The 57,671-nt window shown below is 43.2% G+C and carries 48 protein-coding genes (1 of these 48 running past the window's edge); 36 read left to right on the forward strand and 12 right to left on the reverse strand.

What is annotated here, in order from left to right:
* Positions 1–597 precede the first annotated feature (597 nt).
* Entirely contained in the window at positions 598–1,815 is a 1,218-nt protein-coding gene (locus PG840_RS01830) for a hypothetical protein (protein ID WP_270613320.1), read from the forward strand.
* A gap of 47 nt (positions 1,816–1,862) precedes the next feature.
* Positions 1,863–2,498, forward strand: coding sequence for a DUF5052 family protein (locus PG840_RS01835; RefSeq protein ID WP_195502353.1), 636 nt, complete (start codon positions 1,863–1,865; stop codon positions 2,496–2,498).
* 559 nt (positions 2,499–3,057) lie between these two features.
* On the opposite strand, the gene PG840_RS01840 is transcribed toward PG840_RS01835, so the two are convergent.
* Positions 3,058–3,705 (reverse strand): CPBP family intramembrane glutamic endopeptidase, encoded by a 648-nt coding sequence (locus PG840_RS01840; protein WP_195502352.1) that lies wholly within the window; start codon positions 3,703–3,705, stop codon positions 3,058–3,060.
* A gap of 101 nt (positions 3,706–3,806) precedes the next feature.
* Complete coding sequence (locus tag PG840_RS01845) at positions 3,807–4,085, reverse strand: hypothetical protein (protein ID WP_173687154.1); 279 nt, start codon at positions 4,083–4,085, stop codon at positions 3,807–3,809.
* A gap of 141 nt (positions 4,086–4,226) precedes the next feature.
* On the opposite strand from PG840_RS01845, the gene PG840_RS01850 reads away from it, so the two are divergent.
* The 3 genes from PG840_RS01850 (at position 4,227) to PG840_RS01860 (ending at position 6,774) form a co-directional block, all read left to right on the forward strand.
* Positions 4,227–4,892 carry a DUF1847 domain-containing protein gene (locus tag PG840_RS01850; protein ID WP_055156474.1) on the forward strand — a complete coding sequence of 222 codons (666 nt, stop codon included), beginning with the start codon at positions 4,227–4,229 and terminating at the stop codon, positions 4,890–4,892.
* Positions 4,892–5,614, forward strand: coding sequence for an HAD family hydrolase (locus PG840_RS01855; protein ID WP_008374436.1), 723 nt, complete (start codon positions 4,892–4,894; stop codon positions 5,612–5,614). The genes PG840_RS01850 and PG840_RS01855 overlap by 1 nt, the downstream gene beginning before the upstream one ends.
* A 119-nt stretch (positions 5,615–5,733) precedes the next feature.
* Positions 5,734–6,774, forward strand: a complete 1,041-nt coding sequence (locus PG840_RS01860; RefSeq protein WP_270613321.1) for a D-alanine--D-alanine ligase family protein — start codon at positions 5,734–5,736, stop codon at positions 6,772–6,774.
* Positions 6,775–7,454: 680 nt separating this feature from the next.
* Here the strand turns inward: PG840_RS01860 and PG840_RS01865 are convergent.
* Entirely contained in the window at positions 7,455–9,065 is a 1,611-nt protein-coding gene (locus tag PG840_RS01865; protein WP_022220297.1) for a CTP synthase, read from the reverse strand.
* 291 nt (positions 9,066–9,356) lie between these two features.
* On the reverse strand, positions 9,357–10,835 hold the full coding sequence (locus tag PG840_RS01870; RefSeq protein ID WP_008374444.1) for a DUF1846 domain-containing protein: 1,479 nt from the start codon (positions 10,833–10,835) through the stop codon (positions 9,357–9,359).
* A 159-nt stretch (positions 10,836–10,994) separates the two neighbouring features.
* Here PG840_RS01870 and ftsH point away from each other — a divergent pair, with 159 nt between their 5' ends.
* The 7 genes from ftsH (at position 10,995) to PG840_RS01905 (ending at position 20,155) form a co-directional block, all read left to right on the forward strand.
* A complete protein-coding gene (gene ftsH / locus PG840_RS01875; RefSeq protein WP_181974509.1) occupies positions 10,995–13,142 on the forward strand; it encodes an ATP-dependent zinc metalloprotease FtsH in 2,148 nt (715 codons plus the stop codon).
* 120 nt (positions 13,143–13,262) lie between these two features.
* Positions 13,263–15,158 (forward strand): excinuclease ABC subunit UvrC, encoded by a 1,896-nt coding sequence (gene uvrC / locus PG840_RS01880; RefSeq protein WP_118198561.1) that lies wholly within the window; start codon positions 13,263–13,265, stop codon positions 15,156–15,158.
* A gap of 14 nt (positions 15,159–15,172) precedes the next feature.
* Positions 15,173–16,096, forward strand: a complete 924-nt coding sequence (gene hprK / locus PG840_RS01885) for an HPr(Ser) kinase/phosphatase (RefSeq protein ID WP_008374454.1) — start codon at positions 15,173–15,175, stop codon at positions 16,094–16,096.
* A 14-nt stretch (positions 16,097–16,110) separates the two neighbouring features.
* Entirely contained in the window at positions 16,111–17,049 is a 939-nt protein-coding gene (locus PG840_RS01890) for an ROK family glucokinase (protein ID WP_008374456.1), read from the forward strand.
* 196 nt (positions 17,050–17,245) lie between these two features.
* Positions 17,246–17,908 carry a GntR family transcriptional regulator gene (locus PG840_RS01895; protein ID WP_195250794.1) on the forward strand — a complete coding sequence of 221 codons (663 nt, stop codon included), beginning with the start codon at positions 17,246–17,248 and terminating at the stop codon, positions 17,906–17,908.
* Positions 17,909–17,927: 19 nt separating this feature from the next.
* On the forward strand, positions 17,928–18,998 hold the full coding sequence (locus tag PG840_RS01900) for an amidohydrolase family protein (RefSeq protein ID WP_270613322.1): 1,071 nt from the start codon (positions 17,928–17,930) through the stop codon (positions 18,996–18,998).
* Positions 18,998–20,155: an amidohydrolase family protein gene (locus PG840_RS01905; protein ID WP_195488242.1), complete on the forward strand. Its 1,158-nt coding sequence runs from the start codon at positions 18,998–19,000 to the stop codon at positions 20,153–20,155. The genes PG840_RS01900 and PG840_RS01905 overlap by 1 nt, the downstream gene beginning before the upstream one ends.
* Positions 20,156–20,240: 85 nt before the next feature.
* Here the strand turns inward: PG840_RS01905 and PG840_RS01910 are convergent, their stop codons facing one another.
* Positions 20,241–22,856: a transglycosylase domain-containing protein gene (locus PG840_RS01910; protein WP_270613323.1), complete on the reverse strand. Its 2,616-nt coding sequence runs from the start codon at positions 22,854–22,856 to the stop codon at positions 20,241–20,243.
* A 216-nt stretch (positions 22,857–23,072) separates the two neighbouring features.
* Here PG840_RS01910 and PG840_RS01915 point away from each other — a divergent pair, with 216 nt between their 5' ends.
* Positions 23,073–23,729 (forward strand): YigZ family protein, encoded by a 657-nt coding sequence (locus PG840_RS01915; RefSeq protein WP_008374480.1) that lies wholly within the window; start codon positions 23,073–23,075, stop codon positions 23,727–23,729.
* A gap of 114 nt (positions 23,730–23,843) precedes the next feature.
* Here the strand turns inward: PG840_RS01915 and hpf are convergent, their stop codons facing one another.
* The 3 genes from hpf to typA form a co-directional block, all read right to left on the reverse strand.
* Positions 23,844–24,380, reverse strand: a complete 537-nt coding sequence (gene hpf / locus PG840_RS01920; protein WP_022220288.1) for a ribosome hibernation-promoting factor, HPF/YfiA family — start codon at positions 24,378–24,380, stop codon at positions 23,844–23,846.
* Between the two features lie 208 nt (positions 24,381–24,588).
* The gene (locus PG840_RS01925) at positions 24,589–25,200 is read right to left on the reverse strand and encodes a transporter (protein ID WP_008374483.1); all 612 of its coding nucleotides are present in this window, start codon (positions 25,198–25,200) and stop codon (positions 24,589–24,591) included.
* Positions 25,201–25,279: 79 nt separating this feature from the next.
* The gene (typA, locus tag PG840_RS01930; RefSeq protein WP_118218133.1) at positions 25,280–27,106 is read right to left on the reverse strand and encodes a translational GTPase TypA; all 1,827 of its coding nucleotides are present in this window, start codon (positions 27,104–27,106) and stop codon (positions 25,280–25,282) included.
* 218 nt (positions 27,107–27,324) lie between these two features.
* On the opposite strand from typA, the gene PG840_RS01935 reads away from it, so the two are divergent.
* The 11 genes from PG840_RS01935 to PG840_RS01985 all read left to right on the forward strand — a co-directional run bounded on the left by PG840_RS01935 (position 27,325) and on the right by PG840_RS01985 (position 39,853).
* Positions 27,325–27,969 carry a single-stranded DNA-binding protein gene (locus tag PG840_RS01935; RefSeq protein WP_008374486.1) on the forward strand — a complete coding sequence of 215 codons (645 nt, stop codon included), beginning with the start codon at positions 27,325–27,327 and terminating at the stop codon, positions 27,967–27,969.
* A 56-nt stretch (positions 27,970–28,025) separates the two neighbouring features.
* Complete coding sequence (gene dapA, locus PG840_RS01940; protein ID WP_173687657.1) at positions 28,026–28,916, forward strand: 4-hydroxy-tetrahydrodipicolinate synthase; 891 nt, start codon at positions 28,026–28,028, stop codon at positions 28,914–28,916.
* A 119-nt stretch (positions 28,917–29,035) separates the two neighbouring features.
* Positions 29,036–29,794 carry a 4-hydroxy-tetrahydrodipicolinate reductase gene (gene dapB, locus PG840_RS01945; protein WP_270613324.1) on the forward strand — a complete coding sequence of 253 codons (759 nt, stop codon included), beginning with the start codon at positions 29,036–29,038 and terminating at the stop codon, positions 29,792–29,794.
* A gap of 34 nt (positions 29,795–29,828) precedes the next feature.
* Positions 29,829–31,781 carry a fructose-1,6-bisphosphatase gene (locus tag PG840_RS01950; protein WP_117824291.1) on the forward strand — a complete coding sequence of 651 codons (1,953 nt, stop codon included), beginning with the start codon at positions 29,829–29,831 and terminating at the stop codon, positions 31,779–31,781.
* 162 nt (positions 31,782–31,943) lie between these two features.
* Positions 31,944–32,216 (forward strand): hypothetical protein, encoded by a 273-nt coding sequence (locus tag PG840_RS01955; protein WP_117556957.1) that lies wholly within the window; start codon positions 31,944–31,946, stop codon positions 32,214–32,216.
* A gap of 125 nt (positions 32,217–32,341) precedes the next feature.
* Positions 32,342–33,115: a phosphoribosylformimino-5-aminoimidazole carboxamide ribotide isomerase gene (gene hisA, locus PG840_RS01960; RefSeq protein WP_270613325.1), complete on the forward strand. Its 774-nt coding sequence runs from the start codon at positions 32,342–32,344 to the stop codon at positions 33,113–33,115.
* A 115-nt stretch (positions 33,116–33,230) separates the two neighbouring features.
* Positions 33,231–35,798: a preprotein translocase subunit SecA gene (gene secA, locus PG840_RS01965; protein ID WP_022220283.1), complete on the forward strand. Its 2,568-nt coding sequence runs from the start codon at positions 33,231–33,233 to the stop codon at positions 35,796–35,798.
* A gap of 50 nt (positions 35,799–35,848) precedes the next feature.
* Positions 35,849–36,959 (forward strand): peptide chain release factor 2 gene (gene prfB, locus PG840_RS01970; RefSeq protein WP_117556961.1). Its coding sequence is split into 2 segments (ribosomal slippage): positions 35,849–35,923 and positions 35,925–36,959, totalling 1,110 coding nucleotides; the frame shifts between segments, so codons are not numbered across the junction.
* The gene (locus PG840_RS01975; protein ID WP_008374505.1) at positions 36,952–37,392 is read left to right on the forward strand and encodes an ACT domain-containing protein; all 441 of its coding nucleotides are present in this window, start codon (positions 36,952–36,954) and stop codon (positions 37,390–37,392) included. Before prfB ends, PG840_RS01975 begins: the two co-directional genes overlap by 8 nt.
* Positions 37,393–37,400: 8 nt before the next feature.
* Positions 37,401–38,618 (forward strand): homoserine dehydrogenase, encoded by a 1,218-nt coding sequence (locus PG840_RS01980; RefSeq protein WP_117835643.1) that lies wholly within the window; start codon positions 37,401–37,403, stop codon positions 38,616–38,618.
* A gap of 26 nt (positions 38,619–38,644) precedes the next feature.
* The gene (locus PG840_RS01985; RefSeq protein WP_270613326.1) at positions 38,645–39,853 is read left to right on the forward strand and encodes an aspartate kinase; all 1,209 of its coding nucleotides are present in this window, start codon (positions 38,645–38,647) and stop codon (positions 39,851–39,853) included.
* Between the two features lie 68 nt (positions 39,854–39,921).
* Here the strand turns inward: PG840_RS01985 and PG840_RS01990 are convergent, their stop codons facing one another.
* Positions 39,922–40,371, reverse strand: coding sequence for a CYTH domain-containing protein (locus PG840_RS01990; protein WP_117556965.1), 450 nt, complete (start codon positions 40,369–40,371; stop codon positions 39,922–39,924).
* Positions 40,372–40,503: 132 nt separating this feature from the next.
* On the opposite strand from PG840_RS01990, the gene PG840_RS01995 reads away from it, so the two are divergent.
* From PG840_RS01995 to yihA, 7 genes are all read left to right on the forward strand, one after another.
* Positions 40,504–41,055 carry a DJ-1 family glyoxalase III gene (locus PG840_RS01995; protein ID WP_117557029.1) on the forward strand — a complete coding sequence of 184 codons (552 nt, stop codon included), beginning with the start codon at positions 40,504–40,506 and terminating at the stop codon, positions 41,053–41,055.
* Positions 41,045–41,725, forward strand: a complete 681-nt coding sequence (locus PG840_RS02000; protein ID WP_270613327.1) for a hypothetical protein — start codon at positions 41,045–41,047, stop codon at positions 41,723–41,725. The genes PG840_RS01995 and PG840_RS02000 overlap by 11 nt, the downstream gene beginning before the upstream one ends.
* Before the next feature lie 83 nt (positions 41,726–41,808).
* On the forward strand, positions 41,809–43,095 hold the full coding sequence (tig, locus tag PG840_RS02005; RefSeq protein ID WP_055246719.1) for a trigger factor: 1,287 nt from the start codon (positions 41,809–41,811) through the stop codon (positions 43,093–43,095).
* 40 nt (positions 43,096–43,135) lie between these two features.
* Positions 43,136–43,720 carry an ATP-dependent Clp endopeptidase proteolytic subunit ClpP gene (clpP, locus tag PG840_RS02010; protein WP_008374523.1) on the forward strand — a complete coding sequence of 195 codons (585 nt, stop codon included), beginning with the start codon at positions 43,136–43,138 and terminating at the stop codon, positions 43,718–43,720.
* 64 nt (positions 43,721–43,784) lie between these two features.
* Positions 43,785–45,035, forward strand: coding sequence for an ATP-dependent Clp protease ATP-binding subunit ClpX (gene clpX, locus PG840_RS02015; protein ID WP_008374524.1), 1,251 nt, complete (start codon positions 43,785–43,787; stop codon positions 45,033–45,035).
* 79 nt (positions 45,036–45,114) lie between these two features.
* Positions 45,115–47,454: an endopeptidase La gene (gene lon, locus PG840_RS02020; protein WP_270613328.1), complete on the forward strand. Its 2,340-nt coding sequence runs from the start codon at positions 45,115–45,117 to the stop codon at positions 47,452–47,454.
* A complete protein-coding gene (yihA, locus tag PG840_RS02025) occupies positions 47,444–48,046 on the forward strand; it encodes a ribosome biogenesis GTP-binding protein YihA/YsxC (RefSeq protein ID WP_270613329.1) in 603 nt (200 codons plus the stop codon). The genes lon and yihA overlap by 11 nt, the downstream gene beginning before the upstream one ends.
* Positions 48,047–48,349: 303 nt before the next feature.
* On the opposite strand, the gene fucO is transcribed toward yihA, so the two are convergent.
* From fucO to PG840_RS02040, 3 genes are all read right to left on the reverse strand, one after another.
* A complete protein-coding gene (gene fucO, locus PG840_RS02030) occupies positions 48,350–49,495 on the reverse strand; it encodes a lactaldehyde reductase (protein WP_270613330.1) in 1,146 nt (381 codons plus the stop codon).
* 116 nt (positions 49,496–49,611) lie between these two features.
* Complete coding sequence (locus tag PG840_RS02035) at positions 49,612–50,172, reverse strand: TetR/AcrR family transcriptional regulator C-terminal domain-containing protein (RefSeq protein WP_008374533.1); 561 nt, start codon at positions 50,170–50,172, stop codon at positions 49,612–49,614.
* Positions 50,173–50,174: 2 nt separating this feature from the next.
* Complete coding sequence (locus PG840_RS02040) at positions 50,175–51,533, reverse strand: MATE family efflux transporter (protein ID WP_270205514.1); 1,359 nt, start codon at positions 51,531–51,533, stop codon at positions 50,175–50,177.
* 176 nt (positions 51,534–51,709) lie between these two features.
* Between PG840_RS02040 and PG840_RS02045 the strand changes: the two genes are divergently transcribed.
* From PG840_RS02045 to PG840_RS02065, 5 genes are all read left to right on the forward strand, one after another.
* A complete protein-coding gene (locus PG840_RS02045; protein ID WP_270205515.1) occupies positions 51,710–52,447 on the forward strand; it encodes a peptidylprolyl isomerase in 738 nt (245 codons plus the stop codon).
* Positions 52,448–52,673: 226 nt separating this feature from the next.
* The gene (locus PG840_RS02050) at positions 52,674–53,513 is read left to right on the forward strand and encodes a C39 family peptidase (RefSeq protein ID WP_118198570.1); all 840 of its coding nucleotides are present in this window, start codon (positions 52,674–52,676) and stop codon (positions 53,511–53,513) included.
* 232 nt (positions 53,514–53,745) lie between these two features.
* Positions 53,746–54,654 (forward strand): trans-4-hydroxy-L-proline dehydratase activase, encoded by a 909-nt coding sequence (locus PG840_RS02055; RefSeq protein ID WP_195250478.1) that lies wholly within the window; start codon positions 53,746–53,748, stop codon positions 54,652–54,654.
* A gap of 4 nt (positions 54,655–54,658) precedes the next feature.
* Positions 54,659–57,031: a trans-4-hydroxy-L-proline dehydratase gene (gene hypD, locus PG840_RS02060; RefSeq protein WP_117835654.1), complete on the forward strand. Its 2,373-nt coding sequence runs from the start codon at positions 54,659–54,661 to the stop codon at positions 57,029–57,031.
* Between the two features lie 217 nt (positions 57,032–57,248).
* Positions 57,249–57,671, forward strand: the start of a protein-coding gene (locus PG840_RS02065; RefSeq protein ID WP_270205516.1) for a M20 family metallo-hydrolase. 819 nt of this gene lie beyond the right edge of the window; the window shows 423 of its 1,242 coding nt (coding positions 1–423); the start codon lies at positions 57,249–57,251; its stop codon lies beyond the right edge, outside the window.

A 57,671-nucleotide genomic window follows, 5' to 3' on the forward strand; every position in this document is an offset into this window, starting at 1 on the left:
ACAGAAGGAAAAGAAATTTAACAAAAGACATCCTGCTTGTTCCAATCTGTTTTACATCAGAATTGAGCAGGATATTTTCAATCAAACCAATTATTTCAACGCATTCCCATCACTAAATGCATTTCCAACCTTCTCACCCATCACATAATACTCATTACGCACAGGCTCATAAGCAATCGGTTTAAGCTTTGCAACATCAATATATCCATTCTAATCATAGGTCCCGATGATCAGTACCGGAAGCGGATAAAACCACGGTTTCACACCAAAATTTTTCTCATATTGATCATTCCTCCATTTTTTGTAATAGATCATCTCTGCTTTCTACTATATAAAACAGGCAGTTGAAAGACAAGGTTGAAATAAGCTATAATGTGATGTAAGTGTCAAAAGTATAAATTGCGTTTGTGCTTGCACAAATAAGCAATTTATACCTATTGACACGCCGAACAACGAGAACGGAGTAAAATGGAGCAATGGCGACATTTTATGGTAGTTCGAGTTGTTCGAGGATTGCGGGAATTGCATAGCAATGAAGCAATCCGGTTACATCTAATATACTAAATAATCATTTTACAAAAGCAGAGAGGGAATAAAATGCAGCTTGCAACAGCAATGAATCTAAGAAAAGCAATGGATGAGGAAACCAAAAGAGAGCGGTTCGCTTTCTGGTACAGCACACTGCCCGGAATCCCGGCACATGAAAAAGAGATCATAGAAAGGTCTTTAAAATATAACGTGTGGAAAGAACTCATAAAGCTCTTTGTCGTTTATATGATCCTTTCACTGGTATGGTTTTTCGGAGCCGGTCAGTATGATCCGTTTGAAAGTGTAACAGGATATTCTCTCATAGGAAAAAAGAGCGTAATTGGAGTTGTGCAGGAGGATGGCGAGTCATTGCGCTTGAAAAATCCGAATAAAGGCGAGCATGTAAGTTACACACTTGCAGAACTTGGAATGGATCCGATCAAATATTCTTATGGCAGTCGGTTTCAGACATACTGGGAAAAAGAAAAGAATGGGGAATATCAGTTACTTGCGGTATTGCCGGAAAAGCAGGTATCGAAAATAGAAGGTCTTTATTATGGCGTAATGGGAGTCGGATATTTTGCAATTCTTATTGGCGGGCTTTGTGCGTTTTTTATCCGGAGAAAACGATATACAGGATGGTTTTTATCGTTCTATTACAGGCTGGAAAAGTTTTACTCAGAATATGGTGTATGGCAGAAATACAGTGTTGAAAGAGGTTATGACACGGTCGATGCGATTATTGCTTACGGAAACGAAAATCCGATATATTTTGTAAACGAATTTTCGAATATCCATCTCACAAAAGAGGAAGTAAAGAAAAAGAAATCAAAGCTTGCCATGGTCTGGCTAACATCAATAGCGGTTATGGCTGGGATTATACTTGTTATTTCACTGTATGTGAATATTACGTCAGCGATCGAGTGCAGGCAAAATGAGGCAAGGACAGCAGCAGTTTTAGAAAAGCTGCAGAATGCGATCGATGAAAAAACGACAGGTCTTGGTGAAAAATCGGAATATTACAATTATGCGGACATGATCGACCGGGCAAGGGATACATTCCCGGAAGAAGATGTCTACTACAAGCTTCAGACAACGGAGGATTATGTCACGATAATTGTCACAACAAAAAAGAAACAAAATGTCTGCTTTGACCGGTATGTGCCGGTTCAGGGATCAATTGGTGATGAGGATACAGAGTATAAGCTTGAGATTGCCATGGTATCGGATGCGATGCAGCCGGACGACATTTTACATAATTATACAGGGATACTTAAGATGAAGTAAGGTAATGGCAAAAAGATGATTTTGCGAAAGGACAAAGGAGAAAAATTATGAAAAAGAAAAGATTTGCAATGGCAGCAGTATGCGCAGTCATGACTATAGCGCTTGCGGGATGCAGTATGCTCAGCTCCAAATTGAACGATATTAAAGGAAAATTAGTGGGGAATTCGTACACGATCACGACCTATGATAATTACGGGAATCGTGTAATGACAACTACAGGAGACAAGATCAATGTGCAGGGAAATGCAGTGGAAACTTCAAGTTATGATTCAGACGGTAATGTTATCACGGGATATGAGCTTTCCTCTGTCATTACGATTACAATCGATGGAAAGGAAATCGAGAGTTGTGGTGATACCTGTATTTTTGCGCAGGACGCGTTGAAAGCGGATGTGGATTTTACGCAGGAGGATATTGAAAGCAATGCAAGCGGTAAGATTACAGACAATACTGCGATCGCAGGTGTCCTGAATAAGTATAAAAATATGTTTGGAAAAGCCAGAGTGGTTGTTATCAAATCCCAGCTTGGACAGCCAATCGTAGCGTATAGCGGAGAAGATGTGTACTGGGAAATCCCGGATGATCTGCCGAAATTTACGAAGTTGATGATCGATGGGAAAGCGTTGTACATACACCGGGCGAATTTCCAGATCATTGATAAGAGTTTGTTGGAATCCAACTGATAAATTTAATGTGGTGAAATTTCACGGCTGATATAATCAAAGCATGGGTGCTATCATAACGGTAGGTGGTTAGTCCTTCTTCAGAGGGTGCAGAGTGCTAGTGGCACTCGTTTTGCAACGACCGAAGTAGAACGGAGACCCGTGACCCTCTGACTACATAGAAACCTTGATAAGGAATCTGCTGGAAAGGAGGGCTAAGCCAATGAGTATTTTGGATTTTATTGCAGTTGTGAGTTTTGGAATCACCTGCTTTTGTGTCGGATACACATTCGGCAAAGATAATAATAAGACACAAGAATAACCGCCCCAGCCTGCAAACTGAACGGTTATTTTTAATCAATTAGTATAAGGGCTAACCGTCTATCGGTAGCACTCTTTTTCTATAGTCATATTATCATGTGTCTGTTGAAATGTCAAATTTTCTTACTTTAAATTGGGGTTAAAACCTTATATTTTAGGTCAAAAATTTTTGGTTTATATTTTGTTAGCGTTTCTGAAAAAATTTTTAGTGTAGAAAAATTCACAGTTTAGATTCAAACTTATTTCTCAAAAATATATTTTAATAGAGAGCCACATTCCAAAGAAAATGGGTAACTGTAAGTGAGAGAATGCTAAATTTATCAGGGAAAAAAGTTCTTAAAGAACAATATAAAATGGAAATAATACATGTATTAATAACCTGTGTAAAAGAATAAGTAACAGGAAAATGCATCAATCCAAAGAAAACAGAAGTAATAAAAATAGCAAAGAAATTATTTAATTTCTTTGATAAAAAAGTCAAAACAAATCCACGCCAGAGAATTTCTTCGGTCAGTACATTTAAAAGCATATTAAATATGTAGAAAAAGTTAGCTATGTTTATTCGGTCAAATTTAGCAATTATATTACGGAGTGCTTCAGAAAAAGGTGGTGGGGATAAGAAAGTAAAACGGAAAAAGATTCCCATAAATACATAAAGAACGATTCCACAAAATAATTGAATTATTGGTTTATGTAAATGAAATCCGTATTCTTCAAGAGACTTATTATAGACAGAAATATAAATTATAATTGCAATTGACGGAATAATCGTAATCAATAAAAAGAGCATTTCTGAAATAAGACCATTCAAATATACATAGATAATTCTTTGCAATAAAAACGCACCTAAAAGAGTATAAATTGGGAGAGCTAAGAAAAATATCCATTGTTTTGTTGTAGATTTCATACAGAATCTCCTTTTTGATTTTCTTGTGTAGTAATTGAAAGGTCTTGTTAGTTAAACTGGAATACAGAATCTTTTTTTTCACATCTACAAAATGACCACAATCAATCACTTGCCGCCCAATGATCAGCGCGGCGATCATTCCGGCAAATACTTTTGCGTTCGCGGATCATTAAATATCCGTCGAGCCTGTATCCGTACACGATAAAAAGCAGGGACATCACCAGAGTTGGGATGGTCAGCTCTTTAAAGAACAGCACGATCAGGCCCACGCCGATTCCGGCGATAGAGAAACAATAGCCAAGCGAGATGAACCAGACAATTTTTTTAAACCCGATCGAACTGATGACCAGTGCAATAATCAGTAAAATTAGAAACTTCATATGTATGTCTTTTTTTGGTAAAATTGAATTAGTATAATGATAACACTTTTGCGGAAACAGGTAAAGTAAAGTTATTCCGTGCTTGCATTTCCCCAAAATACCAGTTATCCTTATCAGTATATCAGGAGGAGGCACAAAAACATGGAAGAAACAAAAAAGTTATCATGTATAGACTGTAATGTTAAGAAATGCAATGCAAAGCAGAATATAGAGAACAACAAACCATATCCGGGATTTTGCGTGTCACATAATATGGACTTGAAAGACCGGCAGAGGGCGCTGGATACTTATCTGGGAGATGAAAAAGATCTGAAGATCATGCGTGCAAGTGCCGAGATCGAGCACGATTTTTACTGCCAGGCAACCCGTGTGGAGGAGACGATCCGCTGGGCAAAAAAACTGGGTGCCAAGAAGATCGGAATTGCAAGCTGTGTGGGACTCTTAAAGGAAAGCCACCTGCTGGCAGGACTTTTGAGAGAATACGGCTTTGAAGTGTACGGTGTGGGCTGTAAGATCGGAGAAGTTCCAAAGACCGAGGTCGGCATTCCGGAACGGTGCGAGGAGGTCGGAGTTCATATGTGTAACCCAATCCTGCAGGCGCAGATGCTGAACAAAGAGAAGACGGACATCAATATCGTGATGGGACTTTGCGTGGGACATGACAGCCTCTTTTACAAATATGCCGAGGCGCCGAGTACAACGCTGGTTGTAAAGGATCGGGTGCTTGGAAATAATCCGGTGGCTGCTTTGTATACGCTGGACTCTTATTACAAAAAGTTACATCATCTGAATCTGGAGGAAGAATAATGCACATTCGACATATTTTATTTGATCTTGACGGAACGCTGCTTCCGATGAACCAGGACGAATTTGTTACCTTTTATATGCCGCTTCTGGCAAAAAAATATATATCCGAGGGGATTTCCTTTGATCCGAAAGCATTTATCGCATCCGTGTGGAAGGGCTATGGAGCGATGGTGAATAATGACGGAAGCTGTACCAACCGGGAAGCATTCTGGCAGTATATGGACGAACTGCTTCCGACGGATTCGGAGAATTCCGAACGGATTGCCCTTGATTTCTATGCAAATGAATTTAACCAGGCAATTGCGGTGACGCAGCCAAACAGTCTGTCGGACAAGGTTGTGAAAAAGGCAAAGGAAAAAGGAATCTGCACCTACCTTGCAACCAATCCGGTATTTCCAAAGGTGGCAACGATGAACCGGATCAAATGGGCGGGACTGGATGCAGAGGATTTTGAGCTGATCACAACTTATGAGGATAATTGTTACTGCAAGCCAAATGTGGACTATTACCGAACAATTCTTGAACAGTTTCATCTTAGACCGGAAGAGTGTCTGATGGTAGGAAATGACGTGGAAGAGGATCTTGCAATTCGGAAACTCGGCGTAAAGACATTCCTTGTTACAGATACGAAGGAAAATAAAAAGGATCTTCCAATCGAAAGCGATTACCAGGGATCGATGGAAGAGCTGTTTGCATTTGTGGAAAGCCTGGAAAATGCTTAAAAATTTATTGAAATTCCAAACTTTTATTGTAAATGCATGGCGGACGTGGTAAATTATTCTAAGTAGTATCCGGAGGGAACCGGAGAAGAGTATATGATAAGAAACAGAGGGAAACTGATATGAAGAAAAAGTTACTTGTTGTTTGTGGCGGACAGTCCAGTGAGCATTCAATTTCACGAATTTCCTGTAATTCAGTGATGAAGCATCTGGATAAAGATAAATATGAGATTACACTTGTCGGCATTGCAAAAGATGGGAAATGGTACATCTTAAAGCAGGAAGATAATGACCTGTCAAAAGATACCTGGCTTGACGGAGCAGAAGTGGTAGAAGGTGTATTCGATCTTCTGAGAAGTCAGGATGTTGCATTCCCGGTACTTCACGGACTTTACGGAGAAGATGGAACTATCCAGGGATTATTTGAACTGGCACAGCTTCCGTATGTAGGATGCCGTGTATTTGCATCCAGTGCATGTATGGATAAGATTTTTGCAAAGAAAGTATTTGAAAGTGCAGGAATTCCGCAGGTCAAATCTGTATATGTAAAGAAGCGCAATGACGGAAGACTGGTCGTTGTCGAAAAAGACATGGAAGAAACAGAAGAAGTAGAAGCTTCGATTATGAAAGAACTTGGTATGCCATGCTTTATCAAAGCAAGCCGTTCCGGATCCAGTGTGGGCTGTTATCGTTGTGATAAAGCTGAAGATTTACTTCCGAAGTTGGAAGAGGCAGCAAAATATGACAATCATGTTGTAGTAGAAGAGTGCGTGGATTGTATCGAACTTGAGACTGCTGTTCTTGGAAATGATGACATTATCGTATCCAGAGTCGGACAGATCATGCCACACGGTGAATTCTATACCTTTGAATCCAAATATGAAGATGCAGAGAGCAAGACATGTATCCCTGCAAAAGTAGATGAAGAGATTCAGGAACAGATCCGTAAGTATGCTGTTCGTGCCTTTAAGGCAATTGACGGACACGGACTGAGCCGTGTGGATTTCTTCCTGGATAAGAAGACCAATCACGTTTACCTGAATGAGATCAATACCCTTCCGGGATTTACAAGTATCTCCATGTATCCGCAGCTGATGGAAGATTACGGATATAGTTATTCTGAACTGCTGGATAAACTGATTGAGATTGCTGATGAAAATTAATTACAGATAATAGAAGAATGTTTTGCTGCCGCCGTAATTGGCGGCAGTTTTTTATTTCATAGGAGATTCCGAAGGAACTTCCTATGAAACAAAAGGCACTGTGTGCCGAAGATGCGCACTCGCACGAAGATGAAGAATGTCGCAAGCGGTCTACGCTCTGCTTCGGTCGTTGCTTAACGAGCGCCACTGGCGCTCAGCAACGCGCTCGGCGCGAGAACGTGCCTCGGCGCATTCTTTCTTATTGTGCAGAAACATAAAAAGACTGTAAATATAAAAAAAATACTTAAAAAAAACTGAAAATAATATATAATTAAAGTAATACAAATGGATGGTGGAGGGAGGTAATCATGGTATGAAAAGAAGAAATATTATATTATTGATTTCGATTCCGTTAGGCATTATGTTAATTGTATATTATGGCTATACCGCATTAGATACCTGGATCCAGTTTCAAATTATAACAGGAAATGGTATTTTGCTAGCAAATAGTGAATGGATATTTTCCATTCAAAACACATTTCTTTTCATATTGAAATGGTTTGGACCGATCTTATCAATCATATGTATATACGGAATTCTAAAATTGTTAAAAAAGAATGAATAAAGAAAAACTCCAGAATCAATTTTATACTGCTGATTCTGGAGTTTCTTTTACTTAGAAATGATATAATTTCACTTTATTACTTCTCTTTACTATATTCCAGAGAAGCTTCCACAAATCCCTTAAACAGCGGATGTGGTTTGTTCGGACGGGATTTGAGTTCCGGATGTGCCTGTGTTCCGATGAACCAAGGATGTTCCGGAATTTCCACCATCTCTACGATTCTGCCGTCCGGAGAAAGTCCGGATAAGAGCATACCGTTCTGGGTAAGAGCATCACGGTAGTCATTGTTGACTTCATAACGATGACGATGACGTTCGTGGATTTCTTCTTTTCCATATAATTTATAAGCTTTTGATTCTTTGTTAAGAACACAAGGATAAGAACCAAGACGAAGGGTTCCACCGATGTCTTCAATACCGATCTGGTCAGGCATGATGTGGATGACCGGATGTGTAGTGTTTGGATTCAGTTCTACGCTGTGTGCATCATGATATCCGACAACGTCTCTTGCAAATTCTACGATGGCAAGCTGCATTCCAAGGCAGAGTCCGAGGAACGGAACCTTATGTGTTCTTGCATATTTGATGGCTTCGATCTTACCTTCGATACCACGGTCACCGAATCCACCAGGCACGAGGATACCACTTACATCACCGAGAAGTTCATCGACATTTTCCGGTGTGACAGTTTCAGAGTCAATCCATTTGATATTTACGGTTGTGTGGCTGTAGATGCCGCCATGTTTTAATGCTTCAACAACACTGATATATGCGTCATGGAGCTGGATATATTTGCCGACCAGGGCGACTGTTACATCTTGTGTCGGATGTTTCAGGCATTCGACCATCTCTTTCCAGTCTTTCAGATCCGGTTCCGGACAGTCAAGCTTCAGGCATTCGCATACAACGGAAGCGAGATGTTCTTCTTCCATGGCGAGTGGTGCTTCGTAAAGGTATTCCACATCCAGGTTCTGAAGAACGTGATCAGATGGCACGTTACAGAAGAGAGCAATCTTGTCTTTGATTCCCTGATCCAGTGGATGCTCAGAACGGCAGACCAGAATATCCGGCTGGATTCCCATTCCCTGTAATTCTTTTACGCTTGCCTGAGTCGGTTTGGTCTTCATCTCCTGGGAAGCATGCAGATATGGGATCAGTGTGACGTGGATCAGCGCAACATTGTCATGTCCCATATCATGTTGGAACTGGCGGATAGATTCCAGGAAAGGCTGGCTTTCGATGTCTCCGACGGTTCCACCGACTTCGATGATCGCAATCTCGGTATCTGTAGCTGCAGGGTTACGATAGAAACGGCTCTTGATCTCATTCGTGATATGCGGGATGACCTGTACGGTTCCTCCACCAAAATCTCCACGACGTTCTTTCTGAAGAACGGACCAGTAAATCTTTCCTGTCGTTACATTCGAGTTCTTGGTAAGACTTTCATCGATAAATCTTTCATAATGTCCAAGGTCAAGGTCTGTCTCAGCTCCATCGTCTGTTACAAAAACTTCACCGTGTTGTACCGGATTCATTGTACCCGGGTCAATGTTGATGTACGGATCAAATTTCTGCATTGTAACTGTGTACCCGCGTGCCTTGAGCAGACGCCCAAGAGAAGCTGCTGTGATTCCTTTTCCAAGACCTGAGACAACGCCTCCGGTAACAAATACATACTTAACTGCCATAGTTCCAGTTCCCTCCTTATGGTATTTTTTTTGTCTACTACTCATTGTGTTCTGTAAAAAATAAGATAGAATGCGATTTCTATTCATCAGAAAAGTCCGATATAACCTTCTGACGGATAAAAATAGAAAAAAACCCCATAAAAACAAATTTATGTGGCTCCCTCGCTACTTTGATTTCCCCTTGAAATCAATTCCCCTATAAAATACTTTAAAAGTATACACCCATTCCAGAAAAAAATACAACAATTTTTTTTGAAATGGGTGTATAAAAATCAAAAATATAATATTTGTCTACTGATAGATCGGTTTTTTCTCGTATCTCGGTTCAGATGTAACCTGGATGGATAACTTCTGGAACAGACGGATATCTACATTTGCAAGCATAACGGATACATGAGCCTGGCAGCCTTTTAAATTCGGGACTTGTCTGAGTGCCTGTTCAGCAACCGGATTGGAAGAGGCACTGATAGAAAGTGCAATCAGAGCTTCATCGATGTGAAGTCTTGGGTTCTTGCTTCCAAGGAATTCGGTTTTAACTTTCTGGATCGGTTCCAGGGCAGTCGGTGAGATCAGGTGCATATCATGATCGATTCCGGCGAGTTCTTTTAAGGCGTTCAGGATCAGGGCAGCAGATGCGCCAAGCAGATCAGAGGTTTTTCCTGTTACGATGCGTCCGTCCGGAAGCTCCAGAGCGGCAGCCGGTGCACCGGTTTCTTCAGCGCGTGCAAGGGCGGCATCAACAACCTTACGGTCATGTACGGTAACTCCTGCCTGATTCATCAGAAGCTCGACCTTATAAGTCTCTTCCTTCGGGCATTCACCGGAAAGGAAACGGTCCATGGTGCGGTAGTAGCGGCGAATGATCTCCTGACGGGAAGCTTCTTTGCAGACTTCATCGTCACAGATGCAGTTACCAGCCATGTTAACACCCATGTCTGTTGGTGATTTGTATGGATTTTCTCCGTAAATGCGTTCAAAAATTGCACTCAGTACAGGGAAGATCTCTACGTCACGGTTGTAGTTGACGGTAGTAACACCGTAAGCTTCCAGATGGAACGGGTCGATCATATTTACATCGTTAAGGTCAGCAGTAGCTGCTTCATATGCTAAGTTGACCGGATGCTTTAACGGGATATTCCAGATCGGGAAGGTTTCGAATTTGGCATATCCTGCGCGGACTCCGCGCTTGTGCTCATGATAGAGCTGGGAAAGGCAGGTAGCCATCTTTCCACTTCCAGGTCCAGGTGCGGTGATGACAACCAGAGGTCTGCTTGTCTCAATATATTCGTTCCTTCCGTATCCTTCGTCACTTACGATCAGCGGGATGTTGGAAGGATAACCTTCTATTACATAATGGATATAAACTTTAATGCCAAGCTTTTCCAGACGTCCTTTGAAAAGATCGGCACTGTTCTGTCCGGAGTACTGTGTGATAACAACACTTCCGACAAAGAGACCATTGGCTTCAAATTCGTCTTTCAGGCGGAGAACGTCAGTGTCATAAGTGATCCCGAGGTCACCGCGGATTTTGTTGGCTTCAATATCGGCTGCACTGATAACGATCACAATCTCTGCGGTATCCGATAATTCTTTTAGTAAATGTAATTTGCTGTCCGGCTGAAATCCCGGAAGCACGCGGGAAGCATGATAGTCATCGAAAAGCTTTCCACCGAATTCGAGATACAGTTTGTTGTCAAACTGATTGATTCGCTCACGAATGTGAGAAGACTGCATTTGCAGGTATTTTTCATTATCAAACCCAATTTTCATAAAGTTCCATCCTTTTTGTCCATAATTTTACTTTCATAGAAGCAATTCAAACCTAGTATACTATAAAATATGACTTTTTTACAATCTTTTCATAAATTTTTCATTGATTTCTAAAAAACGCCTACTTATAATAGAGAGGACGACACTTAGGAGGTAGGTATGGATAACCAGAATAATAGAAATAAGCAGAATCTTCCGGGAAATAATAATCCGAATAATAAAAATAACCGCCAAAGATGGAATATTATATTATTTACCGTTATGCTGATCTCGTTTATCGTATTTGCGTTGTATCAGTTCCGGGAAGACACAGATGCCCGGGAGATTACCTATGATCAGTTCCTGAACATGGTAGATTCCGGGGAAGTTAAGAAAGTTGTGATCGAGGATGACAAGATTGTGATCACAGCGAAGACAGAAGCTGAGATGAAGAACAGCAAGAAAAAAGGCGCTTCTGAGAGCGATGTGGTCGAAGGTTCTGTAGCAGATAACAACGACAGCAGCAGTAAGGACAGCAGCGATGACAGTACAGGTCTGTTCAGTAATGTGACAAGGAAGCAGTATTATACCGGTATTGTGAAGGATGATACCCTTTCGGACAGACTGTATAAAGCAGGTGTTGAGTATGAACAGAAGATACCGGATTCTACATCTTATATGGTGATGAATCTTCTGGTCAACATTGTTCCGCTTGTGATCATGATCGGTCTGGGCGTGATGCTGATGCGTCGTATGACAAAGGGTGGCGGCATGATGGGCGTTGGAAAGAGCAATGCCAAGATGTATGTGGAAAAATCTACCGGAGTCACATTTAAGGATGTAGCCGGTCAGGATGAAGCAAAAGAATCCTTGCAGGAAGTAGTCGATTTCCTGCATAACCCTGGCAAATACACCGGAATCGGAGCGAAGCTTCCGAAAGGAGCACTTCTTGTAGGTCCTCCCGGAACCGGTAAGACACTTCTTGCAAAAGCAGTTGCCGGAGAAGCAAAAGTACCGTTCTTCTCTCTTTCGGGTTCTGCATTTGTTGAGATGTATGTCGGTGTCGGAGCGTCAAGAGTACGTGACCTCTTTAAGCAGGCACAGCAGATGGCGCCGTGTATTATTTTTATCGATGAGATCGATGCGATCGGAAAAAGCAGAGATTCACAGCTTGGTGGTAATGATGAAAGAGAACAGACACTGAATCAGCTCCTTGCAGAGATGGATGGATTTGACAGTAATAAAGGTCTTCTGCTTCTTGCGGCAACGAACCGTCCGGAGATCCTGGATCCGGCGCTTCTCCGTCCGGGAAGATTTGACAGACGTATCATCGTAGATAAGCCAGATCTCAAGGGACGTATTGATGTCCTGAAAGTACATGCCAAAGATGTTAAGATGGATGAGACAGTCAATCTGGAAGAGATTGCACTTGCAACTTCCGGGGCAGTCGGTTCTGATCTTGCCAATATGATCAACGAGGCTGCGATCAATGCAGTAAAAAAAGGAAGAAATGTTGTATCCCAGGCAGACCTTTTTGAGGCTGTTGAGGTCGTTCTTGTGGGTAAAGAGAAGAAAGACCGTATCATGAGCCAGAAAGAACGCCGTATCGTATCATACCATGAAGTCGGTCATGCACTGGTAACTGCCCTTCAGAAGGACGCAGAACCGGTACAGAAGATTACAATCGTTCCGAGAACCATGGGTGCACTCGGTTATGTGATGCAGACACCGGAGGAAGAGAAGTTCCTGAATACCAAGGCTGAGCTGGAAGCAATGCTGGTGACAGCCCTTGCAGGACGTGCAGCAGAGGAACTGGTGTTTGACACAGTTACAACCGGAGCATCGAACGATATTGAGCAGGCAACCAAGATCGCAAGAGCGATGGTAACACAGTATGGTATGTCTGAAAAATTCGGACTTATCGGACTGGAATCTATCCAAAACCGTTATCTGGACGGAAGAGCTGTTATGAACTGCGGAGAGGCAACCGCGGCAGAAATCGATCAGGAAGTTATGAAGATGCTGAAGGGAGCATATGCAGAAGCGAAGAGAATGCTTTCCGAGCATCGTGAAACGATGGATCAGATCGCCGGATTCCTGATTGAGAAAGAGACGATCACCGGAAAAGAATTCATGAAGATTTACCGCAGATGTGAAGGAATTCCGGAACCGGAAGAAAAGAAAGAAGAGAATTCTGTAAAAGAGCAGACGATCGAGATGCCGAAGAAAGAGGCAGATACCGAAGCTGCACAGCAGGAAGAGAAAGAAACGCAGAAGAAAGTAGAAAGAGACGAAGACGGATTCATCCTTCCGCAGAAGCGTGACTAGTCTAAAATAACAGAAGATGCAGAGGTTTCAGAACAATAGGTTCTGGAGCCTCTTTTTTTCTGTAGATTCTTTTGAAAGAATGACTTGTATTGTCTGCAGGAAGCAAGGTATAATGTGACTATGGAAAATCAGACATTTATTATTGAAGACGAACTTAAAAAACTTCCTGGGAAACCGGGAGTCTATCTGATGCATGGGGAAAAGGACGAGATCATTTATGTTGGAAAGGCGATCAGCCTGAAGAACCGTGTCAGACAGTATTTTCAGCCGAGCAGGAACAGGGGGGCCAAGATTGACCAGATGGTGACGCATATCACCCGGTTTGAGTATATCGTGACGGATTCGGAACTGGAAGCACTGGTTCTGGAATGCAATTTGATCAAGGAACACCGGCCAAAGTACAATACGATGCTGATGGATGATAAGAGTTATCCATTTATCAAAGTGACAACCGGCGAAGCATATCCAAGGATTATGATGGCAAGGCAGATGAAGAAGGACAAGTCAAAGTATTTCGGCCCTTATACCAGTGTGACGGCGGTAAAAGATACGATCGAACTGATCCGGAAGCTTTACCGTCTGCGTAGCTGTAACCGCATCCTTCCGCGCGATATCGGGAAAGAAAGATGCTGTCTCTATCATCATATCAAGCAGTGCGATGCACCGTGTCAGGGGTATATTTCGCAGGAAAAATACAGAGAATCGGTTGATGAAGTACTCAAATTCCTGGGAGGAAATTATGATAAAATCTTAAAGGATCTGGAGAAAAAGATGCAGGAGGCATCGGATGATCTGGAATTTGAGAAAGCAATTGAATACCGGGAGCTTCTGCACAGCGTGAAGCAGATTGCACAGAAGCAGAAGATTACCGATACAGGGGGCGAGGACCGGGATATTGTGGCTCTTGCAAGAGAGCATGAGGATGCGGTGGTACAGGTATTCTTTATACGCAATGGTCGTCTGATCGGCAGAGATCATTTTTATCTGCGGATTGCCCAGGGAGATGAAAATGCAGAGATCCTCTCCAGCTTTATCAAGCAGTTTTATGCCGGAACGCCATATATTCCGGGCGAACTGATGCTTCCGGTGGAACCGGAAGAGCGGGAGATCCTGGAAGCATGGCTTGGAGAAAAACGTGGGCATAAGGTTCATTTCCGTATCCCGAAAAAAGGGGAAAAAGAAAAGCTTGTTGAGCTTGCGGCGAAAAATGCAAAGATGGTACTGGAAAAAGATAAGGAGCGTATCAAGCGTGAAGAAGGAAGAACGATCGGTGCAGTAAAAGAAATAGAAAAGTTGCTTGATCTTAATAACCTGGTGCGTATGGAGGCGTATGATATTTCCAATACCAATGGATTTGCTTCGGTAGGGTCGATGATCGTTTATGAGAGGGGCAAACCGAAACGAAACGATTATCGTAAGTTCCACATCAAGGGTGTGCAGGGGGCGGATGATTATGCAAGTATGCGTGAGGTCCTCACCAGAAGATTCCGGCATGGTCTGGAGGAACAGAAAAGCGGGAAAGAGCTGGGAAGTTTTAATGTTTTTCCGGATCTGATCATGATGGATGGTGGAAAAGGACAGGTTAATATAGCACTGGAAGTACTGGATGAACTTCATTTATCCATTCCGGTATGCGGTATGGTCAAAGATGACCACCATCGGACGAGAGGACTCTACTATCAGAATATTGAGATTCCGATCGACCGCAATTCCGAAGGGTTTCGGCTGATCACAAGAGTGCAGGATGAGGCACACAGATTTGCTATAGAATTTCACCGGAAACTGCGTAGTCAGGGACAAGTGCATTCGATCCTGGATGATATTCCGGGAATCGGACCTGCGAGAAGGAAAGCACTGATGCGGACATTTGACAGCCTGGATGAGATTAAGAATGCAGAGGTGGAAGATTTGAAAAAAATTCCATCAATGGATGAAAAATCAGCCAAAAGCGTGTATAATTTTTTCAGAGGAAGCGAAATGGAAGATACAGAAGCTACTCGGATGGAAGAACAATAAAAGGAGACAGGACTATGGGAGTAACATTAACAAAAATCGTAGAGAAGATGGAACTTAGAAATCTTACTCCGGATGTCGATATGACACAGCGGGAAGTAAAAATTCCGGATATTAACCGTCCGGCACTTCAGCTCGCCGGATTTTTTGATCATTTTGATTGCGAACGGATTCAGCTTATCGGATATGTAGAGTACACTTATCTGCAGACACTGGAATATGAGCATAAGATGAAAATATATGATACACTGCTTGAGTATGGGATTCCATGCTTTATTTTCTGCAGAAATCTGCAGCCGGATCCGGAATTTCTGGAGAAAGCAGTGAAGAACAATATTCCGGTATTTATTACGGATAAACAGACTTCTTCCTTTTCTGCAGAACTGATCCGCTGGATGAAAGTGGAACTGGCACCGTGTATTTCAATTCACGGGGTACTGGTGGATTGTTATGGAGTCGGTGTTCTGATCATGGGAGACAGCGGTATCGGTAAAAGTGAGGCGGCACTGGAGCTGATCAAGCGAGGCCATCGTCTGGTAACAGATGACGTGGTGGAGATCCGGAAGGTCAGTGATGATACTCTTGTTGGTACAGCACCGGATATTACCCGCCATTTTATTGAACTTCGCGGAATTGGTATCATTGACGTAAAGACGCTGTTTGGTGTGCAGAGTGTAAGAGAGACACAAAATATTGATCTCGTCATCACGCTTGAGGACTGGAACAAGGATCGTGAGTACGACAGGCTTGGACTTACTGAGGAGTATACAGAATTTCTTGGTAATAAGGTTGTATGCCACAGTATTCCAATCCGCCCGGGACGTAATGTTGCCATTATCGTAGAATCAGCGGCAGTCAACCACAGACAGAAACAAATGGGCTATAACGCAGCTCAGGAGCTGTACCGCCGGGTACAGGAAAATCTAAAAAAGAATATGTAAGGAGCAGGAGACAGATGAAATATTGTTTTGGTATTGATATAGGCGGAACGACAGTAAAGATGGGACTTTTTCAGGAAGACGGAGAGCTTCTTGACAAATGGGAGATCAAGACACGTACTGAGAACCAGGGAGAAGCAATCCTCCCGGATATTGCGCAGGCAGTGAAAGCAAAGATGGCAGAAAAGAAACTGGTGAAGGAACAGATCATCGGACTTGGAATGGGGCTTCCGGCACCGGTAACCGAGGATGGAATTGTTCAGAATACAGCAAATCTCGGATGGGGATACAAAGAAGTGACACGTGAACTGGAAGAGCTTCTTGACGGAATGAAAGTGATTCCGGGGAATGATGCAAATGTAGCTGCGCTTGGTGAGATGTGGAAAGGTGGCGGAAAAGGCCACAAGAATGTTATTATGGTTACCCTTGGAACCGGTGTTGGCGGTGGAATCATCGTGGATGGAAAGTGCCTTGTAGGGGCACACGGTGCTGGCGGAGAGATCGGTCATCTGTGTGTAAACTACCAGGAGACAGAAACCTGTGGATGTGGAAAGAAAGGCTGTCTGGAACAGTATGCTTCAGCAACAGGAATCACAAGACTTGCCAATATGCGTCTTGCAAAAGATGAGAAACCAAGTACCCTCAGAAATGTGGCAGAGATGTCTGCGAAAGAAGTGTTTGATGCAGTGAAAGCCGGAGACGAAGTTGCAATCGAAATCGCAACTGAATTTGGAAAGTATCTGGGACATGCGCTGGCGAACCTTGCAGCTGCCTGTGATCCGGCGGTTATCGTAATCGGCGGAGGGGTATCAAAAGCCGGAGAGGTTCTGCTGGATTACATCAAAGGTCCATTTAAAGAAATGGCATTCTTTGCAGACAAAGATACAGAATTTGCACTCGCAGAACTTGCAAATGATGCAGGAATCTGCGGAGCAGCAAAACTGGTACTGAAATAAGTGAAAGATATTATAAAAAAACAAAAATCTTGTGAGAAATATTTAACATTCTTGCAAGATTTTTGCTTTTTACAGAAGAAAATGCAGAATGTAAAATGTTTACATTTGACATTCTGCACAAAATGATGTAGACTTATCATAGTAATATTATTAAATAAGCCTATGAACTCTAAAGAATTATGAAGAGGAAGACGAAATGATAATACGTAAAACATTAAGAGAGCAAGTAGTTGAAATTTTAAGACACAAGATTTTATCAGGAGAGATCAAACCGGGAGAACGAATTATAGAGGCAAAAGTAGCAGAAGAGCTGAAAGTCAGCAGAGGTCCCTTAAGAGAAGCTCTCAGGCAGATTGAAGAAGAAGGGCTGGTTGTATATGAAGCACAGAAAGGCTGCGTAGTAAAGACGATGACTTATGAAGAGATGCAGGAAACATACCTGATCCAGTCTACGCTTGAGAAACTGGCAGTGCAGATGTGCGGGGGAGAGATCAGCAAAGAACAGGATGAAGAGATGCAGAAGCTTGTCCTTTCCATGGAGAAAGCGGCCAATCAGAAAAATCTGTATGAAGTTATAGAATTCGATGAACAGTTCCATGAATGTATTGTGAAGACCGCACACAGTGAAAAACTTCATAGAATCTGGAAAATACTGGAAGGAGGGAATACGGCGGCATATTATACGATGGATACAAAAACTCTGGTACCATTTGATGTGGTCCACATCAATCATCAGAGAATTTTGGATCTGTTTCATAAAGGGACAGTCGAAGATATCTGTAAAGAGATAGAATTCCACTACATGGTTGTCCCGCATGTTCTGTACGAAAATCAAAAGAAAAAAGGAGAAAAGAACTGAAGGTATGGAGAGAAAGAATATGTATTTAATTAAAAACGGAACCGTTCATACAGGGACGGGGAAAGTGCTTGAAGAACATGATATTTTAGTTGAAGGAACGAAGATTAGAAAGATTGGAAAGAATCTTTGTGAAGAAGATGCAGAAGTGATTGATGCAACCGGAAAACAGGTTTTCCCGGGTTTCATTGATCCACATTCTTCTATCGGAGCTATGGGGATTCCGACTCGTTACAGAGATAATGCAGAAACTACAAATGTAATCAATCCGGATCTGAGCGTGAAGTATGCCATCGATCCAGATGAAGTGAATGCACAGGAATTCTACAAATCAGGAATTACATCTGTTGGATTTTCACCGGATCACAGCAATGTGATCGGAGGACAGATTACAGTGTGTAAGACAGCTCCGGATCATATGGCAAACCGTATTGTAAAAGAGCACGCAGCAATGAAGGGAAGCGTATGCTCAACCGTTAAGGATGTATATGGTGCAAGTAACCAGATGCCGAAAACAAGAATGGGAATTTTCCATTTGCTCAAAGAAGCAATCAGAAAAGATGACCTTTTGAAGAAATATCAGATGCCATTTGTCATCGCAGCAGAAACTGCAGGTGAGGTTCAGTGTCTTATGGAGCTTCTGAAAGATGAAGATATCCAGCTTACAATCGTAGACGGATTTGAATTCGGCGATGCGATCGAAGAACTGAAAGAAAAGAAAGTTGGAATTATCTTTGGTAATTTCAGCAACCTGTCACAGATTTCAAAACATGAAATCGATCTTTCCAGATTAAAAGAACTGGTAGAAAACGGAAACCGCATCGCATTTACAAACACATGCAAAGGTGCTTCTGAAGGTAGAGAAGTATTCATCTGGAGTGCAATCGAAGTATATCGTGCAGGAATCGATGCTGAGGATGTAGTAAAAATGATGACGATCCAGCCAGCCGAGATGCTTGGTGTTGCAGATCAGATCGGAAGTATCGAAGTTGGAAAAGACGCGGACATCACAATTTACAGTGATCATCCTGTAAAATCTTATGCGGCACACGTACAGTTTTGTATGATAAATGGAAAGGTGGTATTATCGTAATGCAGACATTAATCAAAAATGGTATTTTGTATACAATGACAGAGGATAAGGGCATCTTTCAGGGTGATATTCTCGTCGAAGGAACAAAGATCAAAGAAGTAGCAGAACATATCAGTGAAGACTGCTTAGAGGATGGAGATAAGCTCATTGAGGCAGAAGGATATTATGTTCTTCCGGGACTTATCGATGCACATTCTCACATCGGATTATTTGATTTCAATGTGGATCCGTGTGTAGACGATGCCAATGAGATGACAAATCCGGTTACTCTTTCTGTTGATGCACGTTTTGGAACAAATCCAAATGCAAGAGAATTTAAAGTAGCTTATGAGCACGGAATCACAACCATGCTTCTGACTCCGGGAAGCGGAAATGTATTTTGCGGACTTCCGTTTGCACTTAAAACTTATGGAAACAATGTGTTTGATATGACAATCAAATCTCCATGTGCTGTAAAGATTGCTCTTGGCGGTAATCCGAAAAATACATACGGAGATCAGAGAAGACTTCCGATGACAAGAATGGGAATCGCTAAGGTTCTGGATGATACCTTTGCAAAAGCAAAGAAATACATGGAAGACAAAGAACAGAATAAAGAAGTGGAGTATGATCCGGATATGGAAGCTCTTTGCCTGGCTTTAAAAGGAGAAATTCCATGTAAGATCCACTGTACACAGTATGATATGCTCACAGCAATTGAGATTGCGAAAAAATACAACGTACACTTCTCATTAGAACATGCATGGGGAGCAACCGATTATCTGGATGAAATCGTGGAAAGCGGATGCGATGTATGTTACGGACCGATTGCAACTTACCGTAGTCCTGGAGAACGTAGAAAAATCGATGTGGAAGCTGTAAAAATGCTAGATGACAGAGGAGTGAATGTGGCGATGATCACTGATTCACCGATTCTGAGTGAAGAATCTCTGTATCATCATGTGGGAGAAGCAGTGCGTGAAGGACTTGCACAGGAGAGAGCAGTAAGAACGGTTACGATCAATGCTGCAAAAGTGCTGGGCGTAGAAGACCGTCTGGGAAGCCTGGAAGAAGGAAAAGATGCAGATATTATTGTAATGAAAGGAAAACTCGGACTTGATACCGATGCAATGGTATACTATACGATGATTGAAGGTAAGATCGTATATCAGAAATAGAAACCAGATTGATAGATAAAAAAGAGAGATCAGTGAATTTCAAATATTCACTGATCTCTTTTTATTCTAATTAGATGATAGATTCTTACTGTCCATTGCCAGAATCTGAGCCGCCGGTATTGCCGGAATCAGTGCCGCCACCGGTATTACCGGAATCGCCACCGGTATTACCAGAATTGCCACTATTATTACCGGAATCAGTGCCGCCGCCGGTATTGCCGGAATCACCGCCGGTACCACCGGTAGTATCCCCATTAGTGCCGGTAGAGTTACCGGAGGAGTTTCCACCCGTTGTACTATTAGAATCGGATTTGTCATTCGAATTTTTTGTACTGTTTGTGGTAGTTGACTTGCTTGCATGTCCGGAACATGTCTCGGTCGGGACAGTATCCGGATCAAACCATTCGGTCTGTGACGGACAGCCGGAACCGGCAAGTTTACCGGAAATTGTACATACGCTCTTCTGAACGAGAGAACTTGGCATCTCGAAGTCTTTGTAGGTAAGTCCCAAAGCTTCATCGATCCGGTTCATGATCTTAGCCCAGATCTTGAAATGATAGTTCCAGCTTCCTTCAGACATTTCCTGGTTACCATCGTAACCCATCCAGATACCACAGGTATAATACGGTGTAAATCCTTCGAACCAGAAGTCACGGTTGTCGGAGGTTGTACCGGATTTACCGGATGCAGGCATATTATTGAGCTGTGCATCGGTTGCAGTACCCTTTGTGACAACATCCTGCATGGCGTTGGTAAGAAGTGCCGCAGTTGTATCTTTGATCACAGTGTGGCTTTCCGGATTGGAGTTGTCGATCAGGACATTACCATCATGATCCAATACCTTTGTGTACAGGGATGGTTTGTTATATACACCGCCGTTTGCAATGGATGCATAGGCTGCTGTCAGTTCATAGTTGTAAACACCATGGGAAATACCACCAAGAGCAAGAGACTCTACAGCATCGTCTTCGGTAAGTGTGGAAAGACCAAATTTCTCGCAGTATTCAAAACCAAGATTGATACCAATCTTATTCAATGTCTTTACCGCAATGATGTTCATGGACTGTTCGATCGCCTGACGGTATGTTACGGTACCTTTATAGTAATCGCCCCACCAGTTATGAACCTGATGATGTTCCAGGTCGTGCTGATAGTAGTATTCTTCATCAACTTCGGTGGTAGCAAGTGTAAGATCTGCGCTGTCCAATGCCGGAGCGTATACGGCAAGAATCTTGAATGTAGAACCTGCGTTACGGGTAGAACCCTTGTATGCGCGGTTCAGTCCACGGTTGGTTGTCTTTTGTCCACGGCCACCGACAAGAGCTTTGATCTGCCCTGTTTTCTGATCGATGATGGTAAGTGAAGTCTGCGGCTGTGGAGAGAGGTTGACGTACTCATCATAGGTCTCGCCATCCTGGAGAAGACTGTTACGGAATGCGTCAATTCTTTCCTGTGCAGCTTCCTGTGATCCGAAGAGAAGTCCTTCATCATCACCGTACTGATCTGCCCCGAATTGTTTCAGGTGTCCGGCACTGTAGTTATCTACCGAGCCATCAGTATGATAGACTGTGAGGGCATAATCAACACCCCAGTCAATATTGGCCGGATAATTGTTGTCATCATTCAATTCTTCATCACAGATGTTCTGCATCGTAAGATTCTGAGTTGAATAAATGGTGAGACCACCGCTGTACAGTGCGTTCTCTGCCTGTGTCTGGGAATATCCAAGTCCGTCTTCTGAGGTGAGATCTTCGATCAGCTGCTCAGACAGGGCATCAACAAAATAAGAGTTGACGGTGTTGGTCTCTTCGATCCGTGTATTTACGTTCTGAATTCTGGAATATACGTCATCTGCCAGTGCTTCATCATGGGCAGCCTGGTCGATCCAGCCCTGATCGAGCATATTATCCAGAACTTTTTTGCGGCGGGTTGCGTTGTCTTCCGGATTGGTGATCGGATTGTATCTTCCCGGATTCTGTGTGATTGCAGCGATGGTTGCAGATTCGGAAAGGTTAAGTTCATTGACATCCTTATTAAAATATCTCTGTGCGGCTGACTGTACTCCCAGACAGTCCTGACCAAGGTTGATCGTGTTCAGGTAGCTTTCAAGGATTGAATCTTTATCAAGCTGCTTTTCAACCTGAATTGCGAGATACTGTTCCTGGATCTTACGTTCCAGCTTTTCTTCAAAAGTGTTTTCATTTACAAAGTCAGGGAAGACATTGTTCTTGATCAGCTGCTGGGTAATGGTACTGGCTCCTTCAGAGAAGTTGCCACCATGAGTGATACCAACAACAAAAGCACGGATAATACCTTGGATATCAACACCGTTATGCTTGTAAAAACGGGAGTCTTCGATTGCGACGAATGCATGCTGCAGATCCTTCGGGATCTGATCAATCGTCTTATATACACGGTTGGCACCTGCACCGGTGAATTCGGCTATTGTTGTCGTGCCGTCATCTGCAAGTGCGGTGGACGTATAACCCTGTGGTTTGATGCTGTCAGCTGTAATCTCAGGTGCATTATCAATCACATGCCTGATGATAAAGCCACCTCCGATCGCTGCGAGGATACAGCAGACAAAGATACATAATAGAAAACCTTTAAAAAGGCGAACGCCCAGTTTCTTTTTGTGCATATTCTTTTTCGATGTTATGCGTTTTTGTTTTTTAGAAGCTTTTCGCTTTCCATAATTCATGAATGCTTCCTCCTTCATATTGCAATATTATATCAAACTTGATAATTTAAATAAAGGAAAACTTGAAAACTTCAATGTTCCATTTTACAAAATTAAGAAAAATTTCGGAAATATAGGGAAATTGTAACATTTTTGTAATTTTCTTGCATCTGAAGAAATAGATTTGTATACTGGGAATAGTGAAAATATAAGGAAAATGAAGGGAAAAACGCAGACATGCAGGAAGAATATAAAACAGTATACCGGGGAGGAGAAGGGGAAATTGTTGAAAAGAAATCCCGTTTTATCGCAACGGTAAGACCGGTACACTCAGAAGAAGAAGTACTGGCATTTATAGAAGAAGTGAAGAAAAAATACTGGGACGCAAGACATAACTGTTTTGCTTATGTGATCGGTGTAACAAATCCAACTCTGAGATGTAGTGATGACGGGGAGCCTGCAGGTACAGCAGGAAAACCGATGCTGGATGTGCTTACAGGGGAAGGTCTTCACGATACGGCGGTTGTTGTGACCAGGTATTTTGGCGGGACGCTTCTGGGAACAGGTGGTCTGGTGCGGGCTTATCAGGGAGCAGTAAAGGAAGGTCTTCAGGCAAGTACTGTGATCACAAAGCGCCTGGGTTACCGGTATGAGATTGGAACGGATTATACCGGACTTGGGAAGATCCAGTATATCCTCGGACAACGGCAGATCAGTGTGCAGGATACACAGTATACGGATAAAGTGCTGATGAAAGTGATTCTGCCTTATGATCAGGAGCAATGTGTGGTTTCCGAGATTACAGAGGGAACAAATGGACAGGCTGTGATCGAAAAAGGAGACAGCTGCTATTTTGCGGAGGATGGAAAAGAAATCCTGGTTTTTGAGGAATAGAACAGGAAAAAGAACCCCTATACAGAACGGAGAATCCGTTCTGTATAGGGGTTTTAATGTCTTAGTATACAGGAGGAACTGCAGACAGCAGGTTCTCTGTATGAGCTTATTGGTTTACTGGAATTCCGGTTCGATCAGACCGTAGGTTCCATTCTTTCTCTTATATACAACATTGACTTCGTCTGTCTCAGCATTGCTGAATACGTAGAAGTTATGTCCGAGAAGTTCCATCTGAATGCAGGCATCCTCCGGGAACATTGGTTTGATGCCGAAACGTTTGGTACGGACGATCTCAATCTCGTCTGACTCTGCTGCCGAAGTATCGGATTCAATAAATTCCTGACGGAAATCATGTCCGCCCTGCTGTTTTGCAATCAGTTTGGTTTTATACTTTCTGAGCTGACGCTCGATAATTTCTTCTACGAGATCAATGGATACATACATATCGCTGCTTTCCTGCTCGGAACGGATAATGTTTCCTTTTACAGGGATCGTAACTTCGATTTTCTGACGTTCTTTTTCTACACTGAGTGTAACGATAATGTCAGTTTCAGGAGTAAAATACTTTTCCAGTTTTCCTAATTTCTGTTCTACAGCCTGTCTGAGACCAGGTGTGATGTCAATGTTTCTTCCGCTAATGATAAAATTCATACAGCTCAACTCCTTTTTTCTCATATTTCTCATAGTATGTACGGAGATAAGTGCATCTATAAGAGCTTGACCGGCAGGATGTATAGATAGTTTTTATATCCTTCCGGCTATAGCTACATTATACTCTATCATAGGGGAGAGATGCAATGGTAAATGCAAAAAAATTATTAAAATTCTGTAAAGAAAACTGAATTATCAGAAAATTCTGTCAATGTATGGAGCGGATTACTTCGATACGACTGATCTTGCCGTTATGCATTTTGGCAACGCGCAGACCAAAATTATCGAAGAATGTACTTGCACCAACACCAATTTCTGTTTTTTCCTGTTCAAATCTTTTAGTGATCACGTCATATAAGGTTTGTTCATCTTCATACGGAATATGGACGTGCAGGATGCTGTTTACAATCCGTGCTTTTGTAGTAGCACGGAAAATAATTTTCTCAGATTCATCAAATTCAATAAAAAGGAACTTTCTGGTTGCAAATAAAAGTGCGATGGAGATCACACCGATCAGGCTGGATACCGGATTATTATGTGCCATGATCACCTGTCTGGCGATGGCAAATAACAGCACCTCGAACACGGTGGAAGGCTTGTGCTGATAAAGCATACGGATCAGCTCGACACCAATGATCAGATTGAAACAGGTTTCTACCAGGTCTTCGTAATTTGGATAAATATTCAGATCCGGAACATTTGGCATGGACAGGATCAGCTGGACAAGCAGAATGATGATTCCGGCAGCCAGAACGAATGAAATGATAAATTCCAGAAGTACGGTCAGCTTATGGAGTGCTGCGTTTAAGTATTTTTTCATAAAAAATCCCCCTTGTTCGTTGTATACAAAGATTGTAACGGATACAAGGGGGAAGTGTAAAGAAAAATCTATAGTTTTTTTACTGGAAATTGCTTCTCTTACGGAGTTTCGGATCCAGAATCTTTTTACGGATACGCAGGCTCTTCGGTGTGACTTCCAGAAGTTCATCGGTATCGATGAAATCAAGTGCTTCTTCCAGACTGAGGATTCTCGGCGGAGTAAGCTTTAAGGCTTCATCAGCACTTGAAGAACGGGTATTGGTAAGGTGTTTGGTCTTACATACATTCAGTTCGATATCATCTGTCTTCGCATTCTGACCGATTACCATACCGGAGTAAACCTTTTCACCAGGTCCGATGAAGAGTGTTCCACGATCCTGTGCGTTGAACAGACCGTAAGCTACAGCTTCACCTGTCTCGAAGGCGATCAGGGATCCCTGGCTTCTGTACTGGATATCTCCTTTATACGGAGCGTAGCAGTCAAAGGCTGTGTTCATGATACCGTTACCTTTTGTATCGGTCAGGAATTCTCCACGATAACCGATCAGACCTCTTGACGGGATGGAGAATTCAAGACGGGTGTATCCGCCATTAGACATTCCCATGTTGCGGAGTTCGCCTTTTCTCTGGCTTAATTTATCAATAACTGTACCTGTAAATTCATCCGGTACATCAATGTATACGGTTTCCATTGGCTCGAGCTGCTTGCCGTTTTCGTCTTTTTTGTAAAGAACTTCGGCTTTGCTGACTGCGAATTCATAACCTTCACGACGCATGTTTTCAACGAGGACGGAAAGATGAAGCTCTCCACGTCCGGATACCTTGAAGCTGTCTGTGTTGTCTGTCTCTTCAACACGAAGGCTGACGTCTGTATTCAGTTCACGGAACAGACGGTCACGGAGGTGACGGGAAGTGACGAATTTACCCTCCTGTCCTGCAAACGGACTGTCGTTGACAACGAACTGCATTGCGATCGTAGGCTCGGAAATCTTCTGGAATTCGATCGGAACCGGATTTTCCGGCGAACAGATCGTATCACCGATGGAAATATCTGCAATACCGGAGATTGCAACGATAGAACCGATGCCTGCTTCTTTTACTTCTACTTTATTCAGACCGTCAAATTCATATAATTTGCTGATCTTTACTTTTTTCTGTTTGTCCGGATCATGATGGTTTACAACAACTACATCCTGGTTGACAGAAATCGTTCCGTTATCGACTTTTCCAACACCGATACGGCCAACGTATTCATTGTAATCGATGGTGCTGATCAGCATCTGTGTACCTGCATCAGGATCTCCTTCCGGAGCCGGGATGTAATCCAGGATGGTCTCAAACAGAGGAACCATGTCTTTCGGTTCATCGTCGATATTGTAAGTTGCATATCCGTCTCTTGCAGAAGCAAAAAGGAACGGGCAGTCAAGCTGTTCGTCAGATGCGCCCAGATCGATGAGAAGTTCAAGAACTTCATCGATAACTTCATCCGGACGTGCTTCCGGACGGTCGATCTTGTTGATACATACGATAACCGGGAGCTTCAGTGCAAGAGCTTTTTTCAAAACGAATTTGGTCTGTGGCATGGCACCTTCAAAAGCGTCAACCAGAAGAACCACTCCATTGACCATCTTAAGGACACGTTCTACTTCTCCGCCGAAATCGGCATGTCCAGGAGTGTCAATGATATTGATCTTTGTATTTTTATAAACAACTGCAGTGTTTTTGGAAAGAATGGTAATTCCACGTTCACGTTCGATATCGTTGGAATCCATTACTCGTTCGGCTACTTCCTGATTTTCACGGAAAACACCGCTCTGTTTTAAAAGTTCATCTACTAATGTTGTTTTACCATGGTCAACATGGGCGATGATAGCGATATTTCTAATGTCTTCACGTTTTGTCTTCATATTCTCAAAACCCTTCTTATTACCTATTTAAAGTTACAACCCGTATAGTTTATCACATTTTGAAAAATTTACAAGTAGAAAGAAAAAAATTTGACTTTCTGCAAAAAAAGAGTTTACTTTTTGTTCTAAAAACTGGAAAAGCTTCATAGATTAGATAGTGATCAAGAGTAAGAACGCGGTAAAATACGCCTGCGAAGAGGAAGGAGATTTACATTATTATGTCAGATAAGATTATTGAAAATAACCAGGTAACGATCATGGGAAAGGTAGCAACTGAATTTTCGTTCAGCCATGAGGTCTTCGGAGAAGGCTTTTATATGGTAGAGGTAGAAGTGAAAAGACTGAGCAATTCAGAAGACCGTATTCCGCTGATGATCTCAGAGAGGCTGATCGACGTGACACAGGATTATACCGGAGAGTATATTATGGTGCACGGACAGTTCCGCTCTTACAATCGGCATGAAGAGCAGAAAAACCGTCTGGTATTATCCGTATTTGTACGGGAGATTTCCTTTATGGAAGAAGAACCTGACGGGACAAAGACCAACAGTATCTGGCTGGATGGCTATATCTGCAAGGAACCGATCTACCGGAAGACACCGCTTGGAAGGGAGATCGCAGATCTTTTGCTTGCGGTTAACCGCCCATATGGAAAATCTGATTACATTCCATGTATCTGCTGGGGGAGAAATGCAAGATATGCCTCCGGCTTTGAAGTGGGAGAGCATGTACAGCTTCTGGGAAGGATCCAGAGCAGGGAATATGTAAAACGGATTTCAGATACCGAGACAGAAAAGAGGGTTGCCTATGAGGTTTCGGTCAGTAAACTGGAAAAGACTCTGATTGACAGTGCCTGCATTTAATGCTAAACTGAATTTGATCGTTTAGTATCATAAAGCAACATGTCAGGAGGAATATTATGGCTATATTTACAGGATCAGGAGTGGCACTTGTAACGCCGTTTCATGAGGACGAGAGTATAAATTATGACAAACTGGATGAAATGCTGGACTACCATTGTACACATGGGACCGACAGTATTATCATCTGCGGAACAACAGGTGAATCCTCTACTTTATCAGAAGAAGAGCACATGGAATGCATCAAATTTGCAATCGAGCGTGTCAAGGGAAGAATCCCGGTGATCGCAGGTACCGGTTCCAACAGTACCTACACAACGATCCAGATGTCAAAAGAGGCAGTAGAAGACGGTGCAGACGGACTGCTGCTTGTAACACCATATTATAACAAATGTACACAGGACGGACTGATCGCACATTATACCGCTGTTGCAAAAGAAGCAAAAGCACCAATCATCCTTTACAGTGTGGCGAGCCGTACCGGTGTGAATATTGCTCCGGAGACAGTTGCAACTTTACATAAAAATATAGAGAATATTGTTGCGGTAAAAGAAGCATCAGGCAATATTTCCCAGATTTCAAAGATCATGCAGCTGACAGATGGCAAGATCGATCTGTATTCAGGCAATGATGACCAGATCGTACCGCTCCTTTCTGTTGGAGGAAAGGGTGTCATCTCAGTTCTTGCGAACGTGGCTCCGCAGTATACACATGACATCTGTGCAAAGTTCTTTGAAGGAGATGTCAAGGGAAGCTGTAAGATGCAGCTGGATGCGATTCCGCTGATCGAGAAGTTATTCTGTGAAGTGAATCCGATTCCGGTTAAAAAGGCTTTAAATCTGATGGGATGGCAGGCAGGTCCTCTGCGTATGCCTTTGACAGAGATGACAGAAGCACATACAGCACAGCTTGCAAAAGAACTGGAAGCATTTGGAATTAAACTGGCATAATAAAGGGTCAGATTATAGAGAAAAGGGACTGACTGGAGTATCCATCAGTTCCTTTTGTGCTATACAGGAATTTGTGAAAAGATACACAAGAAAATGGAGATAACAAGGAGGAATACAAAATGGTTAAGGCAATTATGCATGGATGTAACGGAAAAATGGGACAGGTGATCTCGGAACTTGTAAAGGAGGATGATGTGATCGAGATCGTGGCAGGTATTGATAAATTCACCGGAATCGAGAATCCGTACCCGGTATTTACAAGCCTTGCAGAGTGTGATGTGCAGGCAGATGTTGTGATTGATTTCTCAAACGCAGCAGCAGTTGATGAGCTCCTGGATGTATGTGTGGAGAAAACTCTTCCGGTTGTTCTTTGCACAACAGGACTTTCTGAGGAACAGCTTGCAAAGGTGAAAGAAGCAGGAGAAAAAGTTGCGGTTCTCCGTTCTGCAAACATGTCACTGGGAGTCAATCTTTTGATGAAGCTTTTAAAGGATGCAGCAAAGGTTCTTGCTCCTGCAGGCTTTGATATTGAAATTGTAGAAAAACATCATAATCAGAAAATTGATGCTCCAAGTGGAACAGCGATCGCACTTGCAGATTCGATTAATGAAGCGATGGCTGACCAGTATGTATACAATTATGACCGCAGCCATGAACGAAAAAAACGTGAGAAAAACGAAATCGGGATCGTTGCAGTACGTGGAGGTACGATCGTTGGACAGCATGACGTCATCTTTGCGGGGGCAGATGAAGTGATCGAATTCCACCACACTGCATATTCAAAAGCAATTTTTGGAAAAGGTGCAGTTGAAGCTGCCAAATTCCTGGCTGGAAAACCGGCAGGAATGTACGATATGAGTGATGTGATCGGACTGTAAGCAGAAAAAGCTTTTATACAAGAGGGAGGAAGTTATGAAAGCATTAGAGGAGAAATATCTGGAAGGGCTGTCGGAATTATTTCCATCAATCGCAGCTGCGTCCACAGAAATTATTAACTTACAGGCAATCGTGAATCTTCCAAAAGGAACGGAACATTTTCTGACGGATATTCACGGAGAATATGAAGCGTTTGCACATGTGCTGAAGAACGGATCGGGTTCGGTAAAGCGCAAGGTCGATGATGTATTTGCAAACACAATGAGCAGCCGGGACAAGCAGACACTGGCAACCTTGATCTACTATCCGCGGGAGAAGATGGAGCGGATCCGGGAAGAAGAACAGAATATGGATGACTGGTACAAGATCATGCTGTACCGTCTGATCGAGGTAGCAAAACGTTCGGCGAGCAAATATACCAGATCGAAGGTCAGAAAAGCACTCCCGAAGGATTTTGCATATGTGATCGAGGAACTGATCACAGAAAAGTCAGGAATGACAGATAAGGAATCATATTATAATTCGATCATCAGTACAATTATCCAGATCGGAAGAGCGGAGGAATTTATTGTAGCCTTGTGTGAACTGATCCAGCGTCTGGTTGTGGATCACCTGCATATTGTCGGTGATATTTACGACAGAGGTCCGGGACCGCATCTGATTATGGATAAGCTGATGGAGTATCATTCGGTGGACATCCAGTGGGGGAATCATGATATCCTGTGGATGGGAGCGGCAGCGGGGCAGAAATGCTGTATTGCGAATGTAATCCGTATCTGTGCCCGCTATGGGAATCTGGATATTCTGGAGGATGGATATGGGATCAATCTGCTTCCGCTTGCAACTTTCGCATGGAAACAGTATGCAAAAGATCCCTGTGAATGCTTTTTATTAAAAGGGCAGGACAATTGCAAACCACAGGAGCTGGAACTGAATATGAAAATGCACAAGGCAATTTCTGTTATCCAGTTCAAAGTAGAAGGACAGGCAGCAGAACTTTATCCGGAATTTGGTTTCCAGAGAAGAAACTTTCTGGATAAGATCAACTACGAGGAAGGGACTATAACGATAGGAGGAAAAATCTATCAGCTTCTGGATGATTATTTTCCGACCATAGATCCGAAGAATCCATATCAGCTTTCAGCTGAAGAAGAAGAGATCATGAACCGCCTGGTGAAAGCGTTCCAGAGCTGTGAAAAATTGCAGAGGCATATGCGTTTTCTTTTGAACAAAGGAAGTCTTTACAAGATTTATAATTCCAATTTGCTGTATCACGGCTGTGTTCCACTGAATGATGACGGATCACTCAGAAAGGTAAAGATATACGGTAAAAGCTATCAGGGAAGGACACTTTATGATGTGATGGAGTCCTATGTGAGAAAAGGATTTTTTGCGGTAGATCCGGATGAAAAGAAAAAAGGGCGTGACCTGATGTGGTATATCTGGCAGGGTGCGAATTCTCCTCTTTTCGGCAAAGATAAAATGGCGACCTTTGAGCGTTATTTCCTTGCAGAAAAGGAGCTGTGGAAAGAGAAAAAGAATGCGTATTATCTTCTTCTTGAAGATGAAAATGTGATGAACGGAATTCTGGATGAATTTGGCCTGGACAGAGAAATTTCCCATATCATCAACGGACATGTTCCGGTGAAAACGAAAAATGGAGAGAATCCGGTCAAATGTGGTGGAAAAGTGCTTGTTATTGATGGCGGATTTTCAAAAGCGTACCAGAAAGAAACCGGAATTGCAGGATACACGCTGATCTATAATTCCTATGGACTGATCCTTGCGGCGCATGATCCGTTTGAATCGACGGAGGCCGCCATTGAAAAAGAAAGAGATATCCATTCGGACAGTGTGATCGTAAAACGGACACTCGAACGCAAGACGGTAGGAGATACTGATGTTGGAAAAGTACTGAAGGAACGGATCGCGGATCTGGAGGCATTGCTGGACGCTTACAGAAGTGGTCAGATCATCGAAAAAATGTAACTGTTCAGAGCCAAGCAAAATTTCATAAAACAGGTGTAAAATGCGTAGCATTTTGGAGGTTGGCTCTGAACAGTTACGAAAAAAATTAAAAATAAGTATAAAAATCCTTTTTCTGCGGATAGTAATAGTACAAGTATTTTACAGAAAAAGGAGAATTACAACATGCAATATCTAAGAAGAATGGTTCTGGTTTTTACCTGTGTGATGCTGATGGGAGGAATTACGGCGTGTGGAAATGGTGATAACGCTGCAAATCCGGATACGAATACCGGTGGGACGAATCAGAATGGAACGGTAAATGATGTCACAAACGATATCGGAGATGGCGTTGAGGATGCAGTAGATGATGTGAAAGACGGAGTCGATGATATGACCAGAAACAGGACAGAGGACCGGAATGTAAATGATAATCATACAATAGATGGTCAGGAATAGGGAAAAGGCAAGACTTTGCGGAAAAGTCTTGCCTTTTTACAGACAAAAGGTAGTAAAATGTCCGTGGGTGTGATACAATATGACGGTATGCAAAGACGAGATCAACAGAAAAAGCGGAGGACTTCATGAAATTTCGACCATGTATAGATATTCATAACGGTGCAGTCAAGCAGATTGTGGGTGGTAGCCTGAAAGATGCGGGAAATGCAGCGGTAGAAAATTACATATCCAGACAGGATGCAGATTATTATGCGACAATGTATAAGAAAGATGGACTTACCGGAGGACACATTATTTTGCTGAATCCGCCGGCATCGGAATACTATGATGCGACAAAGGCACAGGCACTGAAAGCACTACATGCCTATCCGGGCGGAATGCAGATCGGCGGAGGAATTACTGCAGAAAATGCTGCAGAGTATCTGGAGGAAGGGGCAAGTCATGTGATCGTTACATCCTATGTATTTCAGAATGGACAGGTGCGGTATGACCGGCTGGACCGGCTGAAAAAGGCAGTAGGGAAAGAGCATCTGGTACTGGATCTCAGCTGCCGGAGGCGCGAGAACAGTTATTATATTGTAACCAACAGATGGCAGACATTTACTGAGCTCAGACTGATACCGGAGGTCCTGGAAGAGCTGTCCGGATGGTGTGATGAATTTCTGGTTCACGGGGTTGATGTAGAAGGAAAAGCATCTGGTACAGAGGAGGATCTGGTCAGGATGCTTGCGGCGTGGGACGGACTTCCGATCACCTATGCCGGTGGAATTGGAAGCATGGAGGATCTGCGGGAGTTTGCATGGATCAGCGGGGAAAAGCTGGACTATACGATCGGCAGTGCACTGGATCTTTTTGGCGGTAAGATTCCGTATGCCGAGCTGACAGAACCGGTGAAATAAACTGATTGAAGAATAAAAGAAATGGTGCTACAATGGATACTGTCTATCTATAGCGGAAAAAAGCAAAACACTTCAGACAGAAGTGATAAGCAAGGAATATAAGGAGCTTAATAAAATGGGAATTATTGAAAAGATATTTGGAACGCACAGCGAACATGAATTGAAGCGAATCTACCCGATCGTGGATCATATTGATGCGCTGGAGCCGGAGATGCAGAAGCTCTCCGATGAGGAATTGAAAGAAAAGACGAAAGAATTCAAGGAGAGGCTTGCAAAAGGAGAGACACTGGACGATCTTCTTCCGGAAGCGTTTGCTGTTGTAAGAGAGGCAGCTGTCCGTGTACTTGGAATGCGCCACTACCGTGTACAGATGATCGGTGGTATCATCCTGCATCAGGGCCGTATTGCCGAGATGAAGACCGGTGAAGGTAAAACACTTGTATCTACACTGCCGGCATACTTAAATGCACTGACCGGAGAAGGGGTGCATATTGTAACAGTCAACGACTATCTGGCAAAGCGTGATGCTGAGTGGATGGGAAAGGTTCATGAATTCCTGGGACTGACTGTTGGAGTTGTTCTGAACCAGATGGATAATGATGAACGACGTGCAGCGTATAATTGCGATATCACTTATGTGACGAATAATGAACTTGGTTTCGATTACCTCCGTGATAACATGGTTATCTATAAAGAACAGCTGGTACAGCGCGGTATGAAATATGCACTTATCGATGAGGTTGACTCAGTTCTGATCGATGAAGCGAGAACACCGCTTATCATTTCCGGACAGAGCGGAAAGTCAACCAGACTTTACGAAGCATGTGATGTTCTGGCAAGACAGCTGGAGAGAGGTGAAGCAAGCGGGGAATTCTCTAAGATGAATGCCATTATGGGAGAAGAGATCGAAGAGACCGGAGACTTCATTGTCAATGAAAAAGAAAAGAATATCAACCTGACCGAAGAGGGTGTGAAGAAGGTTGAGAAGTTCTTCCATATTGAGAACCTTGCTGACCCGGAGAACCTGGAGATCCAGCACAACATCATTCTGGCACTGCGTGCACATAATCTGATGTTCCGTGACCAGGATTATGTAGTAAAAGATGATGAGGTCCTGATCGTTGATGAATTTACCGGACGTATCATGCCGGGACGCCGTTATTCTGACGGACTTCATCAGGCAATCGAAGCAAAAGAGCATGTAAAGGTCAAGAGAGAAAGCAAGACTCTGGCTACCATTACATTCCAGAATTTGTTTAATAAATATGAGAAGAAATCCGGTATGACAGGTACAGCCCTCACAGAGGAACAGGAGTTCCGTGATATTTACGGAATGGACGTTATTGAGATTCCGACGAATGTTCCGGTACAGAGAATTGACCTAGAGGATGCCGTTTACAAATCAAAGAAAGAGAAATTTAACGCAGTTATTGATGCAATCTGTGAAGCGCATGAAAAAGAACAGCCGGTTCTGGTTGGTACGATCACGATCGAAACTTCCGAGCTCCTCAGTAAGATGCTCAGTAAACGCGGCGTAAAACATAATGTACTGAATGCCAAGTTCCATGAATTGGAGGCTGAGATCGTTGCACAGGCAGGACAGCATGGGGCTGTTACGATCGCAACCAACATGGCAGGCCGTGGTACGGATATCAAGCTTGATGAAGAATCAAGAGCAGCCGGCGGACTGAAGATCATCGGTACAGAACGTCATGAGTCCCGTCGTATTGACAACCAGTTGCGTGGACGTGCCGGACGTCAGGGCGATCCGGGAGAATCCAGATTCTATATTTCTCTGGAGGATGACCTGATGCGTCTGTTCGGTTCCGAGAGACTGATGGATGTATTTACCAAGCTTGGAGTAGAAGAAGGAGAACAGATCGAGCACAAGATGCTTTCAAGTGCGATTGAGAAGGCTCAGAAGAAGATTGAGAGCAATAACTTTGGTATTCGTAAGAACCTGCTTGAATATGACCAGGTAATGAACGAACAGAGAGAGATCATCTACGATGAAAGACGCAGAGTCCTTGACGGTGAGAATATGAGAGATTCTATCTTCCATATGATCACAGACTTTGTGGAAAATACTGTCGATGCCAATCTTTCTGAGGAACAGGATTTTGAAGAATGGGATCTTGGAGCAATGAACCGTGACCTTCTGGATGTGATTCCAACGCTTCCGCCGGTTACGGAGGAGGATGCAAAGGATAAAGAGCCAAAAGAGATCAAGCATCTCCTGAAAGAACGTGCTGCAAAAGCATACGAAGAAAAAGAAGCACAGTTCCCGGAAGCAGAGCATCTGCGTGAGGTGGAGCGTGTGTTCCTTCTGCGTGTGATCGATGCAAAATGGATGGATCACATTGATGATATGGATCAGTTACGTCAGGGAATCGGTCTGCAGGCTTACGGACAGAGAGATCCTTTGGTTGAATACAAGATGATCGGATATGATATGTTCGGTGAAATGACACGTGCAATCGAAGTGGATACAGTCAGACTTCTCTTCCATGTCAATGTAGAACAGAAGGTTGAAAGAGAACAGGTTGCAAAGGTAACCGGTACCAATAAAGATGACAGCGTTGCGAAGGGACCAAAGGTACGTGCCGAGAAAAAGATATATCCAAATGATCCATGCCCGTGTGGAAGCGGCAAGAAATACAAACAGTGCTGTGGAAGAAAATAAATACGACTGTTTGGATTTTTATATAATTTTATGAGATTTGAGGTGATACAGTGGTTGAATTAGACGGATTTAAGCAGACATTAAATGCGTATGAAGAACCCCTGAAGGAAATGAGGGATTCACTTTGACCTGGCAGGCAAAGAAAAACGGATTGAAGAGCTGGAAAGAAAGATAGAAGAACCGGGGTTCTGGGACAAGACAGAGCTTTCGCAGAGGATCATGAAAGAACTCCGGAAAATGCAGGACTGTGTGAAGGAGGTCCGGGATCTGGAAAGTTCATATGAAGATATCAATGCACTGATCGAACTTACGGAAGAGGAAGAAGACCGGGAGATGATCAAAGAGATCCAGCGTGAGATCGCTAAATTTGAAAAAGAATTTGAAGATCTCAGGATCCGGACGCTTCTTTCGGGAGAATATGATTCCTGCAATGCAATCGTGACACTGCATGCAGGAGCCGGAGGAACAGACAGCTGTGACTGGGCAAATATGCTGTATCGTATGTATACAAGATATGCACAGTCAAAAGGATTTCAGATAACCGTGCTGGACTATCAGGACGGAGATATTACCGGACTGAAAGGAATCACGTTTGAAGTAACGGGAGATAATGCATATGGCTATTTTCAGTCAGAAAAGGGAGTGCACCGTCTGGTGCGTATTTCTCCGTTCAATTCAGCAGGCAAGAGGCAGACATCTTTTGCATCCTGTGATGTGATACCGGATATTGAAGATGATATTGACATTGAGCTGAATGACGACGACCTGCGGATCGATACCTACCGTTCGAGCGGAGCAGGAGGACAGCATATCAACAAGACTTCGTCTGCGGTGCGGATCACGCATCTTCCGACAGGAATCGTAGTGCAGTGCCAGAATGAACGTTCGCAGCTTTTTAATAAGGACAAAGCGATGCAGATGTTGAAAGCCAAGCTGTATCTTTTGAAAAAGCAGGAGCAGGAAGAAAAGGTATCCGGTATCCGGGGGGAAGTTCAGGATATCAATTTTGGAAGCCAGATCCGATCCTATATTTTACATCCTTACAATCTGGTCAAGGATCACCGTACCGGTGAAGAGACCGGAAATGTAAGTGCAGTTCTGGATGGGGAGCTGGATCCATTTATCAATGCTTATCTGAAACAGAGGAGTAACAATGGATAATACAAAGTACTATGTGGTAAAGAAAAAAGCAGTGCCGGAGGTGCTCATAAAGGTTGTCGAGACAAAGAGACTGCTCGCAACCAGACGTGGAATGACTATTCAGGAAGCGACAGAAGAGATCGGTATCAGCAGAAGTTCTTTCTATAAATATAAGGATGATATTTTCCCATTTCACGAAAATGAAAAAGGAAGGACTGTTACGATGGTTATTCAGCTTGATGATACACCGGGGGTTATGGCAGAGCTTTTAAACGCGGTGGCAAGGTATCAGGCGAATATCCTGACTATTCACCAGAGTATTCCGATCAACGGGGTGGCAACACTGACACTCAGTGTGGAGGTGTTGCAGACAACGAAGAATCTGTCGGAGATGGTGGAAGAGATTGAACAGCATTCAGGTGTGCATTATTTGAAAATCGTAGGCAGGGAGTAGACAAAAAGATGAAGATTGCAGTATTGGGTTATGGTACCGTAGGTTCTGGTGTGGTAGAAGTTCTGGATGTAAATCAGAAGCTGATCGCGTCACGGGCAAAAGAAAAAATTGAAGTAAAATATGTGTTGGATCTGAGAAATTTCCCGGGAGATAAGATCCAGGAAAAGATTGTTCATGATTATGAGATTATCCTGAATGATCCGGAGATTGGAATTGTAGTAGAAGTGATGGGCGGTGTGGAACCGGCGAATACCTTTGTCAGAAAAGCACTGGAAGCAGGAAAAAGTGTTGTGACATCCAATAAGGCGTTGGTTGCCAAGCATGGATCCGCACTTCTTAAAACAGCACGGGAAAAGAATGTGAATTTCCTTTTTGAAGCAAGTGTGGGAGGGGGGATTCCAATCCTCCGGGCACTTGGATCATCCCTGACAGGTGATGAGATCGAAGAAATCGCAGGAATCCTGAACGGAACAACCAATTACATGATGACCAGGATGTTCTACGAGGGAGCGAACTATGAAGAGGTTCTCCGTGAAGCACAGAAGAATGGATTTGCAGAGGCAGATCCGACTGCTGATGTGGAAGGACAGGATGCATGCCGGAAGATCGCGATCCTTGCATCGATCATCTCAGGAAAATATGTGGATTTTGAAGAAATTTATACCGAAGGTATTACAAAGATCACAACAGAAGATATGCAGTATGCAAAGGCTCTGGGAATGAATATCAAACTTCTTGCTGAGTGTAAGCATGTGGACGGAACTCTTTATGCGGGAGTTGCACCGGTGCTTCTTCATGCAGAACATCCGCTTTACAGTGTGAATGGTGTATTTAATGCCGTATTTGTAAAGGGGAATATGCTGGGAGATGCGATGTTCTACGGAAGTGGGGCAGGAAAGCTTCCGACTGCAAGTGCGGTTGTGGCTGACATTGTGGCAGTTGTACAGAATCAGGGCAGAGATATCATGAATTTCTGGAGCGAAGAAAAGCTTACATTGGAAGACAGAAGCAAGACCAGCAAGAAGTTCCTGGTGCGAATCCGTGGAAATGAGGATGCGCTCAAAGAACGAATCGGCAATGATTTTGGTGAAGTAAGATTTGTAGAGGCAGGAGTCAATGGAGAATTCGGTTTTGTCACACCGGTGATGACCGAGGGAGAATATGAGGAAAAAGCAAAAGCTTATCCGGAAATTCTGCATATGATAAGAGTAGAAGAAGAAGTATAAAAATGCAGGAACTGTAGGAGGAAATTATGCTGGTAGTTAAGAAATTTGGCGGCAGTTCGGTTGCAGATAAAGAGAGGATCTTTAATGTGGCAAGACGCTGCGCAGAAGAGTATCAGATGGGGAATGATGTGATCGTTGTTCTCTCTGCAATGGGAGATACAACAGATGAACTGCTTGAGAAGGCAGCCGAGATCAATCCGTATCCATCAAAACGAGAACTTGATATGCTCCTTACCACGGGAGAGCAGGTATCTGTGGCACTGATGGCAATGGCACTTCAGTTTTTGAATGTTCCGGCAATCTCGCTGAATGCATTCCAGGTAAAGATGCATTCTACGGCGCGGAACGGAAATGCAAGATTTAAAAGAGTGGATACAGACCGTATCACCCACGAACTGGAGAACCGTAAGATCGTGATCGTAACCGGATTCCAGGGAGTCAACCATTATGGAGACTATACCACACTTGGAAGAGGTGGATCCGATACGACAGCTGTGGCACTTGCGGCTGCAATGCATGCAGACAAATGCGAGATTTATACAGACGTAGACGGTGTTTACACTGCAGACCCGAGAGTGGTACCGAATGCACGCAAAATCGAAGAGATCACCTACGATGAGATGCTGGAGCTTGCAACATCAGGGGCAAAGGTTTTACATAATCGTTCTGTAGAGATGGCGAAAAAATACGGGGTTGAGCTGGTTGTACGTTCCAGCCTGAACACAGAAGAAGGAACCCTGGTCAAGGAGGTAGCAAAGGTGGAAAAAATGTTAATTACCGGCGTTGCGGCAGATAAAAATACAGCGAGAATTTCAGTAATGGGTGTAGAAGACAAACCAGGTACTGCGTTTAAGATTTTCAATACACTTGCAAAGCATAATATTAACGTAGATATTATTCTTCAGTCAGTTGGACGTGACGGAACAAAAGACATTACGTTTACTGTATCACAGGATGATCTTAAAGAGGCAATGGAAGTTCTGGAAGCCAGAAAAGAAGTCCTTACGATCAAAGAGATGAATTATAACGAAAAAGTTGCAAAGGTATCGATCGTAGGAGCCGGAATGCTCAGCAATCCGGGCGTTGCTGCGACCATGTTTGAATCACTTAGCAATTCCAATATCAATATCAATATGATTTCTACATCAGAGATCCGTATCACGGTTCTGATCGATGAAAAAGATGCAGACCGTGCACTGGTTGCAATCCATGACGGATTTGGTCTGGAAGACTAATAAAAAGAATGTGGTCGCAAATGTACCGGATGGAGCATTTGCGGAAGAAAAAAGGATTGGGAAATTTCTCAATCCTTTTTCTGACTCAGTGTACTGTTATGATATTTGCTGGAAAAGGTGACATCCTCACCAAACCAATCCGGCGGGGTAAAGGAATTTGCCTCTTCTTCGGAAGAGAATTCGACTTCGGCAAGGAGAAGTGGGGCGAGATCACCGGCGAAGACATCAAGCTCGATCGTGAGATGATCTCCGTAAGGGATGCAATAGCGTTCTTTTGTGATAATGCGCCCGTCTGCCTTTTCGCGCAGATGGCAGTAGGCTTCCTCGGTAAGAGGAAGATTATGTTCTTCACGAATCATCAGACCTTTGGATTTGTAGGTCAGGATGTAGTCATCAGCATCCCTGCGGACACGGACAACCGGTTCGGTGCATAGATAAGCCTGCTCAAGTGTGCGGTGCGGATAAGCTTCAAGGTGATCCGGAAGCTTATGAATCAGATATTTGCGTTCTATTTCCATGGGAAAGCCCTCCTTATATATTCATTAACAGTATAGCGGAGTTTTTCGGGGGAGACAAGGCAGAAAGTTGCCATTTTTGCAGGCTTCTGTTACAATGGGGAACATCAGGAAAAAGAAAGGATGGACAAGATTATGAGTGAAGTATGTGTATTTCTTGCAGATGGATTTGAAGAAATTGAAGGTCTTACGGTCGTTGATCTTTTAAGAAGAGCCGGGATCGAGACCAGAACCGTTTCCATCATGGGACAGGAAGAGATCCAGGGGGCACACGGAATTATAGTAAAAGCAGACAGCTTGTTTGAAAATACAGATTTTTCAGAGGTGAAGATGCTGGTGCTTCCGGGGGGGATGCCGGGAACAATCCATTTAAAAGAACACAAAGGTCTTGAAAAGCTGATCTTAAAACATAATGAAGAAAAAAAATATCTGGCTGCAATCTGTGCGGCACCGACCGTATTTGGCGGAATGGGAATCCTGAAAGGAAAGAAGGCAATCTGCTATCCGGGAATGGAAGAAGGACTTACCGGAGCGGAAGTTACCTGTCAGCCGGCAGTGACAGATGGACATATCACAACCAGCCGGGGACTTGGAACCGCGATCGATTTTGCACTTGCACTGATCAGCGAGCTGCGGGATAAAGAAAGCGCAGATACCATTTCAAAGCAGGTAGTCTATGAACGGTAGTTTCTGGAAAAAGAGAAAAGCAGGCAGTGTGTTTCTGGCAGTGTTGCTTTTGACTACACTGCTTGCCGGATGTGGGATCAATGAAGGAAAGGTGGAAAAATATGTGCAGGCGAACCTGGATCTGACTTTTCAGGGACAAACCCAGGAAGCAAAGGAAATCCTCGGAGCATCAGACAGTGATCTGAAAAAGGTCTATGAGAACGGGATCAATGCTTTTGTCCAGGACTGTCTGCTAAATGGTGTGGAGACGGAAAATGACTTTTCTGAGACATATGGTGTATTGATCAAAGAGATCTTTAGTTCCGCCCGTTATCAGGTAAGTGGTGTGAAAAAGACGGGGAGTAAGACCTGTGAGGTGACGGTAAAGTACCAGCCGGTGGATGTATTTACCCGTTTCATGCCGAAGCTGAAGGAAGAGTCCGAGAAGATCCAGGCAGACAAAGATGCAGGAAAGTACAGCGGAACAGATGAAGAAATCAAAGAGGCAATGGTGTTGGATTACATGACCGGTGCATACAGCCTTTTAAGAAGTTCTTATCTTGATATGCAGTATGGAGAGAAGCAGGAATATACCTTTACCGTGACGCAAAAAGGGCGGAATACCTGGTCGATCGGTGATGAGGAATTAAATGGCTTTATAGAACGAATTTTAGAGCTTGATAAACTGTAGAAGTTGTGCTATACTTGTAAAATGATTGTAATGTAGATAAGTCTGTCGACTTTTTGCATATGTAAATTTAGGAGGAAATGGTAATGAGTTTACAAGTTGAACAGTTAGAACACAATATGGCGAAACTCACAATCGAAGTTTCAGCAGAAGAATTAGAAGGAGCACTTCAGAAAGCATACCAGAAACAGAAAAGCAGAATTAATGTTCCTGGATTCCGTAAAGGAAAAGTTCCGCGCCAGCTTATCGAAAAGATGTACGGACCGGAAATCTTCTATGATGATGCAGCAAACGCTCTGATTCCGGAAGCATATTCAAAAGCATACGATGAAAGCGGACTTGAGATCGTATCTCAGCCGAAGATCGATGTAACACAGATCGAAAAAGGAAAACCGTTCATCTTCACAGCTGAAGTAGCTACAAAGCCGGAAGTAGAACTTGGCGAATACAAAGGAATCGAAGTTCCGAAATATTCTAACCGCGTAACACAGAAAGAAATCGACGCTAAGCTTGAGGAAGAACAGCTTAAGAACGCAAGAACAATCACAGTAGAAGGACGTCCGGTACAGGATAAAGACGAAGTTGTCCTTGATTTTGAAGGATTTGTAGACGGAGAAGCTTTTGAAGGTGGAAAAGGAGAAAACTATCCGCTGACAATCGGTTCAGGATCTTTCATTCCAGGATTTGAAGAACAGCTGATCGGTGCAGAACCAGAAAAAGAAGTTGAAGTTAAGGTTACATTCCCGGAAGATTACCATGCAGAAGACCTCAAAGGAAAAGAAGCTGTATTCAAATGCACAGTTCATGAGATCAAAGCAAAAGAACTTCCGGAGCTTGATGATGAATTTGCTTCAGAAGTATCAGAATTCGATACTCTTGATGAATTAAAAGCTGATATCAAAGCTAAGATCAAAGAGCAGAAAGTAAACGATGGCAAGAGAGCACAGGAAGATGCAGCTGTAGATGCGATCATCGAATCAGCTAAGATGGATCTTCCGGAAGCTATGGTTGATACACAGGCAAGACAGATGCTTGATGAATTCGCTCAGAGAATGCAGCAGCAGGGACTGACTCTTGACCAGTACATGCAGTTCACAGGCATGACAGCTGACAAGATGATGGATGAACTTCGTCCGCAGGCTGAGAAGAGAATCAAGACAAGACTTGTTCTTGAAGCAATTGCAAAAGCAGAAAACATCGAAATCACAGATGAAAAATTAGACGAAGAGATCGCTAAGATGGCAGAAGCTTACCAGATGGAAGCTGACAAGCTTAAGAGCTTTATGGGCGACAAAGAAAAAGAACAGATGAAGCAGGATATGGCAGTTCAGGAAGCAATTACATTTGTAGTTGACAATGCCGTAGAAAAATAAGTATCTGTTTCATACTTTAATATAGCAGGAGGAGTGTTACATGAGTAGTTTAGTACCTTATGTCGTTGAACAGACAAGCCGTGGAGAACGCTCTTACGACATTTATTCAAGACTTTTAAAAGACAGAATCATTTTCCTGGATACTGAAGTGAATGATGCATCAGCGAGCCTGATCGTAGCGCAGCTGCTGTTTTTGGAAGCAGAAGATCCGGAAAAGGATATCCAGTTTTATATTAACAGTCCTGGCGGATCGATTTCAGCGGGTATGTCGATCTACGACACTATGAATTACATCAAATGTGACGTCTCTACGATGTGTATGGGAATGGCTGCAAGTATGGGTGCTTTCCTTCTCGCAGGCGGAGCAAAGGGAAAGAGATATGCCCTTCCGAATGCAGAGATCATGATTCACCAGCCTTCAGGCGGTGCACAGGGTCAGGCAACCGAGATTGAGATCAATGCACAGCATATTCTGAAGATCAGAGAAAGAATGAACAGATTGATGGCTGCAAATACAGGTCAGAGTTATGAGACAATTTGTGCAGATACGGAAAGAGATAACTGGAAGACTGCCGAAGAAGCTTTGGCATATGGATTGATTGATAAGGTTATTACAAGCCGTTAACGGGAAAAGGGAATGTCCTTATTGGGACATTCCCTTTACGTGTAAAAAAGTGCGAGGTAAGAATATGGCAGGAAAATATGAAGAAATCGTAAGATGTTCTTTTTGCAATAAACCACAGAGTCAGGTACGCAAGATGATCGCCGGACCAAATGGGGTGTTTATCTGTGACCAGTGTGTGGATGTATGTACTGAGATCATTGAAGATGAACTTGGTTATGAAGAAGAAAATGCATATGATGATATCAATCTTCTGAAACCGGAAGAAATCAAGGCATTTCTGGATGATTATGTGATCGGACAGGACGAAGCAAAGAAAGTACTTTCTGTTGCGGTATATAATCACTATAAGCGTATTATGGCAGAAAAAGATCTGGGCGTGGAGCTTCAGAAGAGTAATATCCTGATGGTAGGACCGACAGGATGCGGTAAGACTTTTCTGGCACAGTCTCTCGCAAAAATTCTGAATGTACCGTTTGCAATTGCAGATGCAACTGCGCTTACAGAAGCGGGATATGTCGGAGAAGATGTAGAGAATATTCTTCTTAAGATCATTCAGGCAGCAGATGGTGATATTGAACGTGCAGAGCACGGAATCATTTATATCGATGAGATTGACAAAATCACAAGAAAATCTGAGAATCCGTCGATTACCCGTGATGTATCAGGAGAAGGTGTTCAGCAGGCACTTCTGAAGATCCTGGAAGGTACAATCGCAAATGTACCGCCACAGGGTGGACGTAAGCATCCGCAGCAGGAGATGATCCAGATCGATACCACCAATATTTTATTTATCTGCGGTGGAGCGTTTGAGGGAATAGATAAGATCATAGAGAACAGAATAGATAAGAAATCCATTGGATTTGAGGCACAGATCGCGCAGCGGCATGAGGAAGATATCGACCGGCTTCTGCAGCAGATCCTTCCACAGGATCTTGTGAAGTTCGGACTGATCCCGGAACTTGTAGGACGTGTGCCGGTAACTGTATCCCTGGAACTTCTGGATAAGGAAGATCTGATCCGTATTCTGACGGAACCAAAGAATGCGATTGTAAAACAGTACCAGAAGCTTCTGGAGCTGGATGATGTGGAACTGGAATTCGACAAAGAGGCGCTGGAGGCGATTGCTGAGACTTCCCTGAAGCGTAAGACAGGAGCCAGAGGACTCCGTGCGATCATGGAAAATGTAATGATGGATATCATGTATAAAGCACCGTCTGATGAGAATCTGAAATACTGTCTTGTGACAAAAGAGGCAGTACTTGGGGAGAAAGCACCGAGTACAGAAAAGATCGAAGCAAGACCGGAAAGTGCATAAGAAAATCAGACGTATGGAAATGGGTGCTGACGGTTAAGGCCAGAAGCATCCATTTTTATTTAACAGGAGAAAAAACTATATGAACAGAACAGAAAGTCTGCCAATGGTTGCCCTGCGGGGAATGACAATTCTGCCGGAGATGGTGGCACATTTTGACATCAGCCGGGAACGCTCGATTGAAGCGGTTCAGGAAGCGATGGCAAGCGACCAGAAGATTTTTTTGCTGACACAGAAAGATGTGGAAGTGGAAAATCCGGGAGAAGCAGATCTCTACCGTGTGGGAACAGTTGCGACAGTAAAACAGATCATCAAACTGCCAAAGCAGATTCTGCGGGTGCTTATATCTGCAGAAGAGCGGGCGGTTTTAAATACAATAGAATTTGCAGATCCGTATCTTCGGGCAAATATTACGATCCCGGAAGAGAGTGATCCGGATATTGCAGGCGAGATCAACCGGGAAGCGATGATGCGGGGACTTCGGGATCTGTATCTGGATTATGCGGCGAGAATGCCGAAGATCACAAAAGATATGGTAAACCAGATCAAAGAGATCACGGAATTGAAAAAGATGGTGAATCAGGTGGCAGCGAATATGCCTCTGGATTACCGGGAATTGCAGGAAATCCTGGAAGAACTTGATTTTGACAGACGTTATGAGCTTATTTCCTTTAAGTTGGTCAATGAGATGCAGATCATGAACATCCGCGATGAGATCCAGATGAAGGTGAAAGAGCGTGTGGATAAGCATCAGAGAGAATATATCCTGCGCGAACAGTTGAAGCTGATCCGAGAAGAGCTTGGTGAGGATACTACAATTTCCGATGCGGAGGAATTTGCACAGAAGGCAGAAGCGCTGGATGCACCGGATGAGGTAAAAGAAAAGCTGAAAAAAGAGATCAGCAGATTTAAAAATTCCATGCAGAGTCCGGCAGAAGCGGGTGTGATCCGTACATATATTGAAACCATGCTGGAAATGCCATGGAATAAGCGGGCTGAGGATTTTACAGACATTGCATATGCGAAAGAGCTTCTGGAAGCAGAACATTACGGACTGGAAGAGGTTAAAGAACGTGTGCTGGAGTTTCTGGCAGTACGTGCTCTTACGAAAAAGGGTGACAGCCCGATCCTGTGTCTGGTAGGTCCTCCGGGAACTGGAAAGACATCCATTGCAAGATCACTTGCAAAAGCACTGAAAAAACCGTATGTGAGAATTTCTCTTGGCGGTGTCCGTGATGAGGCTGAAATCCGTGGACACAGAAAAACTTATGTTGGTGCAATGCCGGGACGGATCGCAAACGGTATTAAGAGCGCCGGGGTAAAGAACCCACTGCTCCTTCTGGATGAGATTGATAAAGTCAGCACAGACTATAAGGGAGATACTTTTTCTGCGCTTCTGGAGGTGTTGGACAGTGAACAGAACAATCGTTTCCGTGATCATTATCTGGAAGTTCCGGTCGATCTGTCTGAGGTGACATTTGTAACGACGGCTAACTCGCTGCAGACAATCCCCCGACCACTTCTTGACCGTATGGAAGTAATTGAGGTCAGCAGTTATACGGAGAATGAAAAGCTGCATATTGCGACAGAACATCTGATTCCAAAGCAGTTGGAAAGACATGGACTAACAAAAGAACAGCTTACGATCAGTAAGGGCGTGATCTGGAAAATTGCGCAGAACTACACCAAGGAAGCCGGTGTGCGTCAGATGGAGCGTGAAATCGGTAATATCTGCAGGAAGGCTGCCAGAGAGATCTATGAACATGATAAAAAGAGAGTTCAGGTAACAGAGCGGAATATTGAAAAGTATCTTGGAAAAGAAAAGTACACCTATCAGATGGCAAATGCCGAGGATGAGGTGGGAATCGTCCGTGGTCTGGCATGGACCAGTGTAGGAGGAGATACCCTGCAGATTGAAGTGAATGTAATGCCAGGAAAGGGTGAGATTATTCTGACGGGACAGCTTGGCGATGTGATGAAAGAATCTGCGCAGGCAGGAATCAGTTATATCCGGTCAATCAGCAGTAAATATAAGGTTGCTGAAGATTTCTTTGAAAAACATGATATCCATATCCATATTCCGGAAGGGGCAGTTCCGAAAGATGGACCTTCAGCCGGTATTACGATGGCGACTGCGATGCTCTCTGCAATTACAGACAAGAAAGTGCGTGCCGATCTTGCCATGACGGGTGAGATTACGCTGCGGGGAAGAGTACTTCCGATCGGAGGACTGAAAGAGAAGCTCCTGGCGGCAAAGAATGCCGGAATCAGGACGGTACTTGTACCGAGGGAGAACAAAAAAGATGTGGATGAACTTTCTTCTGAGATCACAAAGGGACTGGAGATTATTCCGGTATCGCAGATGGAAGAGGTTCTGAAAATCGCACTTATGCGCACACGGAGGAAAAAAGATGGTAATTAAGAATGTAAATCTGGAAACAGTCTGTGGAATTACAAGTAAATTGCCGGATCACACTTTGCCGGAGGTCGCATTTGCCGGAAAATCCAATGTCGGCAAATCCTCTCTGATCAATGCACTGATGAACCGGAAGGCGCTTGCCAGAACTTCGGCAAAACCTGGAAAAACACAGACCATCAACTTTTACAATATCAACGAAGAAATGTATCTGGTGGACCTTCCGGGATACGGTTATGCAAAGGTTTCCGAGCAGGAGAAGGCACAGTGGGGAAAGCTGATCGAGCGTTATCTTCATGGCTCTAAACAGCTGCGAGCCGTCTTCCTTCTGATCGATATCCGTCATGATCCATCTGCGAATGATAAGATGATGTATGACTGGATCGTGGATCAGGGATTCAATCCGATCATTATCGCGACAAAGCTTGATAAGCTGAAGAGAAGTCAGGTACAGAAGCAGGTAAAGGCAATTAAGACCGGACTGAAGCTGCTTCCGGGAACTGTTGTGATTCCTTTCTCAGCAGAGACAAAGCAGGGACGGGATGAGATCTGGAATCTTGTAGACACAGAATTCCTGGGAAAAGGAACAGAGGAATAACCTTGAAAAATCCATTGCATTATCAGTTTTCGGATTATGATTGTGGATCGACGTCCATGCAGAATGCGAGCAGCTTCCTCAATGCATCCAAACAAGATGTATGGCGATTCGGGCGCTGATATCTCAAGTGGGTTGCATCAACTAAGATACGGGGAGAAAAAGTTCACCCCCACAAATTCCACTTTGGGCGGGATTTGTGGGGGTTGCTTTTTCTAGTTGGTTGGCAAGAAAAGCAAGTGGGATACCAATTTTTAGAATGTGGATATCATTTTAGATTTCTTGCCAGATTATATAAATTTTTGATTACATCAGTTTTCTAAACAGATCTTTCAGATCTTCTACGGATGCGTCTTTTGGATTTCCAGGTGCGCAGGCATCGGCGTGGGCGGATTCTGCGAGGAACTGGAGATCTTCTTCTTTGAGGGATTCGAGTTTGGATGGGATTCCTACGTCTTCAGAGAGTTTGCGGACTGCATCTACAGCCGCTTTTCTGTATTCTTCCTGAGACATATTATCTACGCCTTCAACTCCCATTGCGCGGGCGATTTCACGGTATTTTTCTCCTGTGCAGTCTGCGTTGTATTCCATTACGATCGGAAGCATCATTGCGCATGCAACACCGTGTGGTGTGTCATAGACTGCTCCAAGGGTATGAGCCATTGAGTGAGCGATTCCAAGACCTACGTTTGAGAAGCCCATTCCGGCGATGTACTGTCCAAGAGCCATTCCTTCTCTTCCTTCTTTAGTGTTTTCAACAGCACCGCGGAGAGATTTGGAGATAATCTCGATTGCTTTTAAGTGGAACATATCTGTCATTTCCCATGCGGCTTTTGTGGTGTAGCCTTCGATCGCATGAGTTAATGCATCCATACCGGTTGAAGCGGTCAGTCCTTTTGGCATAGAGGACATCATTTCTGGGTCTACAATAGCGATGATCGGCATATCATGTGGGTCTACACAGACGAATTTACGTTTCTTTTCTACATCTGTTACTACATAGTTGATCGTAACTTCTGCAGCAGTACCGGCTGTTGTCGGAACGGCAATGATCGGAACGCAAGGTTTCTTTGTCGGAGCTACACCTTCCAGGCTTCTTACATCTTCAAATTCTGGGTTTGCGATGATGATACCGATTGCTTTGGAAGTATCCATAGAAGATCCGCCGCCGATTGCGATAATGTAATCAGCACCTGAATTTTTGAAAGCCTGAACACCGTGCTGTACGTTCTCGATAGTCGGGTTTGCTTTGATATCAGAGTAGATTTCGTAAGCAAGTCCTTCTTTGTCTAAGATATCTGTTACTTTGGAAGTAACATTGAATTTGATCAGATCCGGGTCAGAACATACAAGAGCTTTTTTGAAACCGTGAGCTTTTGCTTCTGTTGCAATCTCTGCGATTGCACCTGCTCCATGATAAGATGTCTGATTTAACATAATTCTGTTTGCCATGATACATATCTCCTTTTCGTTTATGATAAAATCACTTGTTTCTGATACTATTTTAACAATAAGAAGGTGGTAAAAAAAGTTACAGAATATGAAAAGTGTAACATTTATACAAAAAATTAAGACAAAATATGCAAATCAGTGAAGAGTTGCACAAGTTTTTCCGGCATGCCAAGTACCAGTTGTTTTGCAAGCTGCGCAGGCGGAAATTTCATTCCGCCAAGCAGCCATTTGACAGTCATGTAAATCGAGCCACGGCAGTACATCTCTAAAAGAAATGAAGTTTCTGCATCCGGGCGTCTTCCGGTTTTCTGGAAAATAAGGTTTGAATAGAATTCCAGAATCAGTTCAAAATCATGTTCTTTTAAAGAATTCTGATCGTCAGAGCGGAATGCTGCAGCGAAAAACAGGTGCTCTTCCTTTAAATATTCAAATTTTTTGACCAGTCCGTCATAAACAGTGGTACCTTCGCCCATATGTTCAAATGATTTAAGAAGAAGTTTGTCAAAATACCAGTTGATCAGATCATATTTATCAAGAAAATTGCGGTAAAAGGTCTGGCGTGTGACGCCGCAGACTTCCACAATCTGGCGGATGGTGATATCATCGACAGAAGTGGTCTTCATGCAGGTTTTCATTGCTTCGGCGAGCCGGTATTTGGTAGATTCGGATTTGGCCATGTTCAATTCTCCTTAATCGTAAGCATGTTTTTTCTATATAAATAGTACGGTATGATCAAAGCTGTGGTAGTGATCCAGGAAATCGGATAACTAAGCATTACACAGGTTGTGGTATGGTGTGCCGGTAAGACAAACATAATCCACGGAATACGGATCAGACATACGCCGCCAAGTGTGATCAGTGTCGGCAGCAGGACATCGCCGGTTCCGCGAAGTGCACCGGAGAGAACTTCAATAAATACATAAATAGTGTAGCACGGTGCCATAAAACGCAGCATATCAATACCGATATTGATTACATTTTGATCTGTCGTAAAAATTGAGAACAGTGGGCGGCAGAAGATGGCTAAAAACAGTACGATCCCTCCGCACACAGCCACTGCCATGGCAAGGCAGATACGTACACTTTTGAAAATACGGTCTTTTTTTCCTGCTCCGTAATTCTGACCGGCAAAGGTTGTGATCGCAATTCCGAATGCTCCGTTGACTGTCCAGAAAAGCGCATCCAGTTTACCAAAAGAAGCCCATGCAGCGGCAGTATCGGTTCCGAAACCATTGATCGCTGCCTGAATAATGATATTGGTAATACTGTACATAAATGCCTGCAGTGCACTTGGAATACCGATGCGGAATTCCATACGCAGCTTCAAAAGGTCTATGTGCAGTTTGCTCAGATAAAGCTTGCAGTCATCATATTTTTTCATCAGTGCATTGGTAACAAGGATTGCACTTACTGCCTGTGAAATAATGGTCGCGATAGCGGCTCCGACAATTCCCATATCAAATACGATTACCAGTACCAGATCGAGGATGATGTTTAGAAAACAACAGACGATCAGGTAATATAGTGGTCTGCGAGAATCACCGATGGAGCGCATGATGGCTGAGCCTATATTAAAGATCAAGGTACCGGAAATACCTAAAAAGTAAATCCGCAGATAAAGAATAGAATCTGCAAGTGTATCTGCAGGCGTATCGATGAGCTTCAAAAGAAATGGTGTTAAGGCCCATCCGAGTATTGTAAATACAATACTGAGAATAACGGAAAAAGCATAGGCGGTATGCAGACTCTTTTGCAGATTCCGCTCATCCTTTGCACCATAAAACTGGGAAACAATTACAGATGCACCGCTTGCAAGTCCCGTAAAACATCCGATGATCAGATTGGAAAGAACGGCAGAAGATCCCCCGACTGCGGCAAGTGCGCCCTTTCCGACAAAACGACCGACGATGACAGCATCTACGGTGTTATAAAGCTGTTGAAACAAAGTTCCAACTACAATAGGAAAGAAAAAAATCAATAATTGCTTCCAGATAACTCCTTCGGTAATCTGATTGGTTTTTGTACTTTCGTTTGACATGTTAATAACCTCCAATGAAAAAACTAAAAAAACATACCTAAACGAAGTATAACATGAAGTCGGAAGAAAAGATATCAGATGAAGAGAAGTTTCATAGAAATAAAACCAACTTTGACTAACACCGTATGAAATGGTACAATTGAAACACTACGAGAAAAAAGGAGTACAAAGGAATTATGGAAAAAACAGTTGAAGCAGTAATCTGCGGACATGAAATTACATCAGCAGAGGTAGATGCATTTATCGCAAGCCTTCCGAGAGAACAGCAGGTATACGCATCCCATCCGGATTTCCGCAAACAGTGTGTCGATCAGCTGATCGCAGTTTATGCACTTGCAAAATATGGTGAAGAAGAAAAATTAGACGAGACAGAAAAGTTCAAAGCAATTCTGGAAAATGCAAGAAAAGATATCCTTGCACAAATGGCGATCGGCAAGATTTTTGAGAAAATCACAATTTCAGATGAAGAGATCAGAGAATATTTTGAAGCAAACAAAGCAAGATTTGCAAAAGGAGCATCTGTTCATGCAAAACATATTCTGGTTGATTCCGAAGAAAAATGTAACGAACTTCTTGAATCCATCGTAAGTGGAGGAAAAGCATTTGAGGATGTTGCAAAAGAATCTTCTACCTGCCCGTCAGGAGCAAACGGTGGAGACCTTGGCGAATTTGGAAAAGGACAGATGGTCAAAGAATTCGAGGATGCCGCATTTGCAGCAGAGATCGGACACGTGGTTGGACCGGTCAAGACACAGTTCGGATACCATCTGATCAAAGTGGAAGATAAGAAAGAAGCCGAAGATGCGAAGCTTGATGATGTAAAAGAGCAGATTAAGAGTGAGATCATGCAGAAAAAGCAGCAGAAGGCTTATACCGCGAAGGTGGAAGAACTGAAGAAGAAATATATGGCATAGTATTTGCCAGGATTTCATTCGATTGATAAAAAACAGCAGGACAGATTAATTTTTATCGGATCTGCACCCATTGCGCAGGCAATCCTTCTATCTGGAATCACTTGTGCTGCCAACTCTCATTTATGAAATATTTGTGAAAACTCCCCCGCAGATTTGACGAAACACGAAAAAAGTTGTAGTATATATGACGGAATTGTTACAGAAGTGTTAAGAAACGGAGGTACGAATGCAGATTCGCAGTGCAGCAAAATGGATCGCAGCGGCAGCAGGGATACTGGTTGGCGCCGTTATCGTAGGATTTACATTAAAAGATACTACATATATAGAAGCAAAATTAGAACAGATCAAAGGAGCAAGACAGTCTGTTACAGCAGTGGAGAAAACGACAGCAAAGACGCAGAAGATAAAAAATGCGGAAATGGTGAAAAAGACACCCCTTCCGGAGAGTAGCAGTATTTCTGATTTTGCATTTACAGGACAGATGCCGGAGCTTCCTACCGGATGTGAGATCACATCTCTTACAATGGCTTTGAATTATTATGGATATTCTGCAGATAAGATGGCAATGGCACTCAAATATTTACCGACAGTTGGATGGACCAACACTTATTACGGAGACAATGAAACTTTATATGGAAATGATATTTACAATTATTTTATAGGAAATCCACAGTCAGAGACGGATGGATTAAGCTGCGGAGCGGGAGCAATCGTGACGGCAGCAGATGGCTATCTTGCAGATAATGGAAATGCAATGAAAGCAGAGGACGAGACAGGATCAGAGCCGGAACAGCTGTATCGTTTTGTAAGTGAAGGAACCCCCGTGGTTGTATGGGGAACAATTGGTATGGAAGAACGTCAGATAATGGAAAGCTGGAATACGGAAGATGGAAGAGAAGCCAGCTGGGCGATGAACGATCATTGTGTTGTACTGATCGGATACAGTGCAGACAGTGTGACTGTTGCAGACCCGATCGAAGGGATTGTGAGCTATGACAGAGCACAGTTTGAATCGGCTTTTCGTTCCAGAGGTAATCAGTGTGTGATTTTGAAGAATGTACAATAGAGAAGTGAGAGGTACTTTGCAGATAAAAACAGTCTGTGAAGTATCTCTTCTTTTATATATATGTGATGAGCTGAGTGCAGAGTTTCGTCTACTTAAGGAAAGAAGATCAGGATTGTAAAAATATTTGAGAAGAAGTTTGCCAAAGGATTGACAATTTTTTGTTTTTTTGGTATCTTTAGACTATGGTACAAACGTTAGTCTAAAGAGAAAAATGACAAGAAGGAGAGCTACCATGAATTTAGTAACGAATATTCAGAAGTATTCGATCCATGACGGAGATGGAATCCGTACTACTGTATTTTTTAAAGGATGTCCATTAAAGTGCGAGTGGTGTCACAACCCTGAGACACAGCGTTTTGAGAGAGAGCTTCAGTGTGATAAAGAAAAGTGCGTCGGATGTGGAACCTGTGCGAAGGTCTGTCCGAACGGTGCCATCACTATGGTAGATGGAAAGCCGGAGCTTGACAAAGAGAAATGCCAGCTTTGCGGAAAATGTGATAATTTCTGTCCGCAAGGCATTCGGGAGATTGTCGGGCAGGAGTATCCGGTAAAGGAACTGGTAAAAGAGCTGATGAAAGACCGGATGTTTTATGAACAGTCCGGCGGTGGAGTCACACTTTCCGGCGGGGAAGTGATGGTGATGTCAACGGATTATATTTTACAGATCGCGAAAGCACTTAAAAAAGAAGAAATTTCGCTTACCATTGACACCTGCGGATATGTTTCGTATGATAAATTTGAAGCAATTTTACCGTATGTAGATACGTTTTTATATGACGTAAAAGTGATGGATCCGGAATTACATAAAAAGTATATCGGAGTTGACAATAAGCTGATCCTGGATAACCTGGTGAAGCTTTCGGATGCAGGGGCAAGGATTTACATCCGAATCCCGACGATCAAAGAAGTGAACGGCAATGTGCAGAACATGGAAGATACCATTCATTTTCTGAAGAAACACGGCATTCATCCGGCACAGGTTAATCTGCTACCTTACCATAACACAGGAAGCAGTAAATATCCGAAGCTGGGTATGGAATACAAGGGAACTGATTTACATGCACCGGAAAAAGAAGAGATGGAAAGTTTTGTAAAGCTTTTTCAGGATGCAGGGTATACCAACACAAAAATAGGAGGATAAGAAAATGGCAAGAGGCATGAATGAAAGAATTCAGAAGCTGAGAGAACTGAGTGTTACAACACCGGTTCACATTGATCTCGAAAGAGCAAGAATCGAGACAGATTTTTACAGAAAAAATGATGGGAAATATTCGATTCCGGTTATGAGAGCCATGGTATTAAAAGAATATTTTTCAAAGAAGACACTTTATCTGGGAGACGGTGAGCTGATCGTTGGTGAAAAAGGAAAAGATCCACAGGCTTCTCCTACATTCCCGGAACTTTGCTGCCACAGCAAAGAAGATATGGTAGTTATGAGTGAACGTGACCTCGTATCTTTCCATACAACAGAAGAAGATCGTGAGATCCAGGAGAAGGAAATCATTCCTTACTGGTCAGGACGAAGCATGAGAGAGAAGATCCTTGCAGCTATGACTCCGGAATGGAATGACTGCTATTCAGCAGGTATGTTCACAGAGTTTATGGAGCAGAGAGGACCTGGACATACATGCGGTGGTGAACAGAACTTTAAAGTTGGATATCTGGAATACAAAGAAAAGATCAAAAAGACTATGGATGCGCTGGATTTCATGAATGATCCGGAAGCTACCGATAAAATGGAAGAACTCAAAGCGATGGATATTGCATGTGATGCGGTTATCATTCTTGGAGAAAGATATCACAAGCTTGCCCTTGAAATGGCAGAAAAAGAAGCAGATCCTACACGTAAGAAAGAATTAGAGCAGATCGCAGCCAACCTGGAAGTTGTTCCGGCTCACAAACCGCAGACCTTCTGGCAGGCAATCCAGTTATACTGGTTTACACATCTTGCGGTTACAACAGAACTGAACCCATGGGATGCATTCAGTCCGGGACGTCTGGATCAGCATCTGATTTCTTATTATGAAGCAGATACAGAAGCAGGAATCCTTGATGACGAGAAAGCAAAAGAACTGCTTGAATGCTTATGGATCAAATTCTACAACCAGCCGGCACCGGTTAAGGTTGGTATTACCTTAAAAGAAAGTGCTACTTATGTAGACTTTGCGAATATCAATACAGGTGGAGTTACACCAGATGGTAAAGACGGTGTAAACGCAGTCAGCTACCTGATCCTTGACTGTATGGATGAGATGAAGCTTGTACAGCCGAACTCTAATGTAACCATCAGCAAGAAAACACCGGCACGTTTCCTTAAGAGAGCATGCGAGATCTCAAGAAAAGGATGGGGACAGCCAGCATTCTACAATACAGAAGCCCAGATCATGGAACTTGTCAATGCAGGTAAATCTCTGGAAGATGCCCGTCGTGGTGGATCTTCAGGTTGTGTAGAGACAGGTGCATGGGGAAGTGAAGCATATATCCTGACCGGTTATATGAATATTCCGAAGATCTTCCAGCTGACTCTTTACAATGGATATGATGCAATGTCAGGAAAACAGCTTGGACTGAAGCTTGGATATGCAAAAGACTTCAAGACATTTGATGAGCTCTGGGATGCATTTAAGAAACAGATGAAGCATTTCATCGATATCAAGATCCGTGGAAACAACGTAATCGAGAGATTATATGCAGAAAATATGCCGGCACCGTGTCTTTCCGTTGTAACAAACGACTGCATCAGTAATGCAAAAGATTACAATGCAGGTGGAGCAAGATACAACACGAACTACATTCAGGGTGTTGGTATTGGAACCGTTACAGACTGTATTGCAGCTGTTAAATACAATGTATTTGACAAGAAGAACTTCACAATGGAAGAACTGATCGAAGCAATGGATCACAACTTTGAAGGATACGATGCAATCTACCGTATGGTTCATGACAAGACACCAAAATATGGTAACGATGATGACTACGCAGATGATCTGATGCAGGACGTATTTTATCTGTATCATGACCTGATCACAGGACGTCCGACTATGAGAGGCGGAAAGTACGGAGTCGATATGCTTCCTACAACCTGCCATGTTTACTTCGGAGATGTGATCGGAGCAACAGCTAACGGACGTAAAGCACATATCCCGGTTTCAGAAGGTATTTCACCGGAGAAATCCGCAGATGTGAACGGACCGACAGCAGTTATCAAATCATGTGCTAAGATGGATCATCTTGCTACAGCAGGAACACTTCTGAATCAGAAGTTCACACCGGACGTCGTAGCAGGAGAGAAAGGTCTTGACAATATGGCAAGTCTGATCCGCAGCTACTTTGCAATGGATGGACATCATGTACAGTTCAACGTTATCGACAGAAAGACTCTGCAGGAAGCGCAGAAGCATCCGGAAGATTACAGAGATTTGATCGTGCGTGTTGCAGGATACAGTGATTTCTTCCGTAACTTAAGCAAACCGCTTCAGGATGAGATCATCAACCGTACAGAGCAGTCATTCGAATAGAAAATAACCAGAGAAATTGAAAAAGGTTAAATAAAGGAAGAAGCAGGAGCGCCGCAATGCAGAGAGTAATCTGTGTGCGGTGCTTCTGTTATTTTTTGAACCGGGAAGAAAAATTTTGGTAAGAATATCGTGGATTCTGAGAGCTATTTGATGTACTATCAAGATAGAAAAGAGAGTGGGAGCAGAATGAAAATTACAGTAGGAAGGAGTAATGGATATGCAGATCAAGCAGGAGCGATTAAAGGAAAGGATAGAGCGGATCAATGAGATGAGCCGGGATGAGACAGGCGGTTATACACGTCTGGCGTTCGGCGAAAAAGAGACGAAAGCGCGGATGATGGCAAAAGAGATGATGCTGGAAGCAGGACTGGAGGTAGAAATCGATGCAGCTGGAAATCTTATGGGACGCCTGTATCCGGATAACTGGAATGAAAAGGAGCTGCATGGTGTGATCGCAACAGGTTCCCACATCGATACGGTACGAAATGGAGGAAAATTTGACGGATTACTCGGAAGCATAGCAGGGATTGAAGTGGCACAGTGCCTGAAAGAAAATCATGTAAAATTAAAAAGCCCGTTTGAAGTAATTCTTTTTACAGATGAAGAAGGTGCCAGATTTAATGCAGGTATGGTCGGAAGT

Origin of the sequence: Coprococcus sp. AM97-35 (genome assembly GCF_027697525.1) — a bacterium.
Classification (GTDB): Bacteria; Bacillota; Clostridia; order Lachnospirales; family Lachnospiraceae; genus Allocoprococcus; species Allocoprococcus comes.

Coding starts and splice junctions, on each gene's coding strand:
- PG840_RS01905 (WP_195488242.1), top strand. CDS start 18,998: ATGCAGACATTAATCAAAAATGGTATTTTGTATACAATGACAGAGGAT.
- ftsH (WP_181974509.1), top strand. CDS start 10,995: ATGGATAACCAGAATAATAGAAATAAGCAGAATCTTCCGGGAAATAAT.
- PG840_RS01915 (WP_008374480.1), top strand. CDS start 23,073: ATGCAGGAAGAATATAAAACAGTATACCGGGGAGGAGAAGGGGAAATT.
- typA (WP_118218133.1), bottom strand. CDS start 27,106: ATGAAGACAAAACGTGAAGACATTAGAAATATCGCTATCATCGCCCAT.
- PG840_RS01900 (WP_270613322.1), top strand. CDS start 17,928: ATGTATTTAATTAAAAACGGAACCGTTCATACAGGGACGGGGAAAGTG.
- lon (WP_270613328.1), top strand. CDS start 45,115: ATGAACAGAACAGAAAGTCTGCCAATGGTTGCCCTGCGGGGAATGACA.
- PG840_RS02040 (WP_270205514.1), bottom strand. CDS start 51,533: ATGTCAAACGAAAGTACAAAAACCAATCAGATTACCGAAGGAGTTATC.
- PG840_RS01890 (WP_008374456.1), top strand. CDS start 16,111: ATGAAATATTGTTTTGGTATTGATATAGGCGGAACGACAGTAAAGATG.
- PG840_RS01830 (WP_270613320.1), top strand. CDS start 598: ATGCAGCTTGCAACAGCAATGAATCTAAGAAAAGCAATGGATGAGGAA.
- PG840_RS01870 (WP_008374444.1), bottom strand. CDS start 10,835: ATGAAAATTGGGTTTGATAATGAAAAATACCTGCAAATGCAGTCTTCT.
- PG840_RS02050 (WP_118198570.1), top strand. CDS start 52,674: ATGCAGATTCGCAGTGCAGCAAAATGGATCGCAGCGGCAGCAGGGATA.
- PG840_RS01935 (WP_008374486.1), top strand. CDS start 27,325: ATGTCAGATAAGATTATTGAAAATAACCAGGTAACGATCATGGGAAAG.
- PG840_RS01860 (WP_270613321.1), top strand. CDS start 5,734: ATGAAGAAAAAGTTACTTGTTGTTTGTGGCGGACAGTCCAGTGAGCAT.
- dapB (WP_270613324.1), top strand. CDS start 29,036: ATGGTTAAGGCAATTATGCATGGATGTAACGGAAAAATGGGACAGGTG.
- PG840_RS01925 (WP_008374483.1), bottom strand. CDS start 25,200: ATGAAAAAATACTTAAACGCAGCACTCCATAAGCTGACCGTACTTCTG.
- hpf (WP_022220288.1), bottom strand. CDS start 24,380: ATGAATTTTATCATTAGCGGAAGAAACATTGACATCACACCTGGTCTC.
- PG840_RS01845 (WP_173687154.1), bottom strand. CDS start 4,085: ATGAAGTTTCTAATTTTACTGATTATTGCACTGGTCATCAGTTCGATC.
- yihA (WP_270613329.1), top strand. CDS start 47,444: ATGGTAATTAAGAATGTAAATCTGGAAACAGTCTGTGGAATTACAAGT.
- PG840_RS01985 (WP_270613326.1), top strand. CDS start 38,645: ATGCTGGTAGTTAAGAAATTTGGCGGCAGTTCGGTTGCAGATAAAGAG.
- PG840_RS01990 (WP_117556965.1), bottom strand. CDS start 40,371: ATGGAAATAGAACGCAAATATCTGATTCATAAGCTTCCGGATCACCTT.
- hisA (WP_270613325.1), top strand. CDS start 32,342: ATGAAATTTCGACCATGTATAGATATTCATAACGGTGCAGTCAAGCAG.
- uvrC (WP_118198561.1), top strand. CDS start 13,263: ATGGAAAATCAGACATTTATTATTGAAGACGAACTTAAAAAACTTCCT.
- PG840_RS01980 (WP_117835643.1), top strand. CDS start 37,401: ATGAAGATTGCAGTATTGGGTTATGGTACCGTAGGTTCTGGTGTGGTA.
- PG840_RS01855 (WP_008374436.1), top strand. CDS start 4,892: ATGCACATTCGACATATTTTATTTGATCTTGACGGAACGCTGCTTCCG.
- hprK (WP_008374454.1), top strand. CDS start 15,173: ATGGGAGTAACATTAACAAAAATCGTAGAGAAGATGGAACTTAGAAAT.
- tig (WP_055246719.1), top strand. CDS start 41,809: ATGAGTTTACAAGTTGAACAGTTAGAACACAATATGGCGAAACTCACA.
- PG840_RS01975 (WP_008374505.1), top strand. CDS start 36,952: ATGGATAATACAAAGTACTATGTGGTAAAGAAAAAAGCAGTGCCGGAG.
- PG840_RS02055 (WP_195250478.1), top strand. CDS start 53,746: ATGAATTTAGTAACGAATATTCAGAAGTATTCGATCCATGACGGAGAT.
- hypD (WP_117835654.1), top strand. CDS start 54,659: ATGGCAAGAGGCATGAATGAAAGAATTCAGAAGCTGAGAGAACTGAGT.
- PG840_RS01910 (WP_270613323.1), bottom strand. CDS start 22,856: ATGAATTATGGAAAGCGAAAAGCTTCTAAAAAACAAAAACGCATAACA.
- PG840_RS01840 (WP_195502352.1), bottom strand. CDS start 3,705: ATGAAATCTACAACAAAACAATGGATATTTTTCTTAGCTCTCCCAATT.
- PG840_RS01955 (WP_117556957.1), top strand. CDS start 31,944: ATGCAATATCTAAGAAGAATGGTTCTGGTTTTTACCTGTGTGATGCTG.
- secA (WP_022220283.1), top strand. CDS start 33,231: ATGGGAATTATTGAAAAGATATTTGGAACGCACAGCGAACATGAATTG.
- fucO (WP_270613330.1), bottom strand. CDS start 49,495: ATGGCAAACAGAATTATGTTAAATCAGACATCTTATCATGGAGCAGGT.
- PG840_RS01895 (WP_195250794.1), top strand. CDS start 17,246: ATGATAATACGTAAAACATTAAGAGAGCAAGTAGTTGAAATTTTAAGA.
- PG840_RS01865 (WP_022220297.1), bottom strand. CDS start 9,065: ATGGCAGTTAAGTATGTATTTGTTACCGGAGGCGTTGTCTCAGGTCTT.
- PG840_RS02045 (WP_270205515.1), top strand. CDS start 51,710: ATGGAAAAAACAGTTGAAGCAGTAATCTGCGGACATGAAATTACATCA.
- dapA (WP_173687657.1), top strand. CDS start 28,026: ATGGCTATATTTACAGGATCAGGAGTGGCACTTGTAACGCCGTTTCAT.
- PG840_RS01835 (WP_195502353.1), top strand. CDS start 1,863: ATGAAAAAGAAAAGATTTGCAATGGCAGCAGTATGCGCAGTCATGACT.
- PG840_RS02000 (WP_270613327.1), top strand. CDS start 41,045: ATGAACGGTAGTTTCTGGAAAAAGAGAAAAGCAGGCAGTGTGTTTCTG.
- PG840_RS01850 (WP_055156474.1), top strand. CDS start 4,227: ATGGAAGAAACAAAAAAGTTATCATGTATAGACTGTAATGTTAAGAAA.
- PG840_RS01995 (WP_117557029.1), top strand. CDS start 40,504: ATGAGTGAAGTATGTGTATTTCTTGCAGATGGATTTGAAGAAATTGAA.
- clpP (WP_008374523.1), top strand. CDS start 43,136: ATGAGTAGTTTAGTACCTTATGTCGTTGAACAGACAAGCCGTGGAGAA.
- PG840_RS01950 (WP_117824291.1), top strand. CDS start 29,829: ATGAAAGCATTAGAGGAGAAATATCTGGAAGGGCTGTCGGAATTATTT.
- PG840_RS02035 (WP_008374533.1), bottom strand. CDS start 50,172: ATGGCCAAATCCGAATCTACCAAATACCGGCTCGCCGAAGCAATGAAA.
- clpX (WP_008374524.1), top strand. CDS start 43,785: ATGGCAGGAAAATATGAAGAAATCGTAAGATGTTCTTTTTGCAATAAA.